Source organism: Actinotignum schaalii, from assembly GCF_028864145.1.
Classification (GTDB): Bacteria; Actinomycetota; Actinomycetes; order Actinomycetales; family Actinomycetaceae; genus Actinotignum; species Actinotignum schaalii_B.
In genome coordinates this window covers 1-56,945 of record NZ_JARBHJ010000009.1, presented here as the reverse complement: position 1 = coordinate 56,945, position 56,945 = coordinate 1, and the positions used below count along the sequence as shown (strand labels likewise).

At 62.1% G+C, this 56,945-nt stretch carries 53 protein-coding genes; 21 read left to right on the top strand and 32 right to left on the bottom strand.

What is annotated here, in order from left to right; genetic code table 11:
• Positions 1–300: 300 nt before the first annotated feature.
• From PWJ82_RS03180 to PWJ82_RS03160, 5 genes are all read right to left on the bottom strand, one after another.
• The gene (locus PWJ82_RS03180) at positions 301–1,245 is read right to left on the bottom strand and encodes a zinc-binding dehydrogenase (RefSeq protein WP_274735313.1); all 945 of its coding nucleotides are present in this window, start codon (positions 1,243–1,245) and stop codon (positions 301–303) included.
• Between the two features lie 185 nt (positions 1,246–1,430).
• A complete protein-coding gene (locus PWJ82_RS03175; protein WP_274735312.1) occupies positions 1,431–2,294 on the bottom strand; it encodes a glycerophosphodiester phosphodiesterase family protein in 864 nt (287 codons plus the stop codon).
• Positions 2,294–3,640: a M23 family metallopeptidase gene (locus PWJ82_RS03170; RefSeq protein WP_274735310.1), complete on the bottom strand. Its 1,347-nt coding sequence runs from the start codon at positions 3,638–3,640 to the stop codon at positions 2,294–2,296. The genes PWJ82_RS03175 and PWJ82_RS03170 overlap by 1 nt, the downstream gene beginning before the upstream one ends.
• 415 nt (positions 3,641–4,055) lie before the next feature.
• Positions 4,056–5,081, bottom strand: a complete 1,026-nt coding sequence (locus tag PWJ82_RS03165; protein WP_274735309.1) for a hemolysin family protein — start codon at positions 5,079–5,081, stop codon at positions 4,056–4,058.
• Positions 5,074–6,375: a hemolysin family protein gene (locus PWJ82_RS03160; RefSeq protein WP_016441748.1), complete on the bottom strand. Its 1,302-nt coding sequence runs from the start codon at positions 6,373–6,375 to the stop codon at positions 5,074–5,076. The genes PWJ82_RS03165 and PWJ82_RS03160 overlap by 8 nt, the downstream gene beginning before the upstream one ends.
• Before the next feature lie 95 nt (positions 6,376–6,470).
• Between PWJ82_RS03160 and PWJ82_RS03155 the strand changes: the two genes are divergently transcribed.
• Positions 6,471–7,061: a GDSL-type esterase/lipase family protein gene (locus tag PWJ82_RS03155; protein ID WP_016441749.1), complete on the top strand. Its 591-nt coding sequence runs from the start codon at positions 6,471–6,473 to the stop codon at positions 7,059–7,061.
• Between the two features lie 4 nt (positions 7,062–7,065).
• On the opposite strand, the gene PWJ82_RS03150 is transcribed toward PWJ82_RS03155, so the two are convergent.
• Complete coding sequence (locus tag PWJ82_RS03150; RefSeq protein ID WP_274735306.1) at positions 7,066–7,851, bottom strand: L-threonylcarbamoyladenylate synthase; 786 nt, start codon at positions 7,849–7,851, stop codon at positions 7,066–7,068.
• A 309-nt stretch (positions 7,852–8,160) separates the two neighbouring features.
• On the opposite strand from PWJ82_RS03150, the gene PWJ82_RS03145 reads away from it, so the two are divergent.
• On the top strand, positions 8,161–14,514 hold the full coding sequence (locus tag PWJ82_RS03145) for a DUF4011 domain-containing protein (RefSeq protein WP_274735304.1): 6,354 nt from the start codon (positions 8,161–8,163) through the stop codon (positions 14,512–14,514).
• Between the two features lie 141 nt (positions 14,515–14,655).
• Here PWJ82_RS03145 and PWJ82_RS03140 read toward each other — a convergent pair whose 3' ends face one another.
• From PWJ82_RS03140 to PWJ82_RS03090, 12 genes are all read right to left on the bottom strand, one after another.
• Positions 14,656–14,841, bottom strand: a complete 186-nt coding sequence (locus tag PWJ82_RS03140; protein ID WP_274735302.1) for a hypothetical protein — start codon at positions 14,839–14,841, stop codon at positions 14,656–14,658.
• Complete coding sequence (locus tag PWJ82_RS03135; protein WP_081637263.1) at positions 14,823–15,092, bottom strand: Txe/YoeB family addiction module toxin; 270 nt, start codon at positions 15,090–15,092, stop codon at positions 14,823–14,825. Before PWJ82_RS03135 ends, PWJ82_RS03140 begins: the two co-directional genes overlap by 19 nt.
• Positions 15,086–15,322, bottom strand: a complete 237-nt coding sequence (locus PWJ82_RS03130) for a type II toxin-antitoxin system Phd/YefM family antitoxin (protein ID WP_039898397.1) — start codon at positions 15,320–15,322, stop codon at positions 15,086–15,088. Before PWJ82_RS03130 ends, PWJ82_RS03135 begins: the two co-directional genes overlap by 7 nt.
• A gap of 53 nt (positions 15,323–15,375) precedes the next feature.
• Positions 15,376–16,170 (bottom strand): hypothetical protein, encoded by a 795-nt coding sequence (locus PWJ82_RS03125; protein ID WP_274735299.1) that lies wholly within the window; start codon positions 16,168–16,170, stop codon positions 15,376–15,378.
• Entirely contained in the window at positions 16,167–17,018 is an 852-nt protein-coding gene (locus tag PWJ82_RS03120; protein ID WP_274735297.1) for an ABC transporter ATP-binding protein, read from the bottom strand. Before PWJ82_RS03120 ends, PWJ82_RS03125 begins: the two co-directional genes overlap by 4 nt.
• On the bottom strand, positions 17,011–17,364 hold the full coding sequence (locus tag PWJ82_RS03115; RefSeq protein ID WP_274735295.1) for a hypothetical protein: 354 nt from the start codon (positions 17,362–17,364) through the stop codon (positions 17,011–17,013). The genes PWJ82_RS03120 and PWJ82_RS03115 overlap by 8 nt, the downstream gene beginning before the upstream one ends.
• 2 nt (positions 17,365–17,366) lie before the next feature.
• Positions 17,367–18,092, bottom strand: coding sequence for a DUF5808 domain-containing protein (locus PWJ82_RS03110; RefSeq protein WP_274735293.1), 726 nt, complete (start codon positions 18,090–18,092; stop codon positions 17,367–17,369).
• Positions 18,079–18,429: a PadR family transcriptional regulator gene (locus PWJ82_RS03105; protein WP_016441758.1), complete on the bottom strand. Its 351-nt coding sequence runs from the start codon at positions 18,427–18,429 to the stop codon at positions 18,079–18,081. The genes PWJ82_RS03110 and PWJ82_RS03105 overlap by 14 nt, the downstream gene beginning before the upstream one ends.
• Positions 18,430–18,583: 154 nt before the next feature.
• A complete protein-coding gene (locus tag PWJ82_RS03100; protein ID WP_274735291.1) occupies positions 18,584–19,156 on the bottom strand; it encodes an MIT C-terminal domain-containing protein in 573 nt (190 codons plus the stop codon).
• Positions 19,157–19,488: 332 nt separating this feature from the next.
• Complete coding sequence (locus PWJ82_RS09550) at positions 19,489–19,563, bottom strand: 50S ribosomal protein bL37 (RefSeq protein WP_096334972.1); 75 nt, start codon at positions 19,561–19,563, stop codon at positions 19,489–19,491.
• Positions 19,564–19,708: 145 nt separating this feature from the next.
• Positions 19,709–20,038 carry a mycothiol system anti-sigma-R factor gene (rsrA, locus tag PWJ82_RS03095; protein ID WP_026429087.1) on the bottom strand — a complete coding sequence of 110 codons (330 nt, stop codon included), beginning with the start codon at positions 20,036–20,038 and terminating at the stop codon, positions 19,709–19,711.
• Positions 20,035–20,646, bottom strand: a complete 612-nt coding sequence (locus PWJ82_RS03090; protein ID WP_126135779.1) for a sigma-70 family RNA polymerase sigma factor — start codon at positions 20,644–20,646, stop codon at positions 20,035–20,037. Before PWJ82_RS03090 ends, rsrA begins: the two co-directional genes overlap by 4 nt.
• 89 nt (positions 20,647–20,735) lie before the next feature.
• Between PWJ82_RS03090 and PWJ82_RS03085 the strand changes: the two genes are divergently transcribed.
• The 7 genes from PWJ82_RS03085 to PWJ82_RS03055 are packed head-to-tail and all read left to right on the top strand — an operon-like array spanning position 20,736 to position 29,420.
• Positions 20,736–21,239: a DoxX family protein gene (locus PWJ82_RS03085; protein WP_274735289.1), complete on the top strand. Its 504-nt coding sequence runs from the start codon at positions 20,736–20,738 to the stop codon at positions 21,237–21,239.
• Positions 21,240–22,604 (top strand): 3-phosphoshikimate 1-carboxyvinyltransferase, encoded by a 1,365-nt coding sequence (aroA, locus tag PWJ82_RS03080; protein ID WP_274735287.1) that lies wholly within the window; start codon positions 21,240–21,242, stop codon positions 22,602–22,604.
• Positions 22,601–23,629 carry a ribosome small subunit-dependent GTPase A gene (rsgA, locus tag PWJ82_RS03075; RefSeq protein WP_274735286.1) on the top strand — a complete coding sequence of 343 codons (1,029 nt, stop codon included), beginning with the start codon at positions 22,601–22,603 and terminating at the stop codon, positions 23,627–23,629. The genes aroA and rsgA overlap by 4 nt, the downstream gene beginning before the upstream one ends.
• Positions 23,630–24,463: an inositol monophosphatase family protein gene (locus PWJ82_RS03070; protein WP_274732408.1), complete on the top strand. Its 834-nt coding sequence runs from the start codon at positions 23,630–23,632 to the stop codon at positions 24,461–24,463.
• Between the two features lie 14 nt (positions 24,464–24,477).
• Positions 24,478–25,038 (top strand): phosphoribosyltransferase, encoded by a 561-nt coding sequence (locus PWJ82_RS03065; protein ID WP_274735284.1) that lies wholly within the window; start codon positions 24,478–24,480, stop codon positions 25,036–25,038.
• Between the two features lie 35 nt (positions 25,039–25,073).
• Positions 25,074–26,339: an exonuclease SbcCD subunit D gene (locus PWJ82_RS03060; protein WP_274735282.1), complete on the top strand. Its 1,266-nt coding sequence runs from the start codon at positions 25,074–25,076 to the stop codon at positions 26,337–26,339.
• Positions 26,340–26,345: 6 nt separating this feature from the next.
• Positions 26,346–29,420 carry an AAA family ATPase gene (locus PWJ82_RS03055; RefSeq protein WP_274735281.1) on the top strand — a complete coding sequence of 1,025 codons (3,075 nt, stop codon included), beginning with the start codon at positions 26,346–26,348 and terminating at the stop codon, positions 29,418–29,420.
• Between the two features lie 102 nt (positions 29,421–29,522).
• Here PWJ82_RS03055 and PWJ82_RS03050 read toward each other — a convergent pair whose 3' ends face one another.
• Genes PWJ82_RS03050 through PWJ82_RS03040 form a run of 3 tightly spaced genes read right to left on the bottom strand, consistent with a single transcriptional unit; the run spans position 29,523 to position 31,513 of the window.
• Positions 29,523–30,044, bottom strand: coding sequence for a DUF6912 family protein (locus PWJ82_RS03050; RefSeq protein ID WP_274735280.1), 522 nt, complete (start codon positions 30,042–30,044; stop codon positions 29,523–29,525).
• A gap of 9 nt (positions 30,045–30,053) precedes the next feature.
• Positions 30,054–30,938, bottom strand: a complete 885-nt coding sequence (locus tag PWJ82_RS03045) for a hypothetical protein (RefSeq protein WP_274735278.1) — start codon at positions 30,936–30,938, stop codon at positions 30,054–30,056.
• Positions 30,935–31,513: a hypothetical protein gene (locus tag PWJ82_RS03040; protein ID WP_274735277.1), complete on the bottom strand. Its 579-nt coding sequence runs from the start codon at positions 31,511–31,513 to the stop codon at positions 30,935–30,937. The genes PWJ82_RS03045 and PWJ82_RS03040 overlap by 4 nt, the downstream gene beginning before the upstream one ends.
• Before the next feature lie 373 nt (positions 31,514–31,886).
• Between PWJ82_RS03040 and PWJ82_RS03035 the strand changes: the two genes are divergently transcribed.
• The gene (locus tag PWJ82_RS03035) at positions 31,887–32,867 is read left to right on the top strand and encodes a LysM peptidoglycan-binding domain-containing protein (RefSeq protein ID WP_274735276.1); all 981 of its coding nucleotides are present in this window, start codon (positions 31,887–31,889) and stop codon (positions 32,865–32,867) included.
• 98 nt (positions 32,868–32,965) lie between these two features.
• Positions 32,966–33,955, top strand: a complete 990-nt coding sequence (locus tag PWJ82_RS03030; protein WP_274735274.1) for an Rv3235 family protein — start codon at positions 32,966–32,968, stop codon at positions 33,953–33,955.
• A gap of 123 nt (positions 33,956–34,078) precedes the next feature.
• On the opposite strand, the gene secA is transcribed toward PWJ82_RS03030, so the two are convergent.
• The 3 genes from secA to ubiE all read right to left on the bottom strand — a co-directional run bounded on the left by secA (position 34,079) and on the right by ubiE (position 38,928).
• Entirely contained in the window at positions 34,079–37,033 is a 2,955-nt protein-coding gene (gene secA, locus PWJ82_RS03025) for a preprotein translocase subunit SecA (RefSeq protein WP_274735272.1), read from the bottom strand.
• 135 nt (positions 37,034–37,168) lie between these two features.
• Positions 37,169–38,173 (bottom strand): polyprenyl synthetase family protein, encoded by a 1,005-nt coding sequence (locus PWJ82_RS03020; RefSeq protein WP_274735271.1) that lies wholly within the window; start codon positions 38,171–38,173, stop codon positions 37,169–37,171.
• A gap of 50 nt (positions 38,174–38,223) precedes the next feature.
• A complete protein-coding gene (ubiE, locus tag PWJ82_RS03015) occupies positions 38,224–38,928 on the bottom strand; it encodes a bifunctional demethylmenaquinone methyltransferase/2-methoxy-6-polyprenyl-1,4-benzoquinol methylase UbiE (RefSeq protein WP_274735270.1) in 705 nt (234 codons plus the stop codon).
• A 169-nt stretch (positions 38,929–39,097) separates the two neighbouring features.
• Here ubiE and PWJ82_RS03010 point away from each other — a divergent pair, with 169 nt between their 5' ends.
• From PWJ82_RS03010 to PWJ82_RS03000, 3 genes are read left to right on the top strand one after another with little or no spacing between them, the layout of a single operon-like run.
• Positions 39,098–40,444 (top strand): hypothetical protein, encoded by a 1,347-nt coding sequence (locus tag PWJ82_RS03010; RefSeq protein ID WP_274735268.1) that lies wholly within the window; start codon positions 39,098–39,100, stop codon positions 40,442–40,444.
• Positions 40,445–40,500: 56 nt separating this feature from the next.
• Positions 40,501–41,409 carry a 1,4-dihydroxy-2-naphthoate polyprenyltransferase gene (locus PWJ82_RS03005; protein ID WP_126135908.1) on the top strand — a complete coding sequence of 303 codons (909 nt, stop codon included), beginning with the start codon at positions 40,501–40,503 and terminating at the stop codon, positions 41,407–41,409.
• A 39-nt stretch (positions 41,410–41,448) separates the two neighbouring features.
• A complete protein-coding gene (locus PWJ82_RS03000) occupies positions 41,449–41,928 on the top strand; it encodes a PLD nuclease N-terminal domain-containing protein (protein WP_274732395.1) in 480 nt (159 codons plus the stop codon).
• 71 nt (positions 41,929–41,999) lie between these two features.
• Here PWJ82_RS03000 and PWJ82_RS02995 read toward each other — a convergent pair whose 3' ends face one another.
• The 4 genes from PWJ82_RS02995 to PWJ82_RS02980 all read right to left on the bottom strand — a co-directional run bounded on the left by PWJ82_RS02995 (position 42,000) and on the right by PWJ82_RS02980 (position 44,179).
• Complete coding sequence (locus PWJ82_RS02995) at positions 42,000–42,671, bottom strand: histidine phosphatase family protein (RefSeq protein WP_016441782.1); 672 nt, start codon at positions 42,669–42,671, stop codon at positions 42,000–42,002.
• Positions 42,672–42,757: 86 nt separating this feature from the next.
• Positions 42,758–43,264 (bottom strand): MarR family winged helix-turn-helix transcriptional regulator, encoded by a 507-nt coding sequence (locus PWJ82_RS02990; RefSeq protein ID WP_016441783.1) that lies wholly within the window; start codon positions 43,262–43,264, stop codon positions 42,758–42,760.
• A 440-nt stretch (positions 43,265–43,704) separates the two neighbouring features.
• On the bottom strand, positions 43,705–43,803 hold the full coding sequence (locus PWJ82_RS02985; protein ID WP_005504750.1) for a 30S ribosomal protein bS22: 99 nt from the start codon (positions 43,801–43,803) through the stop codon (positions 43,705–43,707).
• Positions 43,804–43,972: 169 nt separating this feature from the next.
• Positions 43,973–44,179, bottom strand: coding sequence for a helix-turn-helix domain-containing protein (locus PWJ82_RS02980; protein ID WP_039898405.1), 207 nt, complete (start codon positions 44,177–44,179; stop codon positions 43,973–43,975).
• 187 nt (positions 44,180–44,366) lie between these two features.
• Between PWJ82_RS02980 and PWJ82_RS02975 the strand changes: the two genes are divergently transcribed.
• A complete protein-coding gene (locus PWJ82_RS02975; protein WP_016441785.1) occupies positions 44,367–45,767 on the top strand; it encodes a TrkH family potassium uptake protein in 1,401 nt (466 codons plus the stop codon).
• A 25-nt stretch (positions 45,768–45,792) separates the two neighbouring features.
• Here the strand turns inward: PWJ82_RS02975 and PWJ82_RS02970 are convergent, their stop codons facing one another.
• Positions 45,793–46,032 (bottom strand): hypothetical protein, encoded by a 240-nt coding sequence (locus PWJ82_RS02970; protein WP_016441786.1) that lies wholly within the window; start codon positions 46,030–46,032, stop codon positions 45,793–45,795.
• Positions 46,033–46,318: 286 nt separating this feature from the next.
• On the opposite strand from PWJ82_RS02970, the gene PWJ82_RS02965 reads away from it, so the two are divergent.
• Together PWJ82_RS02965 and radA are read left to right on the top strand one after the other, a co-directional pair.
• A complete protein-coding gene (locus PWJ82_RS02965; protein ID WP_016441787.1) occupies positions 46,319–47,011 on the top strand; it encodes a potassium channel family protein in 693 nt (230 codons plus the stop codon).
• Positions 47,012–47,048: 37 nt separating this feature from the next.
• Entirely contained in the window at positions 47,049–48,425 is a 1,377-nt protein-coding gene (gene radA, locus PWJ82_RS02960) for a DNA repair protein RadA (RefSeq protein WP_016441788.1), read from the top strand.
• 66 nt (positions 48,426–48,491) lie between these two features.
• On the opposite strand, the gene PWJ82_RS02955 is transcribed toward radA, so the two are convergent.
• Positions 48,492–49,838, bottom strand: a complete 1,347-nt coding sequence (locus PWJ82_RS02955; protein WP_274735266.1) for a hypothetical protein — start codon at positions 49,836–49,838, stop codon at positions 48,492–48,494.
• Between the two features lie 55 nt (positions 49,839–49,893).
• Here PWJ82_RS02955 and PWJ82_RS02950 point away from each other — a divergent pair, with 55 nt between their 5' ends.
• On the top strand, positions 49,894–50,844 hold the full coding sequence (locus tag PWJ82_RS02950) for an A/G-specific adenine glycosylase (protein ID WP_274735264.1): 951 nt from the start codon (positions 49,894–49,896) through the stop codon (positions 50,842–50,844).
• Here the strand turns inward: PWJ82_RS02950 and PWJ82_RS02945 are convergent.
• Positions 50,740–51,924 carry an alpha/beta hydrolase fold domain-containing protein gene (locus PWJ82_RS02945; protein WP_274735263.1) on the bottom strand — a complete coding sequence of 395 codons (1,185 nt, stop codon included), beginning with the start codon at positions 51,922–51,924 and terminating at the stop codon, positions 50,740–50,742. The genes PWJ82_RS02950 and PWJ82_RS02945 overlap by 105 nt on opposite strands.
• Before the next feature lie 43 nt (positions 51,925–51,967).
• On the opposite strand from PWJ82_RS02945, the gene PWJ82_RS02940 reads away from it, so the two are divergent.
• Positions 51,968–53,752, top strand: a complete 1,785-nt coding sequence (locus PWJ82_RS02940; RefSeq protein WP_274735261.1) for an L-lactate permease — start codon at positions 51,968–51,970, stop codon at positions 53,750–53,752.
• A gap of 59 nt (positions 53,753–53,811) precedes the next feature.
• On the top strand, positions 53,812–54,660 hold the full coding sequence (locus PWJ82_RS02935; RefSeq protein WP_274735259.1) for an SMP-30/gluconolactonase/LRE family protein: 849 nt from the start codon (positions 53,812–53,814) through the stop codon (positions 54,658–54,660).
• Here the strand turns inward: PWJ82_RS02935 and PWJ82_RS02930 are convergent.
• Positions 54,638–55,333, bottom strand: a complete 696-nt coding sequence (locus PWJ82_RS02930) for a GntR family transcriptional regulator (RefSeq protein WP_274735257.1) — start codon at positions 55,331–55,333, stop codon at positions 54,638–54,640. The genes PWJ82_RS02935 and PWJ82_RS02930 overlap by 23 nt on opposite strands.
• A 182-nt stretch (positions 55,334–55,515) precedes the next feature.
• On the opposite strand from PWJ82_RS02930, the gene PWJ82_RS02925 reads away from it, so the two are divergent.
• Positions 55,516–56,799, top strand: coding sequence for an MFS transporter (locus PWJ82_RS02925; RefSeq protein ID WP_274735256.1), 1,284 nt, complete (start codon positions 55,516–55,518; stop codon positions 56,797–56,799).
• Positions 56,800–56,945 lie beyond the last annotated feature (146 nt).

Genomic DNA, 56,945 nt, shown 5'->3' with positions numbered 1-56,945 from the left:
ACTAGAAGACTCCACTAGACGGTCCAGTAGATCGTCATCAATAAACTCCCGACGCAAAGCATCAGCAGTAGAGCCATTAGCAGTATCAGGAACATCAGTCATAGTCATAGTTAATCCTCAATTTCTTACTCAAATCAAGCATTTACACAAACTATTTGACACCCTCGAAAGTCCGGGTATTAGCAACCATTTCTGTCTATTTACCCCCCATCGCGCTACGCTGGTGGCCCGAGCTGCGCCGTCGTTCCACAAGCGCCCCGTCGTTCCGCAACGCGCGCGGGCGCAACACGCCACCGCTACTTAATACTCAACAACCAGGCGCCCCACGACCTCGTGGTTCTTGAGCTTCTCGATACCTTCGGGAATCTCCTCGAAGGGGATGGTGGTGACCTGCGGGGTGAGTTTGCCGGTGGCCATGAACTCGTAAATCCCGGCAATATCTGCCTTGGTACCGCCGTTGGAGCCAACGAGGCGGCACTGGTTGAGGATGAGACTCTTCGTGGAAATAAGGGATTCCAGCTTGCCCATTCCCACAACCACCACGGTGCCATCACGGCGAATAATATCCACGGCGTCCGCGGTGGTGGTGCCGAAACCGGCAAAGTCTACGATGAGATCAAAGGTAATATCCGAGAAGTCCTTGATGTTCCCTTTTACGCCCTTGGCGCCGATCTTTTCGGCCAGCGGCCACACCTTTTCGTTAATTTCAGCCACGTACACATCCGCGCCGGCGAGAACCGCCACCCGCGCACCGATCTGCCCGAGCCCACCCAGGCCAATAATTCCCACGGTTTGGCCCTTTTGCAGGCCACCCTGGGTCACAACCGCCGCGTGGGACGTCATCCCGGCATCGGTTGCCGCGGCGCCCAGAACAAAATCAACCCCGTCCGGAAGCGGGACAAGCGCTTCGGCCGGAACCGCCATTTTTGGAGCGAAACCGCCATCGAAACTGTAGCCCGGGGCGCCGGCCGCGGTGGTGGGGCACACACCTACGCGGTCCCCGACCTGGTATTCGGTGACACCCTCGCCCACTTCGGCCACAACGCCCGAATTTTCATGCCCGATGGTGATAGGCCGTTTGGCGAGCATAGATAGCCAGCCCTCATCCGTGAGCAGACCAACATCCGAGTGGCAAATACCGGCCGCCTTCATCTCCAGAACTACTTCGCCCGGACCGGCCGTGGGTTCAGGAACCTCATTGAGAACAAGAGGTTCATGGGTATTGGTAAATTGCCAAGCCTTCATCACAACTCCTTTTATGTGGCGGTGCGGTGCTTCGATGCACCGCAAGGGACTTTAAGCCTAGCATTTCTTGTTTGTTTCGTCACTATTTGCGCGGTGGTTGCGCTGAGAGCGTGCGGTGCGAGCGCGGTGCGGGAGATGGTACGACGCCGCCGCTACCTGCCGCGCTCCCCTCCCGCTACCGGGGTTTAAATCCGCACCGAGTACTGCGAGCGGTCGAAATAGTTGCGCATAGTGCTCGGTTCGTCGGTAATAATGCCATCAACACCCAGGTCAAGGAGTCTCTCCGCCTCCGCGGCCGAATTAATTGTCCAGGCGTGTACCGCCAGACCCTGCGCGTGAGCGAGCTGCACAAAACGAGCGGTGAGCACGGGAACCGGGCGCCCGAGCTTGCCGTCCTCCCCCTCGCGGCGGCGCAAGCGTGACAGCGGGCGGGGTAGCGAGCGCGGGCGGGGCAGCGCTATATCAACCGGCACCTGAACGGCCTGGAAGCCGCGCTGCGAGCCGGGGAATTTGGCGATGCGCACCCCCTGCACCCCGGGCAAGCGGGAGAGAGCCATAAGCCAGGCCACCGCGGAGCGGCCCAGTGAAAATGTGGCTCCCGGGAGCTGACTTCGCATACGCTCCACGCGAGGTTGGGAGAAACTTGCCAGGCACACCCGCCTGGCAGCCCCGGTGCGCCGCACCGCCGCCACCAGCGGTTCCACGGCCGCATCGGATTTCGCGTCGAGATTAAAAACAGCATCCGGGAAGGCGTCGAGGACTTCGTCTAGGCGCGGCGGGCGTTCCCCGGCTTCGTTACGGACCTGCGCAACTTCCGCCCAGGTGTGCGCACTGACCGGGCCGACCCCGTCCGTGGTACGGTCCAGAAGCGGATCGTGGAGGATAACCGCCACCCCGTCCGCGGTAGTATGCACATCCGATTCGATATGCCGAAATCCCGCGCGGTAAACAGCATCAAAAGCGCGCAGGGAGTTTTCCGGGTATTCGTTACCGCCACCGCGGTGGGCGATGATGAGCGCCGGCCCATCAATATCGTAGAGTCGCCCCATTACTTACAATCCGCCTCGAGAGGCTGGGCTTGACGTTCTTCCAGGAAGGCGAGCGGGTCGAGGAGTTCGTCATTGGCGGCGTGAATCTCCAGGTGGAGGTGCGGGCCGGTGGAATAGCCATTCGAACCCACCGCCCCGATCACGTCACCGGCCTTGACCTTGTCACCGGCCTTGACGAAAACTCCGTCGTCGTACATATGGATATACCAGGAGCTGAACTTTTCCCCGTTAATGGTGTGCTCAATAATAATGAGATTATTGGAGCGGCCCTGGATGCCTTCGCCAGCGTGCTTGACCACGCCGTCCGCGATGGCATGGATCGGGGTACCGGCCGGAGCGCCGAAGTCCTGCCCGGCGTGGGAGGATACCTCACCGGAAATCGGATCCACGCGGGTGCCGAAAGGCGAGGTGAGGCGGTAGCTGCCCTCGGGAAGTGGCTTAACGATGAGGCGATCCGTGGGGATATCAAAAGCGGCGCGGGTGCCGGAAGCCCCGGCGGAAGTGGGGCAGGCACGACGCGGATTTTCTGCCGCGGTGCGGGCCTGGGCGCGCTGAATCGCACCGACTTCCCCGGTGAGCTGGGCCGGGGTGGTGAATTCTTCCGCTACGGGTGCCACAAAAGCCGGGTTGGCGGCCTGCGCCGCATTCCCCTGCAAGGTGGACATGACGGGAAGTACCATACCCAGGCAAGCCACCGCGCCAATAAGAATATTGCGGTAGGGAGAAACGGAACGCGCCACCGCCCATTGCGCGGCAGCCCCGGCCAGGATACGGTCTGAACGTTCCCAGTTCTGCGCGCGCCCGCGGGCTTCACCCGCACGCAGCGCCGCGCCAATTTCCGATTCGGAGAGGACTTCCGTGCCCTCGCTATCGGTAATTCCCCCCGCGGCGCCGATTCCTGCGGTAGGCGCTGCCTCGCAAGCGGCGACGGTCAAAGAAGAAGGAAGAACGACGCCGAAAGCGGCCCCGCGCCCCACTTCTACCTGCGGTTTCAGTTCCGGGGTGGGGAGCGCTGCGGTATCTGACTCGGTGCTTGCGGGTACCGCGGTGCAGGCCCGTTTGCCGCGCGCGGGAAGCTCACGCACCGTTGCGAGCGGTGCGTGTGTTGAGGTTGAAACAACCGGAGCGAGCGCTGCAACTGTTGCTACCGTTGCGGCCGTTTCTACGGTTGCGACCGGGGCGACGGCAGCAGCGCGACGCCCGCGCCGCGCGGATTGTGATGCTTCAGCCCGTTTGCCGGGGGCGCGCACCCGGTCAGTACCTTCTGCGGTAGGCACCGCCCGGGAAGTTGAACGGGATACCGGCGCGGCAGCACGGCGGGCACGGCCGGCAGAAGTTTCAGGCAAAGCAGACACGGCATGCGAAGTGGGAATCGCATCCGCAGCAGGCGCTACGTGTGATGCGCGCGCGGCGTGTGACGGGGCCGTGTGCGAGCCTGCAAGCCGCGAGCTTTCCGCACCCACATCCGCGGTGCTGCGCACGGCGCGTTTCCCAACGCGCTCCTGCGGAGCCTCGCTCGCCCGGACAGCCCTGCGCCCGCCGCGAGAGGTGTGGTGTGCCGCGCTCACTGCTCTCCTTATAATTTCCACCCCGAGACCGGTTATTCCACCGGCCTATTACTGTTACAAAATGATAACGGTCAGCGCTCGAAAGGCAAAGAGTTTTCGCCACCTGACCCGTCGTGCCCCGCACGCTAGCCACGCCATCCCGCTCCCGAAGCACACTCATGACACACCACTATATCGGCGCTATCTCGCGGTTTTAGGAACGGCGCTGCATGGAATCACGCACGTCTCCGACGAGGTCCTCAATCACGTCTTCGAGGAAGATCACACCCGTTACCTTTCCGTTATCTTCCACGATGGCCATATGCGTACCCGAGGTTTGCATAGTCCGCAGGGCATCCTCCACACCCGTACTGGCGGCCAGGCTGCGCACCGGGCGCACCAACCGGGCGGAAATGGGCACTTCGCGCTGGGCGGCGTCGAGAATATCTTTCACGTGAATATACCCGACGATATTCCCGCCACTGACCAGCGGGAAACGTGAATACCCGTGGTCGGCCACCAGCCGTTCCACCTGCGCGGGCGTGGCGGTGCGCGGGCAGGTCACCACCCTATCGAGAGGCAGCATGGTGTCCCCCACCTGATGTTCGGAAAATTCCAGCGCCCCCGTAATGAGTCCCTGGGTATCTTGGAGCACCCCGGCCGCTTGGGACGCGTGCACAATCGCCGCTACTTCGGAGGCGGTAAAAGCGGAGATGACCTCGTCTTTGGGTTTCATACCCATCCAGGAAACGATATGAACCGCGAGCCAGTTGAGGGATCCGGTTACCGGGCGGAAGATGCGATCAAAAATCAGTAGCGAAGGCACGAAGAGCATGCCGAGGCGTTCGGGATGGGTGACCGCGAGATTCTTCGGCACCATTTCTCCCAGGATCACGTGCAGGGCGGTCACCAGGAGCAGGGCCAGCACAAAGGCAATGGTGTGGGCGAGGACCGCCCCGGCACCCACCGCGGCCAGCGGTACCAGCAGCAGGGCCGCGAGCGCCGGTTCCGCGAGCGCCCCGAGGGCCACCGAGCACAGAGTTACGCCGAGCTGGCAGGCGGCCAGCATTTCGTTGAGATTGCGGGAGGCCGCCAGGGTTTTCGCGGCGCGCGGATTACTTTCCGCCAGGGGTTCCAGGCGAGAGGGCCGCGAGGCGGTGAGCGCAAACTCGCATGCCACGAAATAAGCGTTTCCGGCGAGCAGCAGCACGGTGAGAATAAGGGCGAGTGTATTACTCATGGATTTTCACCTCCACCGTTTCCACGCGCCGCTCGTCCATAGCGCGCACGGTCAGCTGGGCGTCGTCGACCTCCACCGTGTCCCCCACCACGGGGATGCGGCCAAGTTCGGCCATAATCAGCCCTCCGAGGGTTTCGTAGGGACCGTCTTCGGGCAGGCGCACCCCGCAGATACGGAAAGCTTCGTCCGGGCGCAGCAATCCGGGCACTACCCAGGTTCCCGGGGCGGTGCGGCGCGCGCCTCCGCCGCGGCGGTCGTGTTCGTCCGAAATATTGCCGACGATTTCTTCCACGGCGTCCTCGAGCGTCACGATTCCGGAGGTGCCGCCGTATTCGTCGACGACGACGGCCGTTTGGCCACCGATATCTCGGAGCACCACGAGGAGCTCGGGTAATTCCATCGTTTCGGGTACCGCAAATGCTTCGCGCATCACCGAGGAGGAAGTAACGGGCACCTCCGCGCGCCGTTCGGCGGGAATGGCCACGGCGGGGCGCAGGTGCGCGAATCCGCGGATGTCATCGAGGCCGCCCTCACCCACCACGGGGAATCGCGAGAAGCCGGTGGTACGCGCCGCGGTGATCACATCCGCGGCGGAGGCGCTTTCTTCCAGGTACTCCACCCGGCCACGGTCGGTCATAATATCGATGGCGGTGAGCCCGCCCGCGCCGATGGAGGCGGTCAGCAGGCGTGCGGTGGAGGGCTCCAGGGTTCCTGCTGCCGCGGATTGGCGCACCAGGGCACCCAGTTCCGGACCCGAGCGCGCCCCGGAGATTTCATCGGCCGGTTCCACGCCCATGCGGCGCAGCAACCAGTTCGCGGTGGCGTTGAAAGACACGATCACGGGTTTGAACACCACGCTGAAGGCGTGCAGGGGCCCGCCCACCCGGGCCGCGGTGCGCAGAGGTTCGGCCAGCGCCATATTTTTCGGCACCAATTCCCCGACGAGCATGGAGAAGAGATTGACGAGGAGGAAGGCCGCGGCCGCGGCAATAGCAACCGCCGCAGCACGTGCCACCCCGGCCGCACCGAGCCAGCCCGTCAATATTTCCGTGAGGGGTTGTTGAGCCACGTAGCCGAGCAGGATCGTGGTGATGGTAATGCCCACCTGGCAGGCGGACAGGAAGAGGGAGAGGTGGTGGAGGCGTCCGGCCACACTGGCGGCGGCCGGGTCCTCAGCGGCGCGTGATTCCACCGCGGCAGGATCCAGGGCCACCAGGGAGAATTCCGCGGCCACAAAAAGCGCGGTTCCCAGCGTGAGGAGGATGCCAAGAAGTAAGAGAAGAGCGTTGGTCACATAAACTCCAGGGTAGGTACTTCTTGCAGTCTAGCGATTCCCGCGTCCCGCGCGGCGAGCACGGTAGGATTTACGTAGTAACAAGGGAGGCAGCCGTGGATTCTTTACGTGTCATCTTCATAGGCGATGAGTTGGTGGCCGGGTACGGCGATGCGCGGGCCCTCGGATGGACGGGCCGCGTTATGGCACGCACTCTCACCGATCCTCCGCTTCTCCCCCTCACTTTGGCTGTGCCCGGTGAAACGATTTCGGAGATGGCGGAGCGCTGGGAGCGGGAAGTTGCTTTGCGTACCGGACCGGATATTGAGGCGCGCCTGGTTATCGGGCTGGGTAGTCACGATCTGGAGCGCGGGGGCACCATGGCGCGGGCGCGCCTGCACCTGGCGAATCTGCTGGATTCCGCGGACCGTATGCGGATGCGCCCCTTCGTGGTGGGCCCGCCCCCGCGCCCGGATCTGCCCCGCGATGTGCAGCTCAATTTGTCCAATGCCTACCGGGATGTGACCGAGCGGCGCCGTTTCCCCTTCGTGGATACTTTTAGCCCGCTGGTTGACCACGAGCAGTGGAATACCGATATGGACCTGAGCGGGGGTTATACGCCCCGCCAGGCCGGTTACGGGCTTATGGCCTGGCTGGTGCTCCACCACGGGTGGAACCAGTGGCTCGGGATTCGCGAAGCTCTTTAGTGGCTTAGTAGTATGCTCCCTGCCGGAAATCCCAGCTGAGGAATGATTCGGAAAGCAGCTGGAGAATCCGATCCAGGTACACACCCTTACGGATAAGTACCGGCGCCGGGGCAACCATGCGCTGCCCGTTCTGTTCGGGCACCAGTTTCCCGGATTCATCTACGAAAGACACCATTACCCCCTGCTCCCATCGCGTGGTTTCTGAGGCATCGGGCTGGATGGATGTCACGTAGTCATCGGCTTCGATCACCAGGTCCGCTTCGGTGGCGATATCGGTTCCGATCCCTTCCACCTTGCCGCGGTTCCCGCGCCCGGAAGGGTTCGCCGAGGAGGCAAAGACCAGCTTCTTATCCTTCTCCCACAGCTCCGCGGCGATCTGCTCGGCAGCCCTACCGTAGCGAATCACGAAACAGGAGGTTCCGCGTCCGTCGCGCACCAGATTACGGGCTTCGCCTTCTTCCGGAATGTATTTTTCAGCAGCCTCGGCACGCCAGGGCAGGATGCAGCCCATGAGGATATCTTTATCCCAGTTCTTCTGGTAAAAATCGCGGATTTCCGGAGTCAGCTGCGCCAGGGTTTCCAGCTCTTGCATGGAGCCACACAGCACCACGGCGGGCTTATTGCGCTTGCGGTTCTTCACCGCAAATTTCCGTTCCAGACCGGCCGAATCTGTAGTCGCGATAATATAGCCAACCTTGGTGGGGAGCACGCACATGGCGCCGCCCGCGCGAAGTAGCTGGGTGGCTTCCGTATTCAGTTCGCCATTCCAGTGCACGTATCCTTCAGCCACGCGGGCCTCCTTCTCTTCTGCCGTGGGTGGTTCCGTTTCCGAGTGAAACCTTCACGCGGAGTTCGTTTCTAGTACGACGCCGCCCGGCGCCTACCGCGCCGGGAAACCGCGCACTCTGGAGACTAATGTAAATTCCAGATTCTGAGACGCATTGTTCACATATTGGACGCGCGCATCGTTCCGCGGACTAAAATACCCGCCTGCCCGGGAGCGATACGGAGTAACATATCGGGTGGACTGTCGAAAATATCGCCGATTGCCAATGAGGACGCGGCGCAGGAAACACCGTACGGAAAGGCACTAGCGGGAATGAGCGGAGTGGGATCTGAGGGAGTCGACGTTCTTGTTGTGGAATCCGGAATCCTTCGCGTTGAGATCTCCTACGCCGGGAAAACTGGCTGGGCGCTTGCCCATAACCAGGTTCCCGTTATCAAAAACATTCTTGTTACCAACGTTTCGGATAGCGAGGCGAGCGAGCAGGCGCATCTGGAACTTTCCGCTCGCATTGGCGCGGATTCGCTTTTTGACCTTACGGTTCCCCTTCCTGAACTCCGGCCCGGAAAAGCCACCCCGGTAGCACCGCGTTTCCTCGCGCAGACCCGTCTCGACCCGAGCAATCCCCTGCTACAGGCCACCGAATCCCAACCGGGCACCCTTGAAGCGCACCTGCGTACCGAGGGGAGTTCCGCTTCCGGGTATGCCCGGACCGATATACGTATCCTCGCTCCGAATGAGTGGTTCCACGCTCCGGCATATTTTGAGTCCCTGGCAGCTTTTGCGCAGCCCAATGCCCCGCAAATTCCCGCGGTGGTACGCAAGGTTTCCGATTTGCTTAAGGAAGCCACCGGTGATGCTTCCGTGCAGGGCTACCAGGCCGGTATCGAACGGGTGCTTCAAATTATGTCGGCTGTGTACGCGGTTTTAGCGGCTGAAGATATCCGTTACGTCACTCCGCCCGCTTCTTTCGAAAATACCGGTCAGCGCATCCGCACTACGGAGGAGGTTCTCACCGCGAAAGCGGGGACCTGCATAGACCTCGTTCTTACGTATGCGGCCCTGGCACAATCCTGCGGGCTACTCCCCGTGATTATTTTGGTGCCGGGGCACGCCCTCGTGGGTATTGCGAGCACGGAGGACGGCCTGCGTGAACCGGTTATTACCGAACCGGCCTCCATCAATAATTATTTACGCTCCGGTGCGGTTCTTGCCTTGGATGCTGCTTTTTACGACGCCGCACTCAGCTTCCCGGATAACCTCAATCGCACCAAGGCGAAGCTGACAGACGGTACTGTTCTTGCTCTCATCGGTCTGGTGGAATCGCACAGAGACGGCCTGCGCCCGCTTCCCACTCAAGCCCCGCCGGCGGCCGCCCTGCCGGACGCCTCCGCCACAGCCGAGGCCGCCACGCCTGCTCCTCACGCACATTCCCCCGCCGCGGCTATTCGAGCTGCCGGGAAACTGGCACAGCAGTTGACCGGAGAAGATTCCGCGGACTATCTCACTTTGGATACCAGCGATGCGGCCCCGGCCCGGGTGCAGCGCTGGAAGCGTGAGCTATTGGATCTCACCTTGCGCAACCGCCTCCTCAATATCAAACCGGCCAAGGAAGTTCTGGAATTTGAGGTCCGGGCTGGAATGCTGGCGGATATCGACGATCGTATCTCCAGCGGGGATCGTATTACGATGCGCGCTCAGGATGATCTTTCCGATAATCGTTTCCTGCGCGGAACCACGGACGTGAGTGATTTATCCGATGCCGAGGTGAGCGATGAACTGAGCGAGCGCGGCATCCTATTCGGGCACGTAACGGAGTACCGCTACACCGAGTTCTTTAAGAACTTGGCTCGTACCACGAAAACGCTGGCGGAGGAAACCGGCTCAGCCAATCTTTATCTCATGCTCGGAACGATGCGCTACACGAGTAAAAACGGGAAAGATGCCAGCGCACCACTTTTCCTCCTCCCGGTACGGCTGGGGGGCGGTTCGGGCCGTTCTCGTTTCACGATCCAAGCCGATAACAGCGCCGAGGCCACCCCCAATCATTCTCTGGTGGAGTGGCTCCATCAGGAACACGGCGTGCATATCACCGCGCTTTCGGAGCCGAAACTTGATGCTTCCGGTCTTGATATTGACTACGCGCTCCGTGAGATTTCCGCCGCGCTGGTGCGCGAGAATCTTCCCTTTACGGTGACTCGGGATGTCTACCTAGGTATCGCAAAATTCTCCACGTTCGGAATGTGGCGGGATCTGCGCGATCACTGGGATATTTTCATGGAATCTCCGGTATTTGAACACTTGACGCTGCATCCCGGGGAAAGCTTCGTGGAACCGAGTGACCTCCCACCGATTGAGCAGATTACCCCGAACGAGGCGGAACTCAATCTTCCTATTCCCGCGGATGGTGCGCAGATGCGCGTGGTATCGGCTGCCGGCAAGGGATATAGCTTCGTGGTGGAGGGGCCTCCGGGAACCGGAAAATCCCAAACCATCACGAATATCCTGGCCCATCTCCTGGAACAGGGGAAACGGGTACTATTCGTCGCTGAGAAGCAGGCCGCGCTCGACGTCGTCAAAACACGCATGGAACGCATTGGCCTGGCACCTTTTATTCTTGATTTACACGGTGGGGAGCAACGCCCCCAGGCGATTCGGGATCAATTGCGCGGTGCGATTGACGCGAGTGTTCATTACGATATGCACCGCTGGGATAATGCGCGGGCACTGTTGCGTTCCCGTCTAGAACCGCTCGCGGCCTACCCGGCGCTCGTGCACGGAATGAATGCGGCCGGGCATTCTCTCTGGTCGGCCGTCACCGCGTCTCTCGATCTTGGTGAGGGAGCGGTCGCGGTAGTTCCGCAACGCTTCGTCACCGCTCCGAATGCGCGGGTAACCATTGCCGCTATTGATGAAGCGCTGCCCAATATCGCGGTGCGAGCACGCAGTACCGATCTATCCGCGATGTCCGCCTGGCGACTGGTGGGCCCGTATCACGCCCCGGTACCTGAGCTTATGCATGCTTTCGACGGGCTCGCGAGCATGGCCGCGCAATGCGAGAAGTACCCGGAACTGGCCGATACCCTCGAAAGTGTTCCACTCGGGGACGTACGTAAGGCACTTGATGGAACATCACCCCTTTTAGATCCGGATGAGGCCCGGCAGCTGGCTTCCTCCACGTGGAAAATCGCGACGGTTGCCGATAAGCTTTCCCGGCTCGCTCCCGAACTGGAGTTTTTCACTGAGATTTTCTCTCCCACGTTCTTCGCGTACGGCGATACCTCCGCACTTAGCCGCGCGCTTGCTGAGCTCGCGGAAGGCGGCTTCTTCGGGAAGAAGAAGCGCCTGGCGGCGTACCGTTCGGCCCTTATTCCGGCGCTGCCCGCCGGGAGGGAACCGGATGTTGAAGGCAAGCACTCCCCTGACGCAGTCCGGGCCGCGCTCGGCCGGCTGAGCTATATGCGCCGTGCCTTAGCTGATCTGGAGACCGAACTAGAGAATATCCCGGGAGCTCGCCAGCGCGTGAGTGTGGCTCTCAGCGACCCGAGTGCTCCGGCAGCTCTCGCGGAGGCCGCGGATTCTCTCCAGCGTTCTTTGGAGCTTTCTACCCGTTTCCCCGCCCTGGTGGAGTTAACCCGCCGCGCCGGCAGCCTGGATGATGCTCGCGCTGCGCTCGACATCATCAGCACCACCTGGAATTCCTGGGTGAATGCCGCCGATCTGCAACTCCCCTCGGAGAAGCGGTGGATGAGCGTTTTTAAAGAATGGTATCCGCGCTGGTCAGCAGCCGGGCGTGATTCCCTGGCTGCCGCGGTTGAATGGCGCCGTGCCACCGCGATCTTGCGTGAGAACGGCCTGGAAGAATTCCAGCACCAAATCGAAATGGGTGAGGTTCCCGACCGTGATATCTCCCTCGCCTTCCGCCGCGGGGTGGCCTCCACCAGCGCGGAAGAGCGCATGCGGGCTTTCAGCGGTCATATTTCCCTTTCGGAACAAAATAGTTCGGATCTCACTCGCCTCCAGGAAGCTTTCGCCGCGATCCAGGGTGAAGCCACCCAAGCGCTACCGGCTACCCTTATGGCGCGGCGTTCGTTCCGCCCCGGGGAACTCCACGGGAAAGTGGGAACTCTGCGGCGTAACCTGGATCGCAAACGCGGAGCGCGCAGTTTCCGCTCACTGCTCGAAGAATTCACCGAGGAGATCCTGGAAGCCACGCCCTGTTTCTTTGCTAGCCCGGCATCGCTTGCCACGTTCGTGGATCCGACTGCCGTAGTTTTCGACGTCGTCATTTTTGATGAGGCGAGCCAAATTACCGTTGATCAGGCAATGGGGGCCATCGGCCGCGCCAAAGCGGTTATTATCTCCGGGGATAGCCGGCAGATGCCGCCTACGCGATTCGGGAAAACCGGCCCGTTCAGCGGTGATGATGAGGACCTGGACGATCCGGATCGACCCCTCGTGGAGACGGTGGTCAGTGATCTGGAATCGATTCTTTCCGAGGCGGTCGAGTCCGGCCTGCCGCGGCTATGGCTGTCCTGGCACTACCGTTCCCGGGATGAATCCCTCATTGCCTTCTCTAATGAGGCCTATTACGAAGGCAAACTCTCCAGTTTCCCCTCGCCCGGTAACGCGGCACTTTTTGGCGGGGCAGGCGTGAGTATGCGGCGCGTGGATGGAGTATTCGACCGCAGCCGCGGTGCCACTTTCCGAACGAATCGGGTGGAAGCCGAAGAAATTGTGCGTGATATTCACCGGCGCCTCAATTCCCCGGCATTGGCGCACCAGTCGATCGGAGTCGTCACCTTCAATATCCAGCAGCGCAACCTCATCCTGGACTTGCTGGAAGATTCGCGCGATCCTCTTATCCGTGCCGCAATGGAACAGGAAAAGGATCCGCTTTTCGTCAAGAACCTCGAAAACGTTCAGGGCGACGAACGCGATGTCATTATTTTCTCCACCGCATTTTCACCGCGCGAACCGGGCGGCCCTCTTCCTCTCAATTTCGGGCCGCTCAGCCGCGAGGGCGGCGAGCGCCGTTTCAACGTTGCCATTACCCGGGCCCGCAGCGAGGTGCTGGTGGTCACTTCTTTCGATCCGGAAGACATCGACCTCAATCGCACCCGCTCGCGCGGAATGCAGGACTTGCGTGAATATATGCTGCGGGCCCGCGCGCGTACTCAGAACGACGGCGCAGCTACCGCACCGGTGGATCCGGATGTGGAAGGGAGTTCCGCACTTCCCCGCGCCCTGAGCATTAATGACAGCCCGGTCCGTGACCGACTCATGCACGAACTGCGCGAGCGCGGCTGGGAAGTGGAGGCCGATTACGGCCTCTCGAGTTACACCCTCGATATCGTGGTGCGTGAACCGGGGAGCAAGGTATGGCTTCTGGCTGTCATGTTCGATGATGAAAAGTGGAGTTCGCTCCCCACCGTGACTGATCGGGATATCACTCCGCAGCTTCTCACCTCCATGATGGGGTGGCTCGCGGTGGAACGAGTGTGGCTTCCGGAGCTGCGTCGCGATGCGGCCGGGGTTATTGACCGTATTGATGCTTCGGCGCGGGCAGCCAGGGAACGGTACGAGGCAGAGAAACGGAAGGCCGAAAAACGCCAGGAGCGGGCCGCGAAGAAGCTGGCCGGCCGCAAAGCCAAACTCGCCCGCCAGGCAGCAGCGGATAGCGATGCCGTGCCCGGCGATGAGCTGACTCGAAGCGCGAAACTTACTCCGAAGCCGGAGTTCACCTCGGCCCCGGAAGGCAGCCGCACTCCAGTGAGCGCCGGCCAAAAGTCAGTAAGCGCCCACCAGGACCCGGATGCTGAACCGGCCCTCACCTGGCGCGAAGTCCCCTCGGCGCAGCGCAGCACGCACACAAAAGCGAAACGTGCGGCTGAGCCAGCGCAGCACGGCACCCAGGAGGATCCGCAAGCAACCCCGCAATCTGCCCCGCAACCGAAGCGAAGTACAATTCGGGTCGCTCTCAAACCAGCCACCCCGGAAAATCCCACTAATACTTCTGAGGAACGCTGGCGTTTTGGGGAAGCCTGGGAAAAACACGGCACGAAACCCGGAGAATCTGTCCGTCACATAAGCGCGAGCGTTGATGACTGGGGTACCGATATTCCGCCATGCCCAGCACCGTTATCTCTCCCGGACACGTCGCTCTTGGGGAGTCGGGAGGAGCTGGAATTCCCCATGTCTACCGCGCGAACAGCCGAAGTTCGCGAAGCTGTGCGGGAGATGATCGAAGAGAGTGCACCGCTTCCTCTGCAGTCCTTGCGGGTAGCGATTGTTAAGAGGTTCGGGCGGCAACGAACTTCCGAGAAGGTTAACAAAATACTCGATACGTTCATCCCTCAAGATCAGATTTTCGTTGATGATTCCGATGGCCAAGAATTTGTATGGCCTGAGGATGTCTACCCGGAGAATTGGCATTACTACCGGCCCTATCCCGGCCGAGGCATCAACGAGATTCCACTGCGCGAAATCTATAATATGGCGCGCGTATTGGTTGACAAGTATCCGGGAGAATACCGGTGGGGCGAATACCCTGATGAGGATTTCGTGCGCCGTATTCTCAAAGAATTCAGCCTCTTGCGGCTCAGCCCGGATTCCCAAGCTCGGGTGAGCGAAGCGGTGCTTTTGTACGGTAACGAGCACCGGGACTAGCCGGCAGCAAAGCGGCTCCCGCACTGAACGTAATGCGGGAGCCGCTTGGTTCCTACCATTCGAGCGGATCGCTTGTGCCGCCCTCGTGGCGGGCTGCCTTGAGGGATTCAGCGAAGCGGCGAAATCGCCGGCCTGGCCCGCTTACCCGAGCGGGCGGCGCTGGTAGAGGCGCGGTGCGAGCCAGAGGAGCGCGCAGGCAGCGAGCGCCGTCGTCGTTCCTATCCACCCCACAGGCCCGCGGCCAGAACCACCACGGAAAGCAGAAGAACGATCGCGAGCAGCCAGAGCGCCGCTAACGCTTGCCAGATTTACTCGTAGTGCGTCCACATCCTTAGAATCGTGACACACCTACGTTTTTCATCCACTTCGTAAACAAGGCGATGCTGAATATTGATCCTTCGCGAAAAGCATCCCGAAAGTTCACCAATAAGCTTCTCGTATCGCGGCGGTGTCTCAAAGGGATCGCGCGTTAAGATTTCGAGCAACTGGGCGGTCTTGATTTTAAGACCGCTTTGAGAGAGAAGTTTCGCGTCTTTTCGAGCCTGGCGAGAGAATTCTAACGACCACGCCTCTACCAATCGAGAGCCTCACTCGTGCCACCCTCACGCCGAGCCTCCTTTACCGACTCAACGAAACCGGGAATGTTCGACAAGTACAAGGTTTCTTGAATAGCACGCCAGTCATCTTCCCCAACCAGGACAGCGTTATGGCGTTGCCCCGAAATGGTAACCGGGGTGCTTTCCTCGTTTACGACATCGATAAGACGATACAGATTCGCTCTAGCCGCGGTAGTGGTTATAACGTTCATACCAGCAGCGTACGCCATTCCGTACGAACTCTCTAGAGGTACTCCCCTCCCGCTTACCCGAGCGGGCGGCTCCGGTAGAGGCGCAGTGCGAGCCAGAGGAACGCGAAGGCCGCGAGCGCCGTCGTCGTTACTATCCACCACAGGCCCGGGACCTCAGCACCACTCGCCACCGCACCCACCGCATCATTCAAACCGAGCGGGCTGTAGCGCGAGCCCGCCTCCCACATGCCGCCGAAAGCCAGCACAAGGTACGCAACGAAACCGATACCGGCGCTGGCCAGCATATTTCCCGTCGCCACCGCGGCTAGAACCACCACGGAAAGCAAGAAAACAATGGCGAGCAGCCAGAGCGCCGCGGCTCCCAGGAGCGCGAGCACGGCGCCGTCGTCAAAAAGAATGCGGGTGAGCAGACCGGCCACCGCGCTTCCTCCGAAGGCCACCGCCGCCACCACAAGAACCGTGCTCAGCATTTTTCCGGCGAAAACGGCCGTGCGGCTCACCGAGCGCGTCACGATCAACACCACCGGGCCGCCGAGCATCCCCGCAACAATCTGGTAGGCGCCAAGCATCACGAAAAGCATCCCGAAAATCTGGTGGAGGTTTTTCACCCATTGCGCGTGTGCCTGGATCCAGGTGGGCTCGGGCATGGCCGCGCCGAGCGCCGCAGCGGTATCCGGTCCGGCCAGCGCGGCAATAATATCGGGGGCGTAGAGCGCCGTCAGCGGGGAGACCACCGCGAGCAGCAGCGCCAGACCGAGCACCACCCAGGTGCTGGGCACGCGCAGCAGACGGCGCAGGTCATAGCGCACCACCGCTCGGTTGCCAGTGCGGATTTCTGCAGAACTCATTGGCTTACCCTTCCGCGCGAGAGGTATTCGTACACATGCTGGAGCGATGGCGGTGCGACATCAAGTTGGGCCTCCACGCCCGCGGCCCCGCACGCTGCCGCGATAGCGTTACGCGCCGCCTCGGTTTCCGCGCGTGCCACGCTCACCTGCACCGTGGAACGTTCGGGCCGGTAGAGCGCGAGCACTTCATCGAGGGGCCCTTCGGCAAGGAGGGTACCCTCGTGCAGCATCCCCACGTGATCGCACACCTGCTGCACATCCGCGAGCAGATGCGAGGTGAGAAGCACGGTGGTGCGCCCGGCCAGCTCGCGAATAATATTCAGCACATCCGCGCGGCCGAGCGGATCGAGGGCGCTCGTCGGTTCATCCAGCACCAGGAGCCGCGGGGCACCCACCAGCGCCAGGGCAATTCCCAGGCGCTGCGTCATGCCGCGGGAAAACCCGCCGATATTCCCTGGGGCGCGGGTCAGGCCCACCAGCTCGAGTAGATTAGCGGCCCGGCGGCGAGCCACCGCGCGTTCCACCCCGGACACCTCGCCGAAAAATTCGAGGGCCTGCGGCGCGCTCATCCACCCCGGCAGGCTGGGTACGTCCGGAAGGTAGGCGACGCCGGGCACCGGAGCAGCCGGCAGCGTCCCCCGCTCACGCCCGAGCACCCGCGCTGTGCCGGAACTGGCGGCGATAAGCCCCAGCAGAATTTTAATTGTGGTAGTTTTCCCGGCGCCGTTTCCGCCGATCAACCCGTACACCGAGCCCGCGGGAACGTGCAAATTAACATTCGTGAGGGCGGCGAGCCCCGCGAAATTCTTGCTGAGATTTTCGGTGCGAACCGCGTACATGCTACCCATAGAGCTCACGCACCGTGTCGCTCGCGTTGGCGGATTGTGACGGGGGCGTAGTTTCCGTGGCGGCACCGGTTGCCCCGGTGGCACCGACGGCCCGCTGTTCTTCCCAGGCCTGCCGCTGCGCCAATGCCTGACGCGCCCGCGCGTACATAAAGAGGAACAGCAAGCTCCCCACCAGCGAGCCGAGCAGAATAATCACCGCCCACCCCGGGCGCGGCACCCCGGCGAGCTGCCGCTCCGGCCACCGCGACAGCAGCACCAGGCTCGTGATCAGCAGGGCGAGTTGAATCAGTGCCACGATTCCCAGGGCGATCTGCGCCGCCGCGGGCAAAGCAAGAAAATCTTCCATGGTTACTCAGTTTCTTTCGTATCGGGTGAGGGTGCGACACCGCGCGCGGCCGGGTTTTCCGAATGCTCGCGTTTGAGCACACGGTCCAGATTCCGTAGCGCTCCGCGCGTAGTAGCGACGACGACGCCAGCTGCCACCGCGGGAAGTGCCACCGCGGTGCATCCGGCCAGGAGGGATGCCGAGGCTGTGCGGTGGCTGGCATAGCGGTCCTGTGCCGCAAGGGAGAGGAGAGCCGTGGCCTGTAATCCGGTGGCGAACGCAGTAGCTGGAACATCCACGCGTTCGCGATTACTCCAGGCCGCGAGCGCCGCGCCGGTAGCACCGAGGAGCGCGGCGGGCGCCACGGCCCGCGCCGCCGGAACTATGCCGCGCGGGCGCAGGTTGGCACGAAAACCGGAGGGAAGGAAGCAGTGGCGGCGGACCACCAGGGCGGCCGCTCCCACAGTGAGCGCTCCGCCAAGCGCGGGCGCGATGCTGAGGGCGCGGCTGGTGTGGGGAGGAATATAGTCTTCCAGGTCCGGGAGGGAATCATCCGGGCGGATCATTCCCAGGCGTACCGCGAGCGCGCCCATGTTAATATCCCAGCCAACCCCGAAGCTGCGCGGCACAAAAATCCGGGGATTTTCCGGTTCGAACCAGCGCGAGCGGGCTTCGCGGGAGCGCAGGGCTTCCAGGGAAGCGGGGATTCCGAAGAATGTGGGGGTTGTAGGCGAGCTAGGCTCCGGCATTGTTATCACCTCGGTCGGTTGTGAGGGCGGTGAGATGGGATGTGACGACGGCGGCAAGGTTGCGCCATTCGCCAGCGAGTCGTTCCCCGTAGCTGCGGCCAGCCGCGGTAATCGTGTAGATCTTGCGCGGGGGCCCGGCCGGGGATTCCTCCCAATGAATGGCCAGGTGGCCGGCCTTTTTGAGGCGGTTAAGAAGCGGGTAGAGGGTGCCGGCTGATACCGCCATACCCGCATTTTCCAGGCGCTGGAGCAATGCCCCGCCGTAGGCCGGAGCCCTGGAAAGCGAGGCGAGCACGATGAGTTCAAGCACGCCTTTACGAAGCTGGGAATCAGCCACCACTCCCCCTTTTAGTCACCGCGGCGTGGGTGCCGTGCGGGCACGTTCGCACCGCTTGTATGCATCACATAGTAGTAGGGATGGCACAGTAGCGCGGCGAGTTTTCAGGATATGAGAAATCCAAGCAGTGCTACCACACGGAAACTGGCTGCCCCTACTGATTCTTCCGAACATAGGAAATACTAAAGGCGCGTACCCGCCTAAACTCTTGGCGCGCGCTAGGGAAGGCGTAAGCACCACCCTCGAAGTTATGGAAGATGTCGATACCACGCCCTAGGAAAATGATCCAGCCGGTGTCGGTACGCAACCAGCGGTCGTGAGCGTCCGGATCGAAAATCACCTCGAAGTCAATACCCTGGGCCGCGGCATTTTTCGCGATCTTCTCGAACATTTTAACCCGACCACCGTGGTACTCCACCTTTTTTGTCGTAAGTGTATGCAGCCGAAAGCGGCATCGCTTTTCGGGATTTTTCACGAGGGCCACAACCGCCATTAGTTCGACGAGGTTACGCCCCTGATACGAATGGCTGATGAACGGGTCATGCAATTCGATGTTCGCACATCCACGCAAATGGGTTGCAAACAACGTCTCAAAAGAGACACCAGTTTGTCCCTCCTCAAAGAAGCGATAGCCCGGAAGCGCGACACGGTGCCGACCGCGGCCATGCCAATGCAAAGATTCTTGACCGCCATGATCCTCATCTGCTTCCAGTACATGCTTTCCCATAAGAAAAATATAGATGACTAGCCGCGCGCTCTCCGTAGAGGTGGCTGATCCCACCCGTGGCATTCGCCAGAGGGATATACCCCGCCGGCTCGGGGGTTTGTTTTCCGAGGTGTACTGCACCTGTAAAACAATCGCAGTACAGCTGTGAAAACATGCCCCCTCCCCGCTGGTACTCATGTGGCTATTGGGATTATTCTGATGGAATCTTGGATCGAGTTGAGCGGCGGCGTACCCCGCCGAAGCCCACTCCGCCAACTAACGGCGTCGTCGTAAAAAATAAAGGGCCCGGAAACCGGACCCTCTACACTTCTCGCAACAGCGAGCACCCCACTTTAGGAATTGGGGCGCTTGCCGTGGTTCGCCTTCTTCTTGCGGCGATCCTTGCGCTTACGACCACGCTGGCTCATGTTCTCTCCTCACGTCACGTTTTCTCAGCTCGTAAACGAGCAACCACATTAGCTTACCAAGGGCTGCCGGTCAGGTAAATAAAACCGGCACAATGTGGCGAAAATACCCGAACCGGCGCGGCATCCGCGCGAAGCGTAACGCGCACTACCCGAAATCGCGGGTCGTGCGCCGGTACACCGAAATCTGCTGGGCGATCCGCACCCGCAGCGTCGCTGGCGCGACCTCCCGGCACGAGGCTCGCAAAATATCGCGCACGTGGGTTTCCGCTTCCGCACGTTCCGTACACCGCGAGCACCCCGAAATATGGGCCTGCAAACGTTCGCTTTGCACCGCGGAAAGCTGGTGATCCAGATACTCGAAAAGATAATCAGTAATATCCCGGCAGGAACACTCCCCCGCCGCGCTATCCAATTCAATCCCGCGGTTCCGGAACGAGTCTTCTACCCCGCGCTGCAACCTATCCTCACCGCTCACTTCTTCTCCTTCTTCCCATAGCCGAGTTCACGCGCGTAATCCGCGAGCAATTCTCGCAGCTGCTTACGCCCGCGATGCAGACGGGACATCACCGTTCCAATCGGTGTTTCCATGATGTCCGCGATCTCCTGGTAGGAGAAGCCTTCAATATCCGCCAGGTAGACAGCCATGCGGCGGTCCTCCGGCAGCGCGCTCAGCGCATCGCGAATTTCCGATTGTGGCAGGTTCTCCAGGGCCTCCGCCTCCGCGGACATCATCCCCGAAGATGCATGCGAAGCAGCCCGGTATTCCTGCCAATCCTCCACCTCCGAGGAGTCAGCCTGCTTGGGCTGGCGCTGCGCCTTGCGGTAATTAGAAATAAAGGTGTTATTGAGGATGCGGTAGAGCCACGCCTTCAAATTCGTGCCCGGCCGATACTGGTGGAAGGCCGAGAATGCTTTGGCGTAGGCCTCCTGAACCAAATCTTCAGCGTCGGCAGGATTGCGCGTGAGGCGCATCGCGGCACCGTATAACTGGTCGAGATACGGAAGCGCATCCCGCTCGAACCGCGCGGCGCGTTCGGCGGCGGTTTCATCGGGGGCGCTTCTTATTAGGTCTGTGCTCATCATGATCTAGCCTAGTCCGTCTGCTGGACCGACATGGGTATAACGCCCGGAAAACGCGGGTATATTCCCCGATTTAGTGTAACAATATAGGTATGGGTATGATTCGCTTCTTCGCGCGGCCCCTGCTCGCCGCGCCCTTTATTGCACAGGGGTTATCCGCGGTACGCCACCCCGAGGACCACCAGGAACGGGCGGAGAACATCGCCGGCTTGGCCGGAATGGCCGGGGTTGATCTTGAATCCGTTGACACCACCACTCTCACCCGCGCGCTGGGTGCCGTCCAGCTTATCGGTGGGGCTTTCCTCTCCATCGGCAAATTCCAGCGTCTATCCGGAGCGGCTCTCGCTCTCACCCAAATCCCGGTGGCCTTGGCCAATCACCCGGTCTGGACGGCGGAGAAGAGCGAACGCCGCGAGGTGCTGGGCGGGCTGCTCGGTGCGCTCGGACTGGCCGGCGGCGCCGCGCTGGCGTGGACGGATCGCAAGGGCAAGCCCTCCCTGGGGTACCGTGTTTCCGAATGGCGCGATCAGCGCAATGAGCTCGCGGATGTGCGGGCACAAGCACGCGAACAAATCAGAGAGGCAAAGCGTTCCTAAATGACTGACCTGTGGCCAGCACCGTTCCACCCGTCCCCCGTTCGCGGCAGCGTGGACGTTCCCGGGTCCAAATCGCTTATGGCACGTTTCCTCATCACCGCCGCGCTGGGGCAACCCGGCACGGCGGGGCGGATCGTGGCACCCCTGCGCGCCCGCGATACCGAGCTCATGGCCCGCGCCCTAGCGAGCATGGGCGTAGGGGTAGCCTGGCAGCGCGGCGCGACCGAAGCTGAGGATATTCTCGATATCTCCCCCGCTCCCCTCCACGGAGCCACCATTGACGCGGGACTCGCCGGAACGGTCATGCGTTTCGTGCCACCACTGGCCGCTTTCGCGCGTGGTGAGGTTGTTATTGATGGCGACGCCGCCGCCCGCGTGCGCCCCATGGACCCGGTGGTGCGGGCCCTGCGTGATCTGGGAGTGGAAGTTGATGCCGCTAGCGATAGCGCCGGGCGGGCAGTTCTCCCGGTGCGGGTGCACGGTCGGGGGCATCTGGCCGGAGGAACGGTGGAGATTGATTCCTCCGCCTCCTCGCAATTTATTTCCGCACTGCTGCTGGCCGGCCCGCGCTGCGCAGGCGGGCTGGTATTGCGTTCGGTCGGGCCCAAGGTTCCTTCCGCTTTCCACCTGGCCATGACGGTGGATGTACTGCGCCAGGCCGGCATTCAGGTCGAAGAATTCGCGGCCGGCGGGGCACCCGCGGATCGCGAACACCCGGCGGTGGAATGGCATGTGCATCCGGGCATCCCGCAGCTGGGAACAGTGGTGCTGGAACCGGATCTCTCCAACGCCTCCCCCTTCCTGGCCGCCGCCATGGTCACGGGCGGAACCGTGGATATTCCGCGCTGGCCGGAACGCACCACCCAACCCGGAGCGCAGATCGTCGATATTTTCACGGCCATGGGAGCGCGTACCCGCCTGCGCGGCGACGGCGTCCTCGAGCTGACAGGGCCGCGAAATATTGCCCCGCTCGATGCCGATCTCAGTGATGTTGGGGAACTCACGCCCACAATTGCCGCGGTGGCGGCCTTCGCCACCGGCCCGAGTGCGCTGCGTAATATCGGGCAGTTGCGCGGGCATGAAACCAACCGCCTGGCCGCGATCACCGCGGAGCTGAGCGGCGTGGGAATCCTCGCCCGCGAAGAAGGCGATGACATTATCATCACCCCTCCAGCGGTGCCGGGCGCGGTGGGTGAAGCGGGGGCCGAATATCCGGTTATCCGCAGCTACGAGGATCACCGCATGGCAACTTTCGGTGCGATCCTCGGCCTGCGCATCCCCGGGCTGCGGGTGGAAAATATTGCCACCACCGGGAAAACCATGCCGCGTTTCGCCCACATGTGGACAGACCTGGTGGGCCGATGAGAGATATCGGCACCGACGATCCGCGCGTGCGGGTGCGACCCGGAAAAGGTTCGCGGCCGCGCACGAAGATTCGGCCCGATTACTCCGACCGGCCCCGCGGCCAGGTCATCACCATTGACCGCGGGCGCTACACCGTGCTCATGAACGAGGGCACCCGCGTCATAGCGGTCAAGGCGCGGGAATTGGGCCGGGGCGCCGTCGTCGTTGGAGATAAAGTACGCCTAACCGGTGACCTGTCCGGACGCAAGGACACTCTGGCTCGCATCGTTTTTATCGAAGAACGCAGCTCACAACTCACGCGTTCCACGGACGAAGGAAACGAACGCGAACGCACCATCGTGGCGAACGCGGACCAGATGGCGATCGTGGCGGCGCTCGCGCAACCCGAACCGCGACGCGGCATGATTGACCGCTGCCTGGTGGCCGCGCACGATGCCGGTATGGATCCGCTACTCATCCTCACCAAAGCGGATCTGGCGCGCCCGGACGCCTTGCGCGCGTATTACGAACCGCTCGGGGTACCGGTTCTTGCAACAGCTTTAGGGTACGACGACGCAACTCCCGCGGCCGGGGAACCTACAACGGACTCGGGCTTGGAAGCAGTGCGCGCGGCGCTGCGCGGGCGGACCACGGTGCTCGTGGGCCATTCAGGGGTGGGTAAATCCACTCTTCTCAATGCGCTGGTGCCCGCCGCGGCGCGCGAAACCGGGCACGTCAATGAGGTGACCGGAAAAGGCCGCCACACCTCCACCTCCGCTATCGCCTTTCCGCTACCCGGTGGTGGGCAGCTTATCGATACGCCCGGGGTGCGCAGCTTCGGGTTGGCCCACTTGGACGCCACCGACATCCTCCACGGCTTCCCCGACCTGGAAGAAACCGCGCTGGAATGTCCACGCGGATGCAGCCATGCAGCCACCGAACCCGAATGTACCCTCGATAGCCTCACCGATCCACGCCTGCGCGAGCGAGTGAGTTCCTTACGCCGTGTGCTCGCCTCGCGCGGCTTTGAAGAATGGGAGAAATAAATGGATACCAGCGCCACCATCGCCTTTCTGCACACCGTTGCGGATGCCGTGGACGCCCTTACCCTGGAACGTTATGAACGCCGCCGTCTCACCGTGGATACGAAGCCTGATAATTCGCCGGTATCCGACGCAGATCGGGCCGCCGAACGGCTCATCCGCGAGTATCTGGAGCGAGATTTTCCCGGGGACGCCGTCTACGGGGAAGAAGAAGGCGGCAGCCTCGAGCACGCTCCGCGGCGTTGGATTATTGACCCGATTGACGGCACCCGCAACTACGTGCGTCACAACCCGGTGTGGGCCACTCTCATCGGTGTCGAGGAAAATGGGCAGATGGTGGCCGGTATGGCATCGGCTCCGGCGCTCGGGAGGCGCTGGTGGGCGAGCCGTGGAAACGGGGCGTGGCTGAGCGAAAACGGGGGCGAACCCCAGCGCCTGCGCGTCTCCGATATTGATCGAATGGACCGGGCTGCTTTTGGTTTTTCTTCCCTCTCGAGCTGGGACGAAACGGGACGCATGGATACCCTTGTCGCCTTTGCCCGCGCCACCTGGGGTACCCGTGCCTACGGGGCCTTCTGGCCCTATATGCTACTTGCCGAGGGTGCTTTTGATATTGCCGCGCAGCCGGGCCTGGATGTTTACGATATGGCTGCGCTGGTGCCGATCGTGGAAGAGGCCGGGGGAACCTTCACCTCGCTGGAGGGCAAGCCGGGCCCGTGGTGGGGAAGTGCGCTGGTGACCAATGGAAAGTTGCACACGGCCGCCCAAGCAATTATTAATGAGACACATATGCAACCGGGCAGCGGGGAAGAGACGCGCCCGGATAACCGGAACTAGCCGAAGGAGGAACTGTGGGACGCAGTGATAAGGCCGAGCCGTTAATCGAGAACGAGGGCCTTCCCGCCAGCGCGCCCATCAGCGCGCCCGCGCCCGCGCGCGAAGTTCTTACCTGGGAGCGGTTCGGCGAAGTCACCCGCGAACTCGCCCGCGACATCTGGGATTCCGGCTACCGGCCCGAAATTATCGTGAGCGTGGCCCGCGGCGGACTGCTTCCCGCCGGCGCAATTGCCTACGCTTTGGACCTCAAGAGTATGCTCGTCCTCAACGTCGAGTTTTACACCGGTATCGGCGTCACGCTTAAAGATCCGCGCCTGGTGGAACCTTCCGGTGACGTGCGTGGAATGGCGGGCAAAAAGGTTTTAATTGTCGACGACGTCGCTGACTCGGGGCGTACCCTCCGCTTCGTCAAGGAACTCTGCGAAGAGTACGCTACGGAGATTCGAGTGGCGGTCCTCTACGAAAAGTCACGCTCGGTACTCAAACCCGACTATGCCTATTTGCATACCGATTCGTGGATTGCTTTCCCGTGGTCGGATAAGGACCCGGTCAACGGGGGTCAGGCGGAAGCCTAAAAATTTTTGTCGTAGCCCCGCAGTAGGCTGAAGCCATGAAGTTCTTGCACACCTCCGATTGGCATCTCGGGCGCACCCTGCACCGGGCGGATCTCACTCCCGCCTTTGAGCTGTGGGTGGATCACGTGGTGGATACCGTGCGGGAACGCGAGGTGGATGCCCTCCTTATTAGCGGGGATGTCTATGATCGCAGCGTTCCACCCGCTCCCATGGTTGAGCTTTTTTCGCGCACCCTGCGCCGGCTCGCGCAGCTCACCACCGTCATTTTGATCTCCGGGAACCATGATTCCCCCCAGCGCCTGGGCTTCGGTGCGGAACTTTTCCAGGAGCGTATTGTTATTCGCACCGATCCGCTGCGCTGCGCTCAGCCGGTAGAGGTGCGGGACCGTGCCGGGAAGCTCGGAGCGCTGGTCTACCCCGTTCCCTATTTGGATCCTGATGTGGAACGGCGCCGCCTGGCGGGCGGTGATGCTCACGCCGGTGTGGATGATTCGGGCGATTCTGATGGTGCAAAGTTGCTAGAGCGCTCGCACGCCGCGGTGATGCGCGCAGCCGTGGGGCGTATTGCCGCGGATATCCAGCACGGCCCGCACGCCGGCCAGCCATTGGCCCGTATCGTTATGGCACATGCCTTCGTTGCCGGCGGGGCGGCCAGTGAATCCGAACGCGATATTTCGGTGGGCGGGGTAGAAGTTGTTCCCGCCTCGCTTTTCGCCCTGGATGGTGCGGGGGAACGCGCTACCCGGGGCCTCAGCTACGTGGCTCTCGGTCATTTACATTCTCCGCAGCGGGTAGGTGGCGCGCCAGAGCCGGGTACTTCTGGCATGAGCGAGCTGCCTCCTATGCGCTACTCGGGTTCACCCATCGCTTTTTCGTTCTCAGAAACCCGGCCTAAATCTTCTGTTCTTCTCACTTTTGAAGGCGGAGTGTTAGTGGAAGAAGAGCTCATTCCCGCTCCGGTATGGCGCCCCATCGTCACTATCGAAGCGCCGCTAACTGAGGTGCTCAGCCCGGCACACCATGATGATCGGAGCAAATTCGCGCGCATTCTCGTGACCGATCCAGCCCGCCCGGCAGATCTGACCACCCGGGTACGGGCCGCTTTCCCGCACGCTTTGGAAATTCGCCACGTGGTGGATCCGGCCGCTACCCGCCACAGCACGGCAGATACCCGGCGGCTTGATGCTTTGAGCGTGTTGCGCCAATTCATGACAGAAAGCGGGCACCGGGATCTCACGGAGGAAGAAGATCATGTCATGGTAACGGCATGGGAAGCCGTTCGCACCGGGGAAAAGGAGTAAAGGCTCATGCAGCTGCGCCGCTTAGAACTTCAGGGTATCGGCTCCTTCGCGGGGCGGGAAGTCATTGATTTTGATGCCCTGGGAGCATCCGGACTTTTCCTGGTGGAAGGGCCCACGGGAGCTGGCAAATCAACCATTATTGACGCCGTTGTTTTCGGGCTTTTCGGTACGGTAGCCGGTGGGAAAGAAAGTTCAACCGAGCGCCTGCGTTCCACGCATGTTGATCCCTCCACCACCAGCTACGCGGACGTTATTTTCACCATCGAAGCGGGTACGTTCCGGGTGCGGCGCACCCCTAGCTTTACCAAGCCGGGTAATTCCTCCCCCACCGCCGCCACCGCGAAATTGTGGAAGCTCTCCGAAGCCGCAGTGGACCTCGGAGATATAGATGGCGGCTCCCCGATCGCGACCAAAGCTCGCGATGTCGGGGTGTATATCAGCAATCTTCTCGGCCTCAATGCGGAACAATTCTTGCAAACTATCGTGCTCCCGCAGGGGAAATTCGCTGAATTTCTACGGCTAGAAAGCCAAGAACGCACCAGGCTTCTCACCCAGATTTTCGATACCCGGGTTTTTGGTTCTGTTACCCAGTGGCTCACGGATCACGCCCGCGCAGCGCGCGGTGCTATTGCGGGCGCTCAGGAAACCTTCGTGCGGGCCATCTCGAATACCGCGACCGCCTTGGAACTGCCACCTGAAGAAAGTGAATCTCTTACCGCCGCCGCTCAAGGCGTGGATTTACCAGCCGAAGGTGAAGAGGTGGTCGCTGGCCTAGAGCAAGCTCTCGCCACTGCCGCGAAACGTGCTAACGATGCGCTCGCCCGGGCCGAAGAAGCAGAAAACGTATTTGAGAAGGCACAGGAGCACGAAAACGCGCAGCGCACCCTGGCTAGCCGCATCGAACGCCGCACGGAGCTGCGCGCCCGGGCAGGCCAACTCGGCGAACGCAAAGATGCGATCGCCGCGGATCGTGCTCGCCTCGCGGCCCACCGCGCCGCTACCCCGCTACTCCCGCATATTCACGCGTTGGCACGGGCTCGCCAAGAAAGCCGTAATTGCGCCGATGCCTGCGCAGAAGCTCAGGCCCACCTCGTTGCTACTTTCGCGAAATTGGGCGCGAGCACAGGGCGGGTTGCTAACCCCATTACTGATATCACCCCTGCCGGGGTGGAATCCGGGCGACGTGCGGTCACGGAGCTAAGCGAAGCCAGCGGGCGCTTGACCGAATTGGAGCGCGCGGAACATGAGGTAGAGCGCAAACAACAGGAAGCTGCCCGCGCTACCGAACAGCTTGCCGAGCGCCGTAGCGCGATGGAAAAGCTACGCGATGAAGCTGCTATTGCCGCAGCTGAACGCGAGGATGTGGAGGGCAAGTTAGATACGGCCCGCACCATCGCCAGTGGTGAGCCCGCGGCCGCGCAGCGGGTACACAGCGCCACGGGCCTCCTCGAAGTATTGGAGCGGGTGGCCGCCAGTGAAAACGCGGAAGCAGAAGCTCGTGCCGCGCTGGCAGATGCCCTCAGCCAGGTCCAGGAAACGGAAAGTAACGCCCGGGAAATCACCGATGCGTGGGTACAGTCCACCGCCGGTGAATTAGCGGGGCAGCTACGTGAGAACGAGCCCTGCCCGGTGTGCGGGTCATGCACCCACCCGGCTCCCGCTCCCCCGGAAGCTGTTCGCGCCACCGCCGCGCAGGTGAAAATCTCCCAAGAAGCAGCCTCCGCCGCCCGGGAAAAGTACAGTACCTGCCTAGCACACCTGGAGAAAATAAAAGCCCAGCTTACGGAACAACGTGCCATCGCGGGGGATGTCACTACCGAAGTAGCCACTGCGGAATTAGCTGCCGCCCGCACTGACTTGAATACGGCACAACAGGCGGCATTGCGCGTTCTCGACTTGGAGCAGCGGATCGCGCAGCTTGCCGAACAAACTAGTTCGCGGGAAACATCCTTGGAACAATTACGTAGCGACGTGGCGCATTTAGAGGCTGCCAGCACCGCCCATGCTCGTGATATCAGCGAGCAACTCGCGCGCCTCAGCGCAGAATACGCCGGCTTTGCTTCTATCGCGGCGCGCCGCGCGGCTCTCGATGACCTGCGTGAAGCCCAAGATGCCTGGAACACTGCCGCCAGCGGGGTACTCGCTGCGCGTGAAGATGAACAAACCCGCGGAAAAGAACTCACGGCGGCTCTGGCCGGCACTGAATTCGCGGATGCGGAATCTGCGAACGCTGCCCTGCTCAACGGGGCGGACGAGGCACACCTCCAGGATTCCATCACCGCTTTTGATGAGGAATGCCGCGATGTGAAGCGTGAACTTGCCGAACCGGAGCTCGCTGAGCTTCCTGAAGATGCCCGGGCTGATGTCACAGGGGCGGAAGAAGCCAGTGCACTGGCACGCCGCGCTGCTCAAGAAGCGCGGGCGCACGCCACCCGGGCGGAGAACCAGGCCCGATCCGGGCGGGAACGCCTATATACCGCCCAGCGGGATCTACAAGCGTGGCGGGCGGTGCGTGAACAATCCGGGGCGGTTGTACGTTTAGCTTCCTTAGCTACCGCAGGTCCCGAATCAGTAACGAAAGTGCCCCTGGAAACCTTCGTGCTACAACACCGTTTCGAGCAAGTTGTTGAAGTCGCTAATGAGCAGCTCACAGATATTTCCCTCGGGCGTTTCGAACTCATCCGAACGGACGAAAAGGAGAAAGGCAGTCACCAGTCGAAAACCGGTCTCGGGCTGGCTGTTATTGACCACGCCGGCCCCGAACCGGTCCAGCGCTCCGTTCGCACACTTTCGGGAGGGGAAACATTCTATGTATCTATCTCCCTGGCGCTTGCCTTAGCGGAAGTGGTGCGCGCGGAAAACGGTGGGATCCACCTTGACACCCTCCTCATTGACGAAGGTTTCGGTTCACTTTCCGACGGAGCACTCGACCAGGTCATGGGGGTGCTGCACGGCCTAGGAAAAAACGGGCGCACCGTGGGCGTTGTCTCGCACGTCTCCGAAATGAAACAGATGATCAGCGAGCGCATCTCCGTTATCCCGCGGGCCGACGGCACCTCACATATCCGCGTGACTGCCTAAAGCGGCTGTCGCCCGCTGTACTGCTCAGCCTCACCCGACCGGCACGGCGCAACCCTCGCGGATCGGCCCGGGCGAGAATCAACACCAAGCGCGTAGCGGTCTCTAAGCCTGCACCGCAGCTCCCAGTTCGAAGGCTAATTCAAGGCGCTCGGAAACGTCATACCAGAGCAAGTCCTCCTCGGCGAGCACCTCAAAAGCTGCCTCGTCATCAGGCCCTGCCAATACGTACGCTTCCATGTCCGCCCCGTCCACATGAATGGAGACCACATCATCCCAGGAGAGCTCTTCGGAAAGCTCCAGAGCAGTGGGCAAATACTCTTCCGGCTGGGCAAGATCCCGGCATTTCTCGGGTGCCACCTCAGCGGCAATCACCACCCGGCGCGGACGCAAGCCACCTCGCTCCGGCAGCACTACCCCGAACCGAGGATCGGCCTTCCCGGCGAACAATGCCGCAACAGCACGCAAAGAATCATCCGCGGCCGCATTGAAAGCAATCGCCTCGAGATAGTCACGATCCTCATCATTCACTTCACGCGCCAGAGCCTCCGTGGCCGCGTGCACCACACGCCCGGAAAGCACGGACATCGCCACATCGGCAGGAGTAGCCGGAAGATAAATTCTCATGCGCCCAGTCTACTCACCGTCCACACCCCGATAGGCCAGAACGGCGCGCGCCAGCCGCCGCACATCCCGACTCGCCCCACTGCGAGGGGCTAAAGCCACCACGCTCATGCCAGCCCGTTCGGCCCGTGCGTAACGGGCGGCGTCGTCACGCACCCCCACCACGGCGGGTATCGCTTCCTCCGCGAGCGCGGCAAAAGCAAGGCGATCTTCCAGGCCGGCACGGGTGACCACCGGCACGGCCGCACGGCCCAGCGCCCGGGCCCGCCACCACGCTTCCACTCCACGGCGCAAACCCACCGGTCCGGCACGGCAGGCCACCACAACGAGATCCGCAGCGAGGAGGGCACTGAGAGTCAAGCTATCACGCTCCCCCTCATCCTCCGCATCCGCCCTCTGGTAGTTGCGCTGCCCTAGCTGGTTGTGCTGATGAGGAACGGAGACTCCACCCGTGTGCACAACTGCATCGTCAAGAAAAACGGGAAGTTCCGCGGCGCAATCGGCAATGGTGATCTCCGCGATGGACCGGAGCGTATCCCAGAGGCCGCCCATACCGGGCCCGGTTAGTTCACGCCAGCGCCCGCCGCGGTTAAGACCGGGGAGGAACTGCAAGGTGCCGCGTGGCCCGCCACGCAATTGCCGCATATAACGCGGAAGCTGCTTCTCGATAGCATCGCCGCTATGCAGTGCCCGAGCCACCCCGATAAGCCCGGAAGGTTCCTCACCCAGATCGACAAGCTGAGCCAAAGACGGGTTGCGGGTATCCGCATCAACCAGCAGCACGGTGTGCTGCTCGCTTAGCACCCAGGCAAGGTCACGCGCCAAGGTAGAACGCCCCGGTGCCCCCGCGCTCCCCCACATCACAACCAGGAAACCGCGTTCGGGGTTCGCGCTCATTGCACTTCACCTACCAGCGTGAACGAAGCCCCCGCCGCGAGTTCCTCCAGCGCCACACCCAGCTCAGCACGCGGGATATGAACTTCCATCGCCGCTGCGCCCACGAAATGTGTATCACTAGCCGTTCCCGCGAAAATGACCTCCCGGGAAATCAGCCGGGCGGGAGCTTTTTCGCCGCTGCCACCCGCGGCGGGAAGTGCCCACAGCTGGACCGGCGCTCCGCGCGCCAAGGCGGTGGGCAGCGCGCCGCTGAGGGGTAACACCGCCACCACCCGCTCCCCCGACATGCGCAAAGCCGACTTTTCCACGAATTCACCCGGATAAATCGTGCGCCCTACCGTACCCACGTGACCTGCACGGATATAGGCATCAGCAAGCCCTGCCGGCAGTTCCACCACCGTGAGCCCAGCCTGATCTAGCGACGTACCGGGAACCACCGCCTCGGTCGCCCGATAAACAGGGACAGTAACCGGACCGCGCAGCACGTACGCCCCCGCGAGCGCACCGGCAGCAATCAGTGCCACCCCACCTGCCAGGCGCGGATCTTTCCACCGCGCCCATGTTTTCTCACGCATCTGCCCATCCTTATCCGATTGCCCGCGATTGACCGCGAATACTCGTGACCGGGAGCAAGTGGGGGATGGCCGGACATAACTGCCACCACGGCTCCGGTCGAACTCGCTCGTGCCGTGGTGACAGTGTGGCAGGTAGCACCTAACTCACCAAGCCCCCATCCACAGCTTGTGGATATCGACCTCATCCGTGCCGTTTCTTATATGAGTTATCCACAGACAAAGAATGCCGGGTATACCCGGCTGATTAATAGTTGAGCCACACGGGACATTTAGTCATACCACCACGGTGAGAACCGCGTGCCACCCGTTCTTCATCACGAGCGGAGCGCGAGGTTTTCGATCCTGACCGGTAACCCCATCGAAGAGGTTCACGATGTCGGCAACGATCAAAGCGCTGTTATCGGCGCTCGCGGGGCTCGCGTCCGCATTTTTCGCGGCGGCGACGGCCCGCCCGTATACCCCGCCCGGGAGCGTCGCCCAGCTCACCGGGATTCTCACCGTGGGCGTATGCATCGTTGCGTGCCTGGCGTGCGCGCGGCTCACCCTCTGCTATTGCGCGGTTGCGCGTTTTGCACGCGGGAAGGACGACGCCGTCACCCGCCTCGCCCGCCGCATCGGCGGACGCCGTTTCCACGCGGCTCTCACCAGCACCCTCGCCACGACGCTGGTGGCCGTACCCGGAGCATGGGCAGCAGAGCCAGATTCTAGTAGCGTTATTGATATTGGCTGGGGCGGTGATTATTCTGCTCTTCTCACCTCGTCGTCTCCGCCCAGGCCAGATCCCACCCGGCTTTTCCGTGTAAACCCTGATGAATTGCTCGGTGATATCTCATATCGAGATGCGGAAGGTAGTTACTATCTGCACCCACCTATACCATCCGCTACGTCTCCTTCGACCGCCCCTCATGAACCAGGTGAGCCAGGCGAAGCGATGGAACCGGGTGCACCTAGCAATGTTGCCACCAATTCTTCCCCCTCAACCTCCTTGGATCGCCTGGCTGAACCGGCTCACCTTGACCAAGCGGACAATCCGGGTAGCGTTCTCGCCGAATCGCCACGTTCACCAACGCCGAGCACGCCCACCCTCTCTACAACCGATATTTCAGATCTAGCCGCCCCTATCTTCACCCCGGAACTTCAACCTCCCGAAGGGCCACGGACAGCACCTGCGCCGGCCTATATTGTTCAGCCCGGGGACACTCTCTGGGATATCGCCGCTACTGACCTCGGTGCGGGCGCGAGCGATGCGGATATCCTCAGCTACGTACACGCCATCACCACGGCAAATACCATCGAGAATAGCGACCTTATTTATCCTGGCGAGCACTTCATTCTTCCGTCCACGCGCGAATAAAAGAAACGCCTTGTCACCCCGCATCCAGCTTTACCACCAATCCAGCTTGCCTCGGTCACCGAGGCATATCCCCTATCCCACGCTCTCAAGGAGACGATATGTCCACTGCCCCACATACCGAAAATACCCCCGGTGCTACCGAAACGACGGAGCCCCCGCACCCCGAGCCGTCACCCATATCCAGTGCTGCGGGTCAGGATCTGCCACCTCCTGAGGACGTCGCATCGGAAGGCCAGTCGCGTTCGGGTTCCCGCCACGAGGCGGAGGAAGCGGAAACAATTCGGGTATCTCGGCTCCCACCTGCACCACCTCCCGTCTATGCGCAACCAGAGACTGATGACATTGTCGCCTCTTTCGATCAGGTGCAACTCGCGGAAGTAACGCAATACCGGGCGGTCACCCGCCACCCGCCTTTCTCGCGCGCGCCCCACGAGGAAAACACCTGCGTAGCGGAGAACCCGCCGCCGACCGCCGACGAGCCCCAGATAATCTCCGGTGACCTTCTCGATGCACAAGCCGCCACCGACGCGGATCCCACCGATGGGATGTCACCCGGAAATGATATTGTGCGTGCCGATACCAGCGGACCTACCGATGACATTGAGATCATCGATAGCGGTCACAGCGCCACTAACCTCGAGACCGCGCCGAGCGAGTCCGAACTGCACCAATGGAACCGGCTCGCACTATCGGCCACACCCTACCGGGATATTTGGCGTGAGGACATGGCCACCCTCGATGACCCGCTTCCGCCCGGAATCCGAGCACCGCACCGCTTCGCCGCCGGAATAATTACCTATTCCTTTGAGGTACTGTTGGGCCACCGCGCTCCCGGATATGTGCGCCCACACCTTGTCCCGGAGGTTTTCGCGGCGCTGGTGCGCCGGGCCGGCCTGGCTATGCGCATTAAGGGGAAAGCGCCCTGGCCCGGGGATCTGCGGATTTCCACGCTCAAAATAACGCATCCGCGCCCGCGCGTAGCCGAGGTGATCGCCTGCGTATCTTCGGGCGAGCGAAACCATGCAGTTGCGATGCGCTTGGAATTCCTCCGGGGAAGATGGATCGTCGTCGCACTTGAAATTGGGTAAACGGAACGTAAGGATAAAAGAACGCGAGCCCGGACCTATTAAACATAAGCGCCGGCCGGTCACGTAACTATCACGCACGTGACCGGCCGGCACCCCGTATGTCTGCCGCTAACGGCTTACCGCCTAGCGGCGCCGCTTCTTATTCTGCTTCGCCGCGGCGCGGCGCTGCGCCCGGTTACCGCCACCGGCACCCCCCGCACGGCCTCGACCGCCGCGCGAACTGCCGCGCGAGCCGGTAGTTTCCGTCTCCCCGGAGCCGTCCTTCGCCGCCGAGGAATACGAAACGTTCTGCTGGCGCTTCGGCTGCTTAATCCCGAGCGACTCCGCGGTCACGCGCTGGCCGGACGCACCTTCAGCACCCTCACCCACCGCGGCCTGCAAAGCACGCTGCTTTTCCGCTAGCAGCTGGCGCTGCTGCTCCTGGGCAGCACGCAGAGCCTGCTGGGAAGCGGCCACCTGCTGAGCACTCCCCGCCCCGCTGGTGTGAATCGCCACCCCCGGGCCGGCCATGCCCGCCGCGGTATTCCCCGCAACAGTCACCGGGCCACTCGCCTGGGCTTCAGCTTCCAGACGCGCTGCACGTTCGGAAGGAAGCTCGAACTTGAAGAGGTACCGGACGGTTTCCGACATGATATTGTCGTTCATCGCCTGGAACATGCGGTAGCCCTCGTCCTTGTATTCAACGAGCGGATCACGCTGCGCCATGGCGCGCAAGCCGATACCTTCCTTGAGGTAATCCATTTCGTAGAGGTGCTCGCGCCACTTGCGATCCAGCACGGACAGCACGATCTGGCGTTCCAGTTCGCGCATATTTTCCTCGCCGACTTCCGCTTCGCGCTCCTCGTAATGGGCGTGAATATCATCGGTGAGTTCACGCTTAAGCGCGGTACGATCCAGCTGGGAAGGCCCCCCGATCTCATCGAGGTATTCCTCCGCGGTGAAACCGGGAGTGTAGTAGCCCTTGAGGTCCGTCCACAGCGCGGAAAGATCCCACGCTTCCTCATTATCATCGGCGGTGTGAGCACTGACCACGTCATCCACCACGAAGTCGAGGAAGCCCTGCACCATGGACTCCATATTCTCACCCTCGAGGATGGAACGCCGCTCGGTGTACACCACGGTACGCTGGTCGTTCATAACGTCGTCGTACTTGAGGACGTTCTTACGCATTTCCGCGTTCCGCGCCTCATTTTCGGTTTGAGCCCGCGAAACGTTCTTCGACATCTGCTTCGTTTCGATAGGAGCATCGTCGTCCATGGCGTAGCTGAGCATCCGCCCGGCCATACCCTGGCCCCACAGGCGCAGCAAGTCATCTTCCAGGGAAAGATAGAAGCGGGATTCACCCGGATCGCCCTGGCGGCCACTACGCCCGCGCAGCTGGTTATCAATACGCCGGGATTCGTGCCGCTCCGAACCGAGCACGTACAGGCCGCCCAATTCGGCCACTTCTTCGTGTTCGGCCTTGACGGCCTCCTGCTGGCGCGCCAGTTCTTCCGGCCAGGCAGCCTCGTATTCCTCCGGAGTTTCTTCCGGGTCCAACCCCCGGGCCGCGAGCGCATCCACCGCGCGGTGTTCGGGGTTGCCACCTAGCATAATGTCGGTACCGCGACCGGCCATATTGGTGGCCACCGTGACCGCACCCTTACGCCCGGCTTCGGCCACCACGCGCGCTTCCCGTTCGTGCTGCTTCGCGTTGAGAACCTGATGTTGAATGCCTTCGCGCGCGAGCAAATCGGAGAGCTCTTCAGAAGCTTCCACCGAGGCGGTACCTACCAGGACAGGCTGGCCTTTTTCGTGGCGCTCCACAATATCTTCCACAACCGCGCGCAGCTTGGCAGCGCGCGTGGGATAAATAAGATCCTGTTCGTCCTTGCGGATCATCGGCTTATTCGTGGGAATAGGGACGACGCCGAGCTTATACGTCGAGGCGAATTCCTCGGCTTCGGTTTCTGCCGTACCCGTCATGCCCGAAAGCTTGTTGTACAGGCGGAAATAGTTCTGGAGGGTGATCGTGGCCAGAGTCTGGTTCTCTGCCTTGATCTCCACGCCTTCCTTCGCTTCAATCGCCTGGTGCATGCCTTCGTTATAACGCCGCCCGGGCAGCACGCGCCCGGTGTGTTCGTCCACGATAAGCACTTCGCCGTTGAGCACCACGTAATCGCGGTCCCGTTCGAAAAGCTCCTTGGCCTTAATTGCATTATTCAGGTAGCCGATGAGCGGAGTATTGAGGGATTCATACAGGTTATCGATACCCAGGGCATCTTCCACCTTGTCAATTCCCGCTTCGAGCACACCCACGGTGCGCTTCTTCTCATCTACTTCGTAATCGGTATCGCGCCGCATCCGCAGCACCAAGCGCGCGAATTCGCGATACCACTTATTGGCATCACCTTCGGCCGGGCCGGAAATAATCAGCGGGGTGCGCGCTTCGTCAATAAGAATGGAGTCAACTTCGTCAACGATGACGAAATTATGCCCACGCTGCACCAGCTCACTGGTACGCCAGGCCATATTGTCACGCAGATAATCGAAACCAAATTCGTTATTGGTTCCGTAGGTGATATCCGCATTGTATTGCTCGCGGCGCTGTTCGGGAGTTTGCCCGGTGAGAATACAGCCGGTGGTTACCCCGAGGAAACGGTAGACACGCCCCATGAGTTCCGACTGATAGGAGGCAAGGTAATCATTAACCGTGACTACGTGCACGCCTTCACCGGTGAGCGAATTGAGGTAGGCGGGCATAGTTGCCACAAGCGTTTTACCTTCACCGGTTTTCATTTCGGCAATATTGCCCAGGTGGAGGGCCGCCCCGCCCATAACCTGTACGTCATAGGGACGCTGGCCGATAGTCCGCACCGCAGCTTCGCGCACCGTGGCAAAAGCTTCGGGGAGAATGGCATCGAGGGTTTCTCCCTCTTTCAGGCGCTCCTTGAAGCTATCGGTTTGCGCGCGCAACTCCTCATCACTCATCGCCGAGATATCACTTTCGAGCGCATTGACCTGCGCGGTGATGTTCTTCAGCTTCTTCAGCGTGCGGCCTTCGCCGGCGCGAAGGATACGATCAATCAAGCGTGCCACTTCGTCGAGCTCCTTACCGTGGGCATACGGATGCAATTGTACGGGGTAGAAGCGCGCCCCGCCCCACCTCTTTCACCATTAGCTTTGCGTTCTTCATTACGCTCAGTTTTTCACCAGCTCGGCAAAGCCGGCCGCCTAGACCGTACGGTCCACCACCGAGCGGGCATATTGCGTTAGAGCTTCCCGTACCGCCGTGTTCTCCAGGTCAGCGATAGCCGCCACGGCCCGCGCCGCCCATTCCTCGGCGAGCACCCGGGTTTCTTCCATAACCGAATGATTCCGCAAAGCTTCGAGCACGGTATCAAGGCGCTGCCCGGCAAGCTCTCCGCGGTCCAATTCCGCCAAGATCGCTCGGCCGTCGTCGTCCAATCCCCCCGCGGCGGCGCGTTCCCGCAACAAAATAGTGGGCATGGTATCCACCGATTCGCGCAGGTCCGTGCCCTGTTCTTTACCGGTTTCTTCGGAAACAACATCGATATAGTCATCGGCGATCTGGAAGGCGATCCCCACGTTTTCGCCAAATTCTTGCACCCGAGCAGCAACTGGGGCGTACTCGGTCTCCCGGTTCCCGGCCGCGGCAAAAACGCCTTCACGTGCTGAGGCGGCAATAAGCGACCCGGTTTTCCCGGCAAGAACCTCCAGGTAGTGCGCCCGTGGGGACACTCCGTGCGTGCGCCCCACGGTTTCCAGCAGCTGCCCGGTACACAGGCGCCGGAAGGTTTCCGCGTAATCCTTAACCGCCCGCGCTCCCAGGTCCGCCATCATGGACGAAGCGCGCGAAAATAGAATATCTCCGGCCATAATCGCCGCGGAATTACCGTAATTGCGATGCGCGGCCGGAACCCCGCGCCGCAGCGGAGCTTCATCCATAACGTCATCGTGGTAAAGCGAGGCCAGATGCGTGAGCTCCATTGCCACCGCCACGTGCTCGACCCGCTCGGATTCCGGCTCCGGGCCCAGATACCCGCAGAGCAACGCCAAGGCCGGCCGCATCCGCTTTCCGCCCGCCTCGGCAAGATACGTGGTGATCGGGTCCACGCGCAGGTCACCAAAATGCGTGGCCGCGTCCAGCTTTTTTTCGACGACGCCGAGCCGCTCCCCCACGCGGGTGAGTAGCTCTTCGACAGTCAGGTCTTTCACGATAGCCAATCCTAGCTTTCCGATAGTGCGCCGGTCCGCGGCCCGGTGCCTCAGTGCGCCGCCGGCAGGGTAGCGCGGTGCAGCGCAACGATCCCGTTGCACATATTACGGTATTCAACGTCGCGCCACCCGGCTTCGTGCAGCCAGCCGGCCAGAGTGCGTTGATCAGGCCAGTCAATAATCGACTCCATGAGATAGGCGTAGGCCGGACCATCCGAGGAGGCCAGGGCCGCCACCCGCGGGAGCACGTGGCGCAGATAGCCGTGATAGAGGGCGCGGAAAGGCGCGCAGGACGGCGTGGAAAATTCCGCAATAACCACGTGCCCACCCGGGCGCGTCACGCGAGCCATTTCTTCAAGGGCGCGCTGGGGATCGTGAATATTACGGAGGCCGTAGGAAATAGTCACGGCGTCGAACGTATTATTCGCGAAGGGAAGATCGCAGGCATCGGCCTGCACAAAACGCAGATCAGGATGGCGCAGGCGCGCAACCTCGAGCATCCCATCCGAAAAATCGGCGCCCACCACACGCGCCCCCACCCGGGCAAAATGCTCGGTGGAGGTACCGGTTCCGCAGGCCAGGTCGAGGATCTCCATCCCCTCCTCGATGCGCAGAGCTTCGGTGACGTAGCGGCGCCACAACCGCACCTGCCCGAAACTGAGGAGGTCATTGCTCAGGTCGTAGCGCGGGGCGACCTGGTCGAACATCCCGGCGACGGCGCGCGGATCTTTGCTGAGTTGTGCACGTGCAGACATGCCCTCTATTCAACCAGCTTGGGCGCATTTGGCAAGAGTGGAATCCCGGCCGGGTGTACATCCGCGGGAAATCCCCGGCTTCGACGGACGCCCCGAGGGACTTCAAACCGGCCATTTTCCGTCAGGTCGGGACTAGACTGAAAAAGAAGTCACGAATCGAGGAGTCGTTATGTCCCTGCCCACGCCCATGCCAGCGATGACCCCGCCTCTGCTGGCCGATGTGCGCCGCGATTTTGGCGCCCGTACCTGGATTGTGGCTCTGTTGAGCCCCGTGATCGCGGTGGTGGTCACCTTCCTTATCACGCTTTTCTTCGCCTGGCTCGGCTTGCGCGGCATGAGCGGTCTCGATATGGGCGGGGTGAACCTCGCCGAAGTACTCACCGCCCCGAAGTGGGCGGCCCTTACTTTGCTGCTAGCCCTGGGCGGCACCGCGCGAGTAGTGGCGGAACCGAGTCTTTTTGATATGAGTTTCTTCGTTCCGGCTCTCACCCTCACCCTCCTCATCGGTCTCATCATCTACTTCCTCAACCAGTGGGTGGGCCGGGGCAAGCGAAATTCCACCCTGCTGGTGTGGATTCCGGCCTGGGTATCGGCCGGGGTACTGGCGGCAATCGGCGCCGGGCTGGCCGCGTTCATGCGGGTGGATCTGAGCCCGGGCGGTGCCTTCATGGGCCAACCGATTCCGCCGCTTGCTTTACAGGCCAGCCCCCTTTTCACGGCGCTCACCTGCCTCCCGCTCGGACTTTTCGCCGCGGGCTTCGGGCGCATGACCACGGTGAAATCCACCCCGCGTAACCGTTTCACCCTCACGGCTGCGTCCTCTATTCCCACCTACGCGCACGCGGTACGCCTAGCCTTCACCGCTTTTATCCTGGTGAGCTGCATTTCCGCTCTCGCTTTTGGAATTGACCTCATGGTCCGCCAGGACGCGAGTATCGAGTGGCTCCTCGTGGCCTTCCCCTTCTTCCTCACCACCGGAGTTGTGACCATGTTCGGGGCGGTGGGTGCCTCCTTCGCTGCGATGTATGATGCCACCGGCTTGGGAATGGGCCCGAATGCCCAGGGTGATACCACGCTACTGCTCTGGGAACACCTGGCTACCGTGCCCGCCATCATCGCGCTCATCTCCATGATTCTCGCTCTGGTGTGGACGGCCTACCGCTGGGGCCGTTCACGTGATCCGCGCATGGAATTCGGGGCTATTGCCTGGACGGTGATGCCTTTCGGATTCGGGGCAACCACCGCGGTTATCTGGGGTATCGCCCGCGGTTCGGCCAAGATGACAGCGCAGGGAATGGAACTGGCCAGTGCCAGTTACGACCTGCACTGGTACCTCATTTTCATCGGGATCGGCCTGGGCCTCGTGGTGGAAGCTTTCTCGCGATTGTTCCGCACCCTCCCGCCCGAAACGATGGCGACGGGGTACCTCACCCCGCACGCCTCGGATATCCCACATCATCCTTCCGTGCCCGGAGCCCCGGACGGCGTGGCTTTACACCCGGAGTATCCCGCGTAATCCCTCGCGGTGAGGGTGATGCGCTCAAGGGGTTCCTCTCGATAGAATAAGCGGCCGTGGCAACTGTTACTGATTGGCTCGAAGGTGCGCGCGTTCGCACCCTTCCCGCGAGTGTTTCCCCCGTGATCGCCGGGGCTGGAATCGCGCTGTGGGAAGGGACGCTATACGGCCCGATTCTTGCCTTGGCTTTCGTTCTCGCTCTGCTCTTGCAGATCGGCGTGAATTTTGCGAACGACTATTCCGACGGGATCCGCGGCACTGATGATCACCGCACCGGCCCGCCCCGCCTCACGGGTGGCGGAACGGTACGCCCGGGGGTGGTGCTCGCGGTGGCCCTCACCTGCTTTGCCCTCGCGGCGCTCGTGGGTCTCATCATTATTGCCTGGTGCGGGCAGTGGTGGCTGATCGGAGTGGGCGTGGCAGCACTGCTAGCCGCCTGGTTCTATACCGGCGGGCGCCACCCCTACGGATATATGGGCCTGGGCGAAGTTTTTGTTTTCATTTTCTTCGGTCTGGTAGCTACCGCCGGCACCGTCTATATCCAGGGAGGTACGGTGCCCTGGCAAGCCTGGGTTGCCGCTAGCGCCGTTGGCCTCATTGCCTGCGCCATCCTCATGGCCAATAATATTCGCGATATTCCCACCGACGCCGTCACCGGGAAACATACCCTCGCGGTGCGCTTGGGCGATACCTGGGCACGGCGCGTCTATGTTGTGATGCTCGCGGTGGCGATGGGATGCGGCGTCGTTCTGGCTTTGGCGCCGAGCACCCACCAGGCCTCCCTCCTCCTTTATCTACCCGCCTTCGCTATTGCTTTCCGCAATAGCTGGCGGATGCTGAGCCGCGGTCCTTCCCGCGCGCAGGGGCGGGGTCTCATCCCGGTGCTAAAAACCACCGGCATTACCGAGCTCGCTTTCGCGTTGGCGGTCCTGGTGTCTTTCTGGGCCAGTTCGCTCTTGGTCTAGGCGGCTGTAGCCTCCGGTGCGAACGACTAAGATGGTGGCATGGCCCGAGTAATTATGGCACTTCTTGCCATCAGCATCTGGATTTACGGCATCATTGACGTCATCCGCACAGACACCACCCGCATGCCCGGCCGACTGCGTAAGCCGGCATGGCTCGCCCTCACGGTTCTGGTGCCGGTTCTCGGGTCACTGCTATGGATCGCTTTTTCTTTCCCGGTCAAGTTCCCGCAGCAAAATATCTCACTCGGTTCTTTTGGGCGGGGTCGCTCCTCTTCGCAGCGGCGCCGTCGCCCCGTTGCACCCGACGACGATCCGGACTTCCTGTCCCGCTTGGACGCGGAAAACCGTTTCCGCGAATGGGAACGGCAACAGCGTGAGAACGACGCCGCATCGAACTCCCCCACCGCGGGTGAGTCTCACGGAACAAGCAAGCCCGAAGCGACCGGAAAGCACCCGGATAATCCCGAGGATTCTGAGGGTTCTGAAGGGTCGCAACCCACGCGGCCCGCGCAGGACTAGCCGCCGCGCGGAACCGCGCGGCACACGCTTCCGTTAGCGTCTAGCCACCGTAACTCCCGCGGAGTTCCAGATCAGTCTCCGCGGTTTTCATCAGCCGCGGAGATCCCCGGCGTGATATCGCGTGCCCGGGCCAGGAGTTCAGCCGCGGGTTCGGCATAATCCACCGCCACCAAACTGGTGCCCTGGAATGTTAACGAGGTCACCGAACACAGCGCGCACTGGCGCCGGCGCGGGTCGTGGGCGAGGGAGCGCCCCTCCACGAAGGAGCGCAGCGTCCAAATTGGAAGCTGATGGGACACAAGTACCGCTTCGCCGCCGCGCGCTGCTGCGAGCCCGCTGCGCACCGCATTCGTCATACGCGCTGCGATATCCGTATATGGCTCACCCCAGGAGGGCCGGAAGGGGTTGATGTACCACGGCCAGAATTTCGGGGAGGCCAAGATCCACCGATTCCGGTTGACGTTGATGCCCTCGAAATTATTGCCCGCTTCGATGAGATTGGCGTCGGTGCTAATCTCGAGGTCGAAGAGGTGCGCGGTAGGTGTGGCAGTTTCAATAGCCCGTTCGAGCGGAGAGGATATCACCGCGCGGACATCATGCCCGCGAAAGAAATCCCGAACGCTGCCGGCCATCTCCCGGCCCAGATCGGTGAGGTGAAAACCGGGTTGGCGGCCGTAAAGTTCGCCGCTGGGGTTATCCACCTCTCCGTGGCGGACCAGGTGAACAACTGTTACGTCAATCATGATGCCAGTCTACGGCACCGGGAGCTGCCGGCCGGACAAAGCTAAGTTCCCTGGGGGAGCTCACTCCGACCGGCGTGCCCGAACGTCTACCAAATATCCGCGGGGTTACCCACGAGGCGGGCACACAGCTCGCCCATCTTGAGAAAGTCATCGTGACCGAGTTTGTCCACGAGGTGAGCGCGAACTGACATGACGTGGGTGACGGCCGCCTTCTCGAGCAGCGCGAAACCAGCATCGGTGAGAGTGCAATCCACCCCGCGCCGGTCATGCGCGTTGGCGGAACGGGCTACCAAGCCGCGCGCCTCGAGGCGGCGGACGGTGTGGGTGAGCCGCGAGCGGGAATGTACCATCACATCAGCGAGAGTCGACATCCGCATGCAGCGATTTTCCGCCTCGGAGAGACGGGCGAGAACGTCATATTCGTTCAATGACAAATTGTAATTGACCATGAGTGCGTGATTAAGCGCCTCTGCGGTCACGGCTGTCGCGCGCAGATACGCGCGCCAGGCAAATTGTTCCTCTTCAGAAAGCCAGCGAACTTCCGCGGCCATGAGATTCTTCCCTTCGTCAGGCACGATGTCACGTCGTGACATTAACGGCAACTCACACGGGACGTGCGAGTCTTCATTACGTCGTTGCGCCCGCGCCGGACGCAACGCACCCGGCTTCCACCGGGTGAACGATGACGCCACTTCTCCTCATTTTCCCACGTGGGAACGCTGGGGCGAAAGGCCTTAAGCGGTGCTGTTTCACGGTGCCGCACCCGGCATCTGCATGCCTGTGCAACACCGCAAACCATAGCATCATGTGAAGTATACCTTTGTACGAACATAACTCAGAGTTACATTCTCTTTTTAAGAAAGGCGAGCCTTACCTCAATAGTCATATTGATATGTATCTTTGCTCGAATTGTCAAGGTTCATCCGGGCAATACCTCATAAATATGTGAGCACTTTCACTTACCGATTTTCTACGGTATCGCCGTACCAAAACAAAAAGGCCCGGACATCCGGGCCCTTCCGCACGCGGGGAACTACTTCTTGTTCCGACGCTGGTGGCGAGTTTTACGCAGCAGCTTACGATGCTTTTTCTTCGACATACGCTTGCGGCGCTTCTTAATAACGGAACCCACAGGCACCTCCAAAACTAGATCGCGGGGAATCGCCCCGATGGAACATCACAGTATCTTACCGGCCCGCGCCCGCCTATGCGTAGCGCGTGAATCAGAACACGGTTAAATTCACAACCGCTCCGGACCGCCACCGTTTCGGGTAACGACGCCGTACCGGCCGCGCGCCGAACTATTCCCCCACCACGCGCTGTTGCGGGGCGCTATTTCCGGACAGGAGCGCTTCGACGGCGCTGGCGGGTACCCGGTAGGAACTTCCCACCCGCACGGCCGGCAGATCGCCGGCGTGAACCATGCGATAGACGGTCATCTTCGAGACACGCGTCAATTCAGCCACTTCCGCGACGGTGTAAAACTGCGGAGACGAAGGCATCTGCATCTGGTTCATCCCATCATCCTGGAGTAATTTTTTGCCACATCGGCAACAGCTACAGCAAGGATATCCCATATTCTCAGCGTTCACAGCTTTTTAACCATGATCTTGACGGCAGGGGAATATACTACGGAACAGGTACGCGGCGCTTTTCTTGGCCGCAGCCGGTAGCTCGAGGACCCGGAGGACGCCCATGGCAGCACACCCTGAGGTGGCATCCGCACGCCTGAGCTGGCGTGATCGCCTGGCGGCTGCGGGTGGGCGCGTGGATCGAGTGGCGCGGGATCGGCCAGCTCGTTTGGCTCTGTTGATCTTCGCGCTCATTATTTTGCTTCTCACCGCCGCACTGTCTTTGCCCTTGGCTACCACCACGGGAAAGAGCGCTCCTTTTATTGATGCGCTCTTTACCGCGACGTCCTCCGTATGTGTGACCGGTTTGGTGACGGTTGATACCGCCACGTATTGGTCGGTTTGGGGACAGCTTTTCATTTCTTTCGGGCTCATTGTGGGTGGCTTGGGCGTCATGACACTCGCCTCGATTCTGGGGCGGGCGGTTTCGAGACACGTGGGGCTCACCCAACGCATGCTCACCGCGGAAGAAAATCAATCGAGCCTGGGCGAAGTGGGTACGCTGCTGCGCGCGGTTATTATTGTGGCCTCGACGGCGCAGGCCATCTTATTCCTGGCCCTCCTCCCCTTCTTCTTGCGTAATGGCGAGGCCCTCCTTCACGCTCTCTCGCATTCCTATTTCATGGCAGTCTCCATCTTTAATAACGGCGGCTTCGTGATCATGCCCGAGGGCGTGAGCCCGTATGTGGGTCAGTGGGCGCTGACTATCCCGATTATTTTGGGGACTGTTGCCGGGGCCATTGGCTTCCCGGTGGTCTTGGATATGTGGCGTCATCGTGCCCGCCCGCGCAAATGGTCTGTGACCACGAAAATCACGCTGGTGACCTATATCAGCTTGGCGGTGCTCGGCGCGGTTTTCCTGGCGGTCCTGGAATGGAATAACCCGAATACCCTGGGCAATCTGGCGGTAGCCGATAAAATCAACGCCGCGCTCACACTTTCGGTAGATGCGCGTTCCACGGGCTTGACCACAATCGATGTGGGGGCAATGGGTGAAACGTCGTGGATTCTCCTGGACTCCCTCATGTTTATCGGTGGCGGTTCAGCTTCTGCGGCAGGCGGCATTAAGGTAACGACTTTCGCGGTGCTTTTGCTGGCCATTCGCGCCGAGGCGCGGGGTGATCGCGATACGGAAGCTTTCGGTAAGCGTATCCCTGCCGAGGTGTTGCGCCTGGCTATCGCAGCGACCTTCGCCGGCGGGATCATGGTGGTGACCGGTTCGGTGGCACTGCTTCAGCTGACGAATTTCACCTTCTCCGAGATTCTGGTTGAGGTGATTTCAGCTTTCGCTACCTGCGGTTTAAGCACCGGGATCACCGGGGCACTGCCGGCGAGCGCGAAGTTTGTGCTGGTGCTCCTCATGTTCTTTGGGCGCACGGGCACGATGACGCTCGCGGCCGCTTTGGCGCTACGGTCACGACGCCGCACCATCCGGCTGCCCGAGGAACGACCGATTATTGGCTGAGCTGGTACGCCGCTAATCCCAGAATTTACCTACGCGAGCCACGGTGTTTCGTGCCGGCTGCGCCGCCGTCGTTCCTAAAAATACTGCGCAAAGAAGAGATGAACATAAGCACCGCGACCACTATGGCCGGGGCAATGGCATTCGGGGTTGCCGGCGGGAAAATGTGGTTGAGAAGGGTGACCGTCAGATAAGCAACCCCGCCGCCAATCGCGGCCACTACGAGCGCATTGATAAGGCCTAGCGCAAGCGCGCGCCAATCCTTCATAACATCCCCTACCTACCCGGGCCGATAACCGGCGGATGCCTTTATCCTAAACCGTGCGAAGTTCCCATCACGAGTGTTCCCGTGACAAACCTTCATCTTTTACATCGAGATATTTCACGTACCACGAGATACTGTTCCATAATGACCTACCTTTCTTCGATATCGGTTGAGTATGTTTACGCAGGGTTGCTGCATGACTCTATGGTGACACGGGCTTACGACAAGAATTTTGACGCGGAGCGTTAGACTACGAGCCAGAGATATTGTGACCGGAGAAAGGGCGGCTATGCCGGATACGCGCGATGAACAAGCCATCCTCGTGGTGGGGCTGGGGCGTTTTTCGACCGCTATCGCCACCACGCTCGATGATTTGGGGCGTGACGTGCTCGTCGTCGAAAAGAATCCCGATACCGCGCAGCGCTGGAGCCACCGCCTGCGGGTGGTGGAAGGTGACGCCACCAGCATGGAGGTGCTCGACCAGGTGGGCGCCGGGGATTTCACCGTGGCCGTGGTGGGCGTGGGGACCTCGTTGGAGGCCTCCGTGCTGGTGACCGCGAACCTGGTTGACCTGGGGATTCCGCAGATTTGGGCGAAAGCGGTTTCGCGTGCGCACGGGCGGATTTTGCGACGCATCGGCGCGCACCACGTTATTTATCCGGAGTACGACGCCGGAACGCGCGTGGCACATATGGTCTCAGGCCGAATGCTCGACTATATCGAGATGGAGGACGGCTTCTCCATCGTGAAAATGCGGCCGCCGCGGGAAATTCGCGGCTTCACCATCGCAAAATCGCGTATTCGCGAGCGTTTCGGGGTGCGGATTATCGGGGTGAAGGCCCCGAACCAACCCTTCGAGTACGCCACCGAGGACACCCTCATCGGGGCCGATGACACGATTATTGTGTCTGGCGATACCGAGTTGCTGGAGGAGTTCGCCAACAGGCAGGGCTGGATTCCTGCGGTGGGTTCAGCTCGGTAGCGATTTTTATGTCGGAGGCCCCCTCTAGGATGGAGGCATGGCAAAACAACCGGCAACCGTGTACGAATGCAGCGAGTGTGGGTGGTCCACCGGCAAATGGATGGGCCGCTGCGCGCGGTGCGGCTCGTGGGGCACGCTTGAGCAGCAGAGTCCGGCCGCGCCCTCAGCAGCTCCGGCCGCGTTAGCCCCTACCTCACCGGCGCAACCTATTACCTCCGTGCCGGCTACCGCCGCGCAAAAAATCCCTACCGGGGTATCTGAATTGGATCGGGTACTCGGGGGTGGTTTAGTTCCCGGGGCAGTGGTATTGCTCGCCGGGGAACCGGGAGTGGGGAAATCTACCTTGCTCTTGGATGTGGCGGCGAAGGCCGCGCGCGCTGCTGCGGGCGCGGGGCGGGCGCCGGTTCTCTATATCTCCGGGGAGGAATCCGCATCCCAAGTGCGCCTGCGCGGGGAACGCATCGGGGCGATGGATGAACATCTGCTTCTTGCCTCGGAAAGTGATATCGGGCGAGCTCTGGGGCATATTGAGAATGCCCGGCCTTCCCTGCTTATCGTGGACTCGGTGCAAACCTTGGCCGATGCGGAGGTAGCTGGAACGGCCGGTGGCCCGGCGCAGGTGCGGGCCGTCACCGCGGCGCTCGTGAGCGTGGCCAAAACGCACGGCCTACCGGTGGTGTTGGTCGGGCACGTCACGAAAGATGGCTCCATTGCCGGGCCTCGCGTTCTGGAACATCTGGTTGATGTGGTGTGCCAGTTTGAAGGGGATAAACACTCGCGGCTGCGCCTGGTACGCGCGGTGAAGAACCGCTACGGCGCTACCGATGAAGTGGGGTGTTTTGAACTCACCGAAAATGGAATTGTGGGGCTTCCCGATCCGTCCGGGTTGTTCCTCTCCGCCCGTGATCACACGGTGCCCGGCACCTGCGTATCCATGACTCTCGAAGGGCGGCGGCCCATGCCGGTGGAAGTACAGGGGCTGGTGGTACCTGCTTCCGGGCGGCCGCAGCGCACCAATTCCGGGGTGCTCTCCGCACGGGTGGCCATGATGGTCGCGGTACTCCAGTCACGCCTGGGCTTGAGTTTGGATCAGAAAGATATTTTTGTGTCCACGGTGGGTGGGGCGCAGGCCAGTGAACCGGCTGCGGATGCCGCTATTGCCTTGGCGCTGGCCTCGGCCTACGTGGATCTGCCACTCGCCCCCGGAGTGATCGCCATCGGGGAAGTTGCCCTAACCGGAGAGCTCCGCCCGGTTACCGGGCTCCCCCAACGCCTCAACGAAGCCGCACGGCTCGGTTTCACCCTCGCGATTGTGCCCGAACGCACTGATAGCTCGAAACTACCCGAGGGGATTCGGGTGCAGCGCTGCGCGGATATACGCCAGGCCCTGGAATCGGTGCTCCCCACCGAATAGGAGGTAGCCACCGCACATAGGCAGTAGAGCAACCGGCAGGATCTGGCTAGCTAGCTGGTTAGCTAGTTAGTTTGCAGCTTCAGAATCACCCTCCGGGGCAGGTGCCTCGGCGCCTTCTCCGTTACCAGTTTCCGGAGCGGGTGCCGTTCCTTGAGGATCACCTTGCGCGCCTTCCGCACCGTTCGCAGCGGGATTCGCCTCCGTGCTAGGAGCCGGGCTGGCGTCCGTACTCGCTTCAGAACCGGCCTCATCATTCGGACGAGCGGGTTGCGCCCCGCCCCCGGTCATCAGCTCAAAAACCGCGGTCGCGGGAGAAGCTGCGCCGTCGGCAAAAATAGCTTCCGCCTTGTACGTGCCCGGCGTAGATAGCGAACCCGAGCTACCGCACCCGGCGCCCTCGTTCCCGCCCGGCCACGTCACCGTGGTCACGGCATCCATCCCACGATCCAGCAGCAAACGCCGGTGTTCCTCCCCGGCCCGGCAGGCCGCGGTATTCGCCACCTGGTGCCCGCCGGAAGTAATCGACACATTAAGGTTGCCCCACCCGGCATCCACATAACACGGATTCGTGGTCGACTTATTCGTCAGCTCCACGGAGAAAGACACCGGAGCTCCCGCACCGCGTTCATTATTCGTCACCCGCATCCGCAGCATATCCGGAGTGCAGGCCACCGGCTCATAAAAAGCCGTCGGAACCGCAGCCTGAGCTTCCGCATGTTCCTGAGAGCGCGAAGCCGCGAACCTAAACGTCACAACCGCACCAATAACCACCGCGAGCGCAGCGAAAATCCACAACCAATGCTTCGGCTCCAAACGGGCGAGAATCGTAGCCTTTTCCCGGACCTGCCTCTGCTGCCGCGATCCGGCCGGCAACGTACGACGCCGCCGGGTAGGTGCCGGGCGTTCCCGGCTAGTGCGCTGCCCGGCACGCGCCTGCCCAGCGCGTTCCCGGGGCGCGCGCTCCCGGGAAGTACGTTCCCGCGCACGACGCTCCCGAATTTCCCGCTCTTGACCCGCTCGTGCTTGGCCCGCCCGCTCCCGATTGACGCGCTCCCGGTTTACGTGATCCCGGGGGTTTCGCCGCTGCCGGCTTACACCCTGCTGAGCTGACCTTTGTTGCCCGCCGCGCTTCTGATCACCGCGCGACTGCCCGGTACGTACTTCGCCAGCGCGCTGCCGAGCTGCCGGCATGCCCGCCCGGTTGCTGCGCTGCCCGCGCTCCGATGCTGCCGAAGGGGCTGCGCGACGCTCCGAGCCGCGCTCTTTTCCGCGAACCGGGCGCTCACGCTGGCTTTCCCCACGCTTCACGCGCGCGGCTCGCCCAACCTGATCCTCGCGCCGCTCGCGGCCACGCCGCGGCGCACCACCCGTAGGCCGCTTATGCGCGCGGCGCTCTCCGCCCGTTTCTTTCACGGATCCACGGTACCAAAACGTGCATATTCCCCGCGTTTCCGGCACACTACAGATAATGCTCAAGAATCTTTTAACGTGGTACGACGGCGCAGCGCGGCCACTACCGTGGCGCGCGCCCGGTACCTCCCCGTGGGCGATTCTCGTATGCGAAGTCATGAGCCAACAAACCCCCGTCGCCCGGGTGGAACCCGCCTGGCGAGCCTGGCTGGACCGCTGGCCCACCCCCGCTGACCTGGCCGCAGCCGCACCCGCTGATGTTCTTATCATGTGGGACCGGCTTGGTTACCCGCGCCGAGCCCTACGCCTGCGCGAATGCGCTATCACCCTGGTGGAACGGCACGGCGGCCAGGTCCCGCGCACCCGCGAGGAACTCCTCGCCCTGCCCGGCATCGGCCCCTATACAGCGGACGCCCTCCTCGCCTTCGCATTCCAGCAGCGCTCGGTTGTGCTCGATACGAATATTCGCCGGGTGCTTGCTCGGGTGTACGACGGCGTTGCTCTGCCGCCCGCCCATCAAACAATCCGGGAACGTACCCGAGCCGATGCGCTTGTTCCCGTGGATGGCCCGGGCGCGGCACGCTGGAACGCAGCTCTGATGGAGCTGGGCGCCCTGGTGTGCACGGCGCGCGAACCGGCCTGTTCGGGCTGCCCGCTGCGCGCAGAATGCCGCTGGGTAGCCGCCGGGAAACCGCAAAATGCCGCCCCGCGCACCGCCCAGAAATTCACCGGGACCCAGCGGGAAGCACGCGGAAAAATCATGGCTGTCTTGCGCAGGCGCCGCGGCGGATGCGCCCGCCCGGACTTACTGCGCGCTAGTCACCTGAGTGAAGAGCGATTCGCTCCCGCCCTCGCTTCCCTCCTCGAAGACGGGCTCGCCCAGGAAAGCGAAAATCGCTACCACCTACCGATCGCTGAGGATGCGGCCACCGGAAGCGCCAGAGTCGGAGGAGTGGCCAGGGGCGCCGAAGTCGAAGGTGCTGCCGGAACGATCCAGCACCTCAGCTAAAAATGCTGCGGTATCCGCGATGACGCGGTCAGCTTCGGGAAGAAGCCGCACCCGCTGGAGAAAAGCGTGCATCACCCCGGGGATAACCTCGAGGCGTACGCGCACCCCGCTCGTCTCGAGATGCGCGGCAAGGGCCTGGGTATCAGCCACCAGCGGATCACAGTCCCCCACCGCAAGAAAAACGGGCGGGCTTCCGTGCAGCTCAGTGCGCAGCAGCGCGGTATCCAGGGCCGTGGCCCGCTCGGTGGGCGAAGAAAAGTAGAGGGAGTCATAGTAGGCACGATCCGCTGGGCTCATCCCATCGGCAGCGCTTGTACTATCCGGCGATACGGTCTCCGCGGATGCCGACACGGTCACGGGCACGCCATATTCGCCGTAGTACAAAACGAGCGCGGCTATCCGCTCAGCAGCCAGCCTCCGGGCCGCGGTCCGGGACGTCTCCGTGCCCACGGTATCCGCGCGCTCCGTTCTTTCGCCGGCTCCGTCCTGGCCCGCCCGCCGAGCTAGCCGCCACCAGGTTCCCAGGCTCAAGGTTGCCCCGCAAGAATCCCCCGCCAGCACGATAGGACACTCGGGATATCGCCGCGCCAGCTCTATGACCACATCCTCACATTCTTCAGATATGCGCGGGTAGCGTGCCTTGGGTGCCAGGGTGTAGTCCACGCTCACCACCGCGGCGTCGGTAGCTGCGGCAAGCTCGCGTATGAGGCGGTCATGGGTGGCCGGGCTGCCCACACAGTAACTCCCGCCGTGTAGATACACGATAATGGGCCGGGTGGCGCCCGCCGGGAACTGCGCCGTCGTACCTAATTTTACGGGCGAAAGCGCACCGCATTCCGCAGGCCAGGTAGCCTGACCGGGCGAATAGACCCGCACCGCGACCGCGCCGTGCCGGGTTGGAAGCGTATCCGCGCGCCACGCAATGTCCGGGCCGCCCTCATTCCACCAGCGGTGCTCGGCTTCGTAGCGCGCCTGCATCGCGGTGGGTTCCCCGTGCCCGCAATGCGGGAGAGCCAGCCGCGCATCTTGCGCCAGCGCCGCACGCATCGCGGCGGATAATCTCACGTCCGAGCTAGCCATAAGGTCATCATAAAGGCAGCTCCCGCCCCGGTACGATAAAGGAATGCCATGTAGCCCCGCGCTGCTCGCCGTGCCGAGCCCGCTTTCCGCCGTTCTCACCGATTCCACGCTCCTCACCAGCACCACCTTCACGCCCGTGCCCGATGCGGTCGGCGGGCAGCTGTGGCTTTCCGCCCTCCTGGCGGCGCTCCCACTCCTGGTGTTCTTCGTGCTCCTGGGAGTATTCTCCATCGCCACCCACTGGTGCTCCCTTATTTCCCTCGGCCTGGCATTGATCATTGCCGTCACCGGTTTCGGGATGCCAGTTGATCTGGCAGGGCTCTCCGCACTCCAAGGAGCGGCATTCGGGCTCTTCCCCATTTGCTACATCGTGATTATGGCTGTCTGGCTGTATAACCTCACCGAGAGCTCGGGGCGCAGCAAAGACGTCCAAGCGGTTTTCGCGGCGCTGGGGCGCGGGGATATGCGAGTGCAAACCATCCTCATCGGTTTTATTTTCTGCGGCCTCATTGAAGGGCTGGCCGGTTTTGGCGCGCCGGTAGCCATTAGCTGCGCCATGCTACTTGCCATTGGCTTGCCCCCGGTCAAGGCCGCGTTGGCCACCATGGTAGGCAACGGCATCAACGTGGCCCTGGGCGCCATGGGCATCCCTCTCACCACCGTGGCCCGCATGGGAGGGGTGGCCGATCCCATGGACGTAGCCGCGGTAGCCGGGCGTATTATCCCCGTGGTGGCCGTGGGAGTTCCCCTCCTCCTCGTTTTTATCGTGGACGGCAAACGCGGCGTAAAAGACACCTGGCCGGTGGCCCTCACCGCCGGAATCGGCATGGTGGCCGGGCACGTAATCGCCTCGAATTTCATTTCTCACGAACTCATTGCCGTGATCGCCTCCCTCCTCTCCTTCGCACTTACCGCCGTGCTCCTCACCCGCTGGCGCCCGGCCCGCACCCCGGCCGAATTCGCCAGCGCCCCGGCGCGCGAGAAAATCTCCGCCAGCCGGGTTTTCCTGGGCCTGTTCCCCTACCTGCTGGTTGTGGTGGTCCTCGCGGTCACGAAATTATGGCGGGTCACCGTACCGGGAACGGCAAACCCCGCCGGCCCGAGCGGTGCCGGCAGCACCGGCGCCCCGCGCCGTATCGAATTCCTGGCCCAAACCGATATCAGCTTCGGTTGGCCCGGCCTGCACGGGCACCTGGTGGACCAGGCCGGTAACGCTCTTTCTACCACCACCTTTACGTTCAACTGGCTCTCCTCCCCGGGGACGATGCTTTTCCTCACCGGAATGGTGGTCACCGCGGTGTACGCGCGGTGTTCCTCCGGCGGGCGTTACCCCTATTCTTTCCGCACCGGCCTGGCCACCCTGGGTGCCACCGTTGCGAACCTGGCCGTGACCGTGGGAACGATTGCCACCATTATGGCCCTCGCCTACGTCATGAATTTCTCCGGTCAAACCCAGGCCATCGGCGCGTTCATGGCCCTGGCCGGCACCGCTTTCGCGGCGCTCTCCGCGCTCCTCGGCTGGATCGGCACCGCGGTGACCGGCTCGGCCACGTCCTCGGCCGCGCTCTTCGGGAACCTGCAAGCCACTGCGGCGGCCGGGGCCGGTATTGACCCGAATCTCCTCCTGGCCGCCAACCAGCTCGGGGGCGGGCTCGGGAAAATCGTTAGCCCGCAAAACCTCGCGATTGCGGCCACCGCGGTACGTGCCCCGGGCAGCGAACCGGAGCTACTGCGCCGCGGCGCTACCTATTCCCTCGGCTTGCTCGCCGTGCTTACCCTCGTCGTTGTGCTGGCGGCAAGCGGGGTGCTGGGCTTCATCACCGCGTAACACGGACGCGCGAGCGCTGCGGCTAGCCAGCTTGGGCGCGCTGGCCTACGCTGGAGAGCATGGCTTTTGAACAAATTACCGACGTGGTTGCTTTCCACGCCGAAGGTCCGGTGTGGTCGGAGAGCTGGGGCGGGTTGCGTTTCGTGGATATGCTCGCCGGCGATCTGCTTACCCTGCGTAGCGATGGCGGGGTGGATCGCCTGGCCACCGGCTCAAAAATCGCGGCATTTGTACGCCCGCGCGCGGGCGGAGGTTACGTCGTCGCCACCGAACGCGGCCTGGCTCTGGCCGATACCGCCACGGCCACCCCGCGCCCGGCCGCAACCCTGTGGAACAGCCCGGCCTACCGCATGAACGAAGGCACCGCGGACCCGTGGGGCTACCTCTACGCCGGTTCCATGCCCTACACCCGCGATGCCACCACCCGCGGCACCGCGCGCCTCTACCGTATTTCACCCGCTCTCGAGGTCAGCGTAGTTCTGGATACGGTCACCACCTCGAACGGCATCGGTTTTTCGCCTGACCGCACCCGCGCCTATTACATCGACACGTCCACGCGCGCGATTTCTGTTTTTGAGGTCGACGACGCAGGCGGCCTCCACCACCGCAGCGACTTCCACCACGTGGAAGGCGCGAGTCCGGACGGGCTGACCGTGGACAGCGAAGGGAATGTGTGGGTGGCCCTCAACCGGGCCGGAATCATCCGGGTGCTCGATCCGAGCGGCCAGGTCGTGCAGGAGTATCAGCTCCCGGTCACCGGGACCACCGCGGTAACCCTGGGCGGGGAGGACGGCAAGGATGTTTTCGTGACCGTCTCCCGCGAAAATGATGATTCGCGGGGCGCCGGGGCGCTGTGGTGGATGGACGGGCCGGTAGCCGGCCAGCCTACCTTAGCTTTTGCTGGATAACCCCGCCGGTACGCGGAAGCACCGCGCTTTCCTCCACCCGGAGCCGAGCCTGGCGCGCCCGTTGCACAGCACGCAGTGCTTCCCAGGCGCTTTCCTGCCCGAGCAAAACCGCGTCAATCAGCTGATCTTGAGCCTGGGCCACGGCGGTATCCGCCGCGTGGTTAACATCTGCGCGATGGGCAGCAGCGCCGCTGCTCTGAGCGCGGCCCCCTTCAGATTCAACACGGCTAGCAGCAGCGCAGCTAGCCGCGTATAACATGGTGTGGAAAGTGAGTGGGCGGTGGAGTAATTCCAGGCGTTTGGAACCGCAAACTTCCACCAGGGTGTGGAGCACCCGGCTGGGCTGTTCCCCGCGGACCGCGCGCAGCGGGCGCAGGTCCGGATGACCGGTCATAATCCGCGCCAGCGCGAGGGACTCACTAATATCGAGGAGCGCCACGATCTCCGGAATCTCGGAGCTGCTCACGGTAACGACCCGCGGGTGCTTGCGTGCTTCACGCTCCACTAATCCATCCGCGATAAGCGATTCCACCGCGATGCGTGCGGTGGAACGCGCCACCGAATACTCCTCCGCAATCGCGGCTTCGGCCAGGCGCTCCCCCGGCGCGATATTTCCGGAAAGGATGCGTTCGCGCAGGTGGTCGGCCAAATCATCGGCAAGCCGGCGAGCCATAAGCGCTCCTTTCCATCGCGGGATCACGAGCGGGTGAGTACCCGCTCTCGCCTTATCCTAGGTAAACTGACTGTCAGTTTCCACTGTGATTTTACGCCATCGCGTGAGCAAGGTGACGGCGGGTGGGCAAGGTCGCCCGCGCGGGTAACTCGCCTCCAGCTGAGGCACCAGAAGGAGGAATCATGGCCGCCACGCGGTTCCCGCCGGGTCCACCCCCGGCCCCGGATTACTACCGCTGGCGCGCCCATGTCTTCCTCGTTGTCTATATCGGCTATGTATTTGCCTATACCACCCGAAATAACCTCAAAGTGGTCTCCGCTCGCTTCGTGGAGGAAGAAGGCTGGTCCCTCTACCAGGTCGGTTTCGTGCTCAGCGCTTTCACCCTCGCTTACGGTGCCGGGAAAATCATTTTCGGAATGGTGGCGGACCGCGTCTCATTGCGCCGCCTTTTTGGCGGTGCGCTTATTATTTCCGGAATCCTGTGCATCCTCACAGGTATTCCCAGCTCAGCCCGCACTATCGCAAGCCTGACTTTCGCGAACGGGCTGGTGCAATCAGCCCTCGCCCCGGCCGCCCTGGTGCTCCTGGGTGCCTGGTACCCCAATTCTTCGCGCGGTTCGCGAGTGGCGATCTGGAATACTTCCCAGAACCTCGGGGCCGCTCTCCTCCCGCTGCTCGCCGGGGCCTTCACCGGCTGGAGCCTGGCCCGTTTCCATATTTTCCTTATCCCGGGCCTGCTCACTATCGCGGTGGGTATCTGGGCCTACCGCACCGGCGCCGACCGCCCCTGGCGCCAGGGCCTACCCACCCTCACCATGATTTTCGGCCCGGCCGGCACCCCGCAGCTGAGCACCCGCGCGGATGGCTACTGGCCCACGGTGGTGCGGGCAGTGCTCACCAACCGCTGGATCCTCACGCTCGTGGGCATTAATACCCTGCTCTACTGCATCCGCTTCGGCGTGATCAACTGGGTGGTTATTTTCGCCGCAGCCCACACCGCCGGCCGCACCGGGGAAATCGCGCTCGCGGGCGCGGAGCTGGCCGCAATCCCGGCCTCTTTCGCTTTCGGGGCTTATGCGGCACGCCATCCTAACCGGGCTTCCTCCGCCGCTATGAAATCAATGCTGGCCCTGGCCGTGGCGCTCGCAGCCTGGCCCCACCTGGCTTTTAGCAGTTCTTCGGTGGCTGGGGCACTGTTGCTCGGCGCACTCATTTACGGGCCCCAGGTGAGTATTAATATGCTCACCCTCTCCCTGGTTCCCGATAATGTGGCGGGCGCAGCCACCGGGGTGGTGGGGGCGGCGGGCTACCTGGCCGGTGAAACCCTCGCGAATTTCCTTATCCCCCACCTGGTGACCGGCTACGGCTGGACGGTGGCCTACACCAGCCTCGCTCTGACCGCCCTCATCTGCGCGGCAGGATACGCAAGTTTGCGCGGCCCGGAAATGCGCAGCCTGCGGTATTAAGAACGACGACGCAGCTAGATGGCTGCCAGCACACCCGCGGGGGGGGGGCCGCCCCCCGCCCCCCCCCCCCCGCCGCCCCCACAAATAATCTGGTTATAAAAAATAATCAAACAACCCACAACTCCGCCCGCCAACACTACATAAAA

Coding starts and splice junctions, on each gene's coding strand:
- PWJ82_RS03180 (WP_274735313.1), bottom strand. CDS start 1,245: ATGAAGGCTTGGCAATTTACCAATACCCATGAACCTCTTGTTCTCAAT.
- PWJ82_RS03175 (WP_274735312.1), bottom strand. CDS start 2,294: ATGGGGCGACTCTACGATATTGATGGGCCGGCGCTCATCATCGCCCAC.
- PWJ82_RS03165 (WP_274735309.1), bottom strand. CDS start 5,081: ATGAGTAATACACTCGCCCTTATTCTCACCGTGCTGCTGCTCGCCGGA.
- PWJ82_RS03145 (WP_274735304.1), top strand. CDS start 8,161: ATGAGCGGAGTGGGATCTGAGGGAGTCGACGTTCTTGTTGTGGAATCC.
- PWJ82_RS03130 (WP_039898397.1), bottom strand. CDS start 15,322: ATGAACGTTATAACCACTACCGCGGCTAGAGCGAATCTGTATCGTCTT.
- PWJ82_RS03125 (WP_274735299.1), bottom strand. CDS start 16,170: ATGAGTTCTGCAGAAATCCGCACTGGCAACCGAGCGGTGGTGCGCTAT.
- PWJ82_RS03120 (WP_274735297.1), bottom strand. CDS start 17,018: ATGGGTAGCATGTACGCGGTTCGCACCGAAAATCTCAGCAAGAATTTC.
- PWJ82_RS03115 (WP_274735295.1), bottom strand. CDS start 17,364: ATGGAAGATTTTCTTGCTTTGCCCGCGGCGGCGCAGATCGCCCTGGGA.
- PWJ82_RS03110 (WP_274735293.1), bottom strand. CDS start 18,092: ATGCCGGAGCCTAGCTCGCCTACAACCCCCACATTCTTCGGAATCCCC.
- PWJ82_RS03100 (WP_274735291.1), bottom strand. CDS start 19,156: ATGGGAAAGCATGTACTGGAAGCAGATGAGGATCATGGCGGTCAAGAA.
- PWJ82_RS03090 (WP_126135779.1), bottom strand. CDS start 20,646: ATGATGAGCACAGACCTAATAAGAAGCGCCCCCGATGAAACCGCCGCC.
- PWJ82_RS03085 (WP_274735289.1), top strand. CDS start 20,736: ATGGGTATGATTCGCTTCTTCGCGCGGCCCCTGCTCGCCGCGCCCTTT.
- aroA (WP_274735287.1), top strand. CDS start 21,240: ATGACTGACCTGTGGCCAGCACCGTTCCACCCGTCCCCCGTTCGCGGC.
- rsgA (WP_274735286.1), top strand. CDS start 22,601: ATGAGAGATATCGGCACCGACGATCCGCGCGTGCGGGTGCGACCCGGA.
- PWJ82_RS03070 (WP_274732408.1), top strand. CDS start 23,630: ATGGATACCAGCGCCACCATCGCCTTTCTGCACACCGTTGCGGATGCC.
- PWJ82_RS03060 (WP_274735282.1), top strand. CDS start 25,074: ATGAAGTTCTTGCACACCTCCGATTGGCATCTCGGGCGCACCCTGCAC.
- PWJ82_RS03055 (WP_274735281.1), top strand. CDS start 26,346: ATGCAGCTGCGCCGCTTAGAACTTCAGGGTATCGGCTCCTTCGCGGGG.
- PWJ82_RS03050 (WP_274735280.1), bottom strand. CDS start 30,044: ATGAGAATTTATCTTCCGGCTACTCCTGCCGATGTGGCGATGTCCGTG.
- PWJ82_RS03045 (WP_274735278.1), bottom strand. CDS start 30,938: ATGAGCGCGAACCCCGAACGCGGTTTCCTGGTTGTGATGTGGGGGAGC.
- PWJ82_RS03040 (WP_274735277.1), bottom strand. CDS start 31,513: ATGCGTGAGAAAACATGGGCGCGGTGGAAAGATCCGCGCCTGGCAGGT.
- PWJ82_RS03035 (WP_274735276.1), top strand. CDS start 31,887: ATGTCGGCAACGATCAAAGCGCTGTTATCGGCGCTCGCGGGGCTCGCG.
- PWJ82_RS03030 (WP_274735274.1), top strand. CDS start 32,966: ATGTCCACTGCCCCACATACCGAAAATACCCCCGGTGCTACCGAAACG.
- ubiE (WP_274735270.1), bottom strand. CDS start 38,928: ATGTCTGCACGTGCACAACTCAGCAAAGATCCGCGCGCCGTCGCCGGG.
- PWJ82_RS03010 (WP_274735268.1), top strand. CDS start 39,098: ATGTCCCTGCCCACGCCCATGCCAGCGATGACCCCGCCTCTGCTGGCC.
- PWJ82_RS03000 (WP_274732395.1), top strand. CDS start 41,449: ATGGCCCGAGTAATTATGGCACTTCTTGCCATCAGCATCTGGATTTAC.
- PWJ82_RS02995 (WP_016441782.1), bottom strand. CDS start 42,671: ATGATTGACGTAACAGTTGTTCACCTGGTCCGCCACGGAGAGGTGGAT.
- PWJ82_RS02990 (WP_016441783.1), bottom strand. CDS start 43,264: ATGTCACGACGTGACATCGTGCCTGACGAAGGGAAGAATCTCATGGCC.
- PWJ82_RS02980 (WP_039898405.1), bottom strand. CDS start 44,179: ATGCAGATGCCTTCGTCTCCGCAGTTTTACACCGTCGCGGAAGTGGCT.
- PWJ82_RS02975 (WP_016441785.1), top strand. CDS start 44,367: ATGGCAGCACACCCTGAGGTGGCATCCGCACGCCTGAGCTGGCGTGAT.
- PWJ82_RS02970 (WP_016441786.1), bottom strand. CDS start 46,032: ATGAAGGATTGGCGCGCGCTTGCGCTAGGCCTTATCAATGCGCTCGTA.
- PWJ82_RS02965 (WP_016441787.1), top strand. CDS start 46,319: ATGCCGGATACGCGCGATGAACAAGCCATCCTCGTGGTGGGGCTGGGG.
- radA (WP_016441788.1), top strand. CDS start 47,049: ATGGCAAAACAACCGGCAACCGTGTACGAATGCAGCGAGTGTGGGTGG.
- PWJ82_RS02950 (WP_274735264.1), top strand. CDS start 49,894: ATGCTCAAGAATCTTTTAACGTGGTACGACGGCGCAGCGCGGCCACTA.
- PWJ82_RS02945 (WP_274735263.1), bottom strand. CDS start 51,924: ATGGCTAGCTCGGACGTGAGATTATCCGCCGCGATGCGTGCGGCGCTG.
- PWJ82_RS02940 (WP_274735261.1), top strand. CDS start 51,968: ATGCCATGTAGCCCCGCGCTGCTCGCCGTGCCGAGCCCGCTTTCCGCC.
- PWJ82_RS02935 (WP_274735259.1), top strand. CDS start 53,812: ATGGCTTTTGAACAAATTACCGACGTGGTTGCTTTCCACGCCGAAGGT.
- PWJ82_RS02930 (WP_274735257.1), bottom strand. CDS start 55,333: ATGGCTCGCCGGCTTGCCGATGATTTGGCCGACCACCTGCGCGAACGC.
- PWJ82_RS02925 (WP_274735256.1), top strand. CDS start 55,516: ATGGCCGCCACGCGGTTCCCGCCGGGTCCACCCCCGGCCCCGGATTAC.